The sequence below is a fragment of the Bartonella sp. AA89HNZF genome (genome assembly GCF_042196905.1).
GTDB lineage: Bacteria > Pseudomonadota > Alphaproteobacteria > Rhizobiales > Rhizobiaceae > Bartonella.
Genome location: NZ_JBHIRD010000004.1, coordinates 1 through 57,671, shown reverse-complemented (window position 1 = coordinate 57,671; position 57,671 = coordinate 1). Strand labels below are relative to the sequence as shown.

The 57,671-nt window shown below is 35.9% G+C and carries 49 protein-coding genes and 4 tRNA genes (1 of these 53 running past the window's edge); 28 read left to right on the top strand and 25 right to left on the bottom strand.

Annotation, left to right across the window (positions count from 1 at the left end):
• The 7 genes from topA to ACFIN0_RS03095 all read left to right on the top strand — a co-directional run.
• Window positions 1-1,439: the 3' portion of a type I DNA topoisomerase gene (topA, locus tag ACFIN0_RS03125; protein ID WP_375701903.1), read on the top strand. The gene continues 1,135 nt to the left of window position 1, outside the view; the window shows 1,439 of its 2,574 coding nt (coding positions 1,136-2,574); the start codon falls outside the window, past its left edge; it ends in the stop codon at window positions 1,437-1,439.
• Between the two features lie 3 nt (window positions 1,440-1,442).
• The gene (rnr, locus tag ACFIN0_RS03120; RefSeq protein WP_375701902.1) at window positions 1,443-3,719 is read left to right on the top strand and encodes a ribonuclease R; all 2,277 of its coding nucleotides are present in this window, start codon (window positions 1,443-1,445) and stop codon (window positions 3,717-3,719) included.
• A 358-nt stretch (window positions 3,720-4,077) separates the two neighbouring features.
• Complete coding sequence (locus ACFIN0_RS03115; protein ID WP_375606907.1) at window positions 4,078-5,250, top strand: MFS transporter; 1,173 nt, start codon at window positions 4,078-4,080, stop codon at window positions 5,248-5,250.
• A gap of 102 nt (window positions 5,251-5,352) precedes the next feature.
• Window positions 5,353-5,520: a 50S ribosomal protein L33 gene (gene rpmG / locus ACFIN0_RS03110; protein ID WP_004864083.1), complete on the top strand. Its 168-nt coding sequence runs from the start codon at window positions 5,353-5,355 to the stop codon at window positions 5,518-5,520.
• A 332-nt stretch (window positions 5,521-5,852) separates the two neighbouring features.
• Entirely contained in the window at window positions 5,853-6,416 is a 564-nt protein-coding gene (locus tag ACFIN0_RS03105) for a thermonuclease family protein (RefSeq protein WP_375701901.1), read from the top strand.
• 28 nt (window positions 6,417-6,444) lie between these two features.
• A complete protein-coding gene (locus tag ACFIN0_RS03100; protein WP_375610386.1) occupies window positions 6,445-7,074 on the top strand; it encodes a uracil-DNA glycosylase family protein in 630 nt (209 codons plus the stop codon).
• Between the two features lie 21 nt (window positions 7,075-7,095).
• A complete protein-coding gene (locus tag ACFIN0_RS03095) occupies window positions 7,096-7,587 on the top strand; it encodes an Lrp/AsnC family transcriptional regulator (protein WP_375606910.1) in 492 nt (163 codons plus the stop codon).
• Between the two features lie 28 nt (window positions 7,588-7,615).
• On the opposite strand, the gene cobT is transcribed toward ACFIN0_RS03095, so the two are convergent.
• The 3 genes from cobT to glpD all read right to left on the bottom strand — a co-directional run bounded on the left by cobT (window position 7,616) and on the right by glpD (window position 12,222).
• Window positions 7,616-8,623, bottom strand: a complete 1,008-nt coding sequence (gene cobT, locus ACFIN0_RS03090) for a nicotinate-nucleotide--dimethylbenzimidazole phosphoribosyltransferase (protein WP_375696874.1) — start codon at window positions 8,621-8,623, stop codon at window positions 7,616-7,618.
• A gap of 392 nt (window positions 8,624-9,015) precedes the next feature.
• On the bottom strand, window positions 9,016-9,996 hold the full coding sequence (dusA, locus tag ACFIN0_RS03085; protein ID WP_375701900.1) for a tRNA dihydrouridine(20/20a) synthase DusA: 981 nt from the start codon (window positions 9,994-9,996) through the stop codon (window positions 9,016-9,018).
• Between the two features lie 696 nt (window positions 9,997-10,692).
• Window positions 10,693-12,222 carry a glycerol-3-phosphate dehydrogenase gene (gene glpD, locus ACFIN0_RS03080; protein WP_375687157.1) on the bottom strand — a complete coding sequence of 510 codons (1,530 nt, stop codon included), beginning with the start codon at window positions 12,220-12,222 and terminating at the stop codon, window positions 10,693-10,695.
• Window positions 12,223-12,563: 341 nt separating this feature from the next.
• Here glpD and ACFIN0_RS03075 point away from each other — a divergent pair, with 341 nt between their 5' ends.
• The 4 genes from ACFIN0_RS03075 to ACFIN0_RS03060 all read left to right on the top strand — a co-directional run bounded on the left by ACFIN0_RS03075 (window position 12,564) and on the right by ACFIN0_RS03060 (window position 15,831).
• Window positions 12,564-13,430: a DsbA family protein gene (locus ACFIN0_RS03075; protein ID WP_375606914.1), complete on the top strand. Its 867-nt coding sequence runs from the start codon at window positions 12,564-12,566 to the stop codon at window positions 13,428-13,430.
• A 255-nt stretch (window positions 13,431-13,685) separates the two neighbouring features.
• Window positions 13,686-14,186: an acetyl-CoA carboxylase biotin carboxyl carrier protein gene (gene accB, locus ACFIN0_RS03070; RefSeq protein WP_375606915.1), complete on the top strand. Its 501-nt coding sequence runs from the start codon at window positions 13,686-13,688 to the stop codon at window positions 14,184-14,186.
• Between the two features lie 14 nt (window positions 14,187-14,200).
• Window positions 14,201-15,559, top strand: a complete 1,359-nt coding sequence (accC, locus tag ACFIN0_RS03065) for an acetyl-CoA carboxylase biotin carboxylase subunit (RefSeq protein ID WP_375606916.1) — start codon at window positions 14,201-14,203, stop codon at window positions 15,557-15,559.
• A gap of 196 nt (window positions 15,560-15,755) precedes the next feature.
• A tRNA-Thr gene (locus ACFIN0_RS03060) sits at window positions 15,756-15,831 on the top strand.
• A gap of 435 nt (window positions 15,832-16,266) precedes the next feature.
• Here ACFIN0_RS03060 and ACFIN0_RS03055 read toward each other — a convergent pair.
• From ACFIN0_RS03055 to folE, 4 genes are all read right to left on the bottom strand, one after another.
• Complete coding sequence (locus tag ACFIN0_RS03055; RefSeq protein ID WP_375607173.1) at window positions 16,267-16,773, bottom strand: hypothetical protein; 507 nt, start codon at window positions 16,771-16,773, stop codon at window positions 16,267-16,269.
• Window positions 16,774-16,912: 139 nt separating this feature from the next.
• Window positions 16,913-18,085, bottom strand: coding sequence for an alpha/beta hydrolase (locus tag ACFIN0_RS03050; RefSeq protein ID WP_375701899.1), 1,173 nt, complete (start codon window positions 18,083-18,085; stop codon window positions 16,913-16,915).
• Between the two features lie 193 nt (window positions 18,086-18,278).
• Window positions 18,279-18,363 (bottom strand) — tRNA-Leu (locus ACFIN0_RS03045).
• A 137-nt stretch (window positions 18,364-18,500) separates the two neighbouring features.
• Complete coding sequence (gene folE / locus ACFIN0_RS03040) at window positions 18,501-19,112, bottom strand: GTP cyclohydrolase I FolE (RefSeq protein WP_375607120.1); 612 nt, start codon at window positions 19,110-19,112, stop codon at window positions 18,501-18,503.
• 125 nt (window positions 19,113-19,237) lie between these two features.
• On the opposite strand from folE, the gene ACFIN0_RS03035 reads away from it, so the two are divergent.
• From ACFIN0_RS03035 to thrS, 3 genes are all read left to right on the top strand, one after another.
• Window positions 19,238-19,666, top strand: coding sequence for an iron-sulfur cluster assembly scaffold protein (locus ACFIN0_RS03035; protein ID WP_375607119.1), 429 nt, complete (start codon window positions 19,238-19,240; stop codon window positions 19,664-19,666).
• Window positions 19,667-20,017 (top strand): membrane protein insertion efficiency factor YidD, encoded by a 351-nt coding sequence (gene yidD / locus ACFIN0_RS03030; protein ID WP_375607118.1) that lies wholly within the window; start codon window positions 19,667-19,669, stop codon window positions 20,015-20,017.
• A gap of 109 nt (window positions 20,018-20,126) precedes the next feature.
• The gene (gene thrS, locus ACFIN0_RS03025) at window positions 20,127-22,103 is read left to right on the top strand and encodes a threonine--tRNA ligase (RefSeq protein ID WP_375615272.1); all 1,977 of its coding nucleotides are present in this window, start codon (window positions 20,127-20,129) and stop codon (window positions 22,101-22,103) included.
• A 1,044-nt stretch (window positions 22,104-23,147) separates the two neighbouring features.
• On the opposite strand, the gene ACFIN0_RS03020 is transcribed toward thrS, so the two are convergent.
• The 5 genes from ACFIN0_RS03020 to ACFIN0_RS03000 all read right to left on the bottom strand — a co-directional run bounded on the left by ACFIN0_RS03020 (window position 23,148) and on the right by ACFIN0_RS03000 (window position 27,041).
• Entirely contained in the window at window positions 23,148-23,651 is a 504-nt protein-coding gene (locus ACFIN0_RS03020; protein WP_375607116.1) for a MerR family transcriptional regulator, read from the bottom strand.
• Between the two features lie 196 nt (window positions 23,652-23,847).
• On the bottom strand, window positions 23,848-24,162 hold the full coding sequence (locus tag ACFIN0_RS03015) for an integration host factor subunit alpha (RefSeq protein WP_273791377.1): 315 nt from the start codon (window positions 24,160-24,162) through the stop codon (window positions 23,848-23,850).
• A 77-nt stretch (window positions 24,163-24,239) separates the two neighbouring features.
• On the bottom strand, window positions 24,240-25,214 hold the full coding sequence (locus tag ACFIN0_RS03010; protein ID WP_375701898.1) for a beta-ketoacyl-ACP synthase III: 975 nt from the start codon (window positions 25,212-25,214) through the stop codon (window positions 24,240-24,242).
• A gap of 49 nt (window positions 25,215-25,263) precedes the next feature.
• Window positions 25,264-26,334, bottom strand: coding sequence for a phosphate acyltransferase PlsX (gene plsX / locus ACFIN0_RS03005; protein ID WP_375701897.1), 1,071 nt, complete (start codon window positions 26,332-26,334; stop codon window positions 25,264-25,266).
• 149 nt (window positions 26,335-26,483) lie between these two features.
• Window positions 26,484-27,041: a DUF177 domain-containing protein gene (locus ACFIN0_RS03000; protein ID WP_375607113.1), complete on the bottom strand. Its 558-nt coding sequence runs from the start codon at window positions 27,039-27,041 to the stop codon at window positions 26,484-26,486.
• A gap of 221 nt (window positions 27,042-27,262) precedes the next feature.
• Between ACFIN0_RS03000 and ACFIN0_RS02995 the strand changes: the two genes are divergently transcribed.
• Window positions 27,263-27,742 carry an outer membrane protein assembly factor BamE gene (locus tag ACFIN0_RS02995; RefSeq protein WP_375607172.1) on the top strand — a complete coding sequence of 160 codons (480 nt, stop codon included), beginning with the start codon at window positions 27,263-27,265 and terminating at the stop codon, window positions 27,740-27,742.
• A gap of 76 nt (window positions 27,743-27,818) precedes the next feature.
• Here ACFIN0_RS02995 and nusB read toward each other — a convergent pair whose 3' ends face one another.
• From nusB to glyA, 6 genes are all read right to left on the bottom strand, one after another.
• Window positions 27,819-28,289, bottom strand: a complete 471-nt coding sequence (gene nusB, locus ACFIN0_RS02990; RefSeq protein ID WP_375610396.1) for a transcription antitermination factor NusB — start codon at window positions 28,287-28,289, stop codon at window positions 27,819-27,821.
• Between the two features lie 2 nt (window positions 28,290-28,291).
• Window positions 28,292-28,747, bottom strand: coding sequence for a 6,7-dimethyl-8-ribityllumazine synthase (locus tag ACFIN0_RS02985; RefSeq protein WP_375610397.1), 456 nt, complete (start codon window positions 28,745-28,747; stop codon window positions 28,292-28,294).
• A gap of 81 nt (window positions 28,748-28,828) precedes the next feature.
• Window positions 28,829-29,446, bottom strand: coding sequence for a riboflavin synthase (locus ACFIN0_RS02980; protein ID WP_375701896.1), 618 nt, complete (start codon window positions 29,444-29,446; stop codon window positions 28,829-28,831).
• Window positions 29,428-30,555, bottom strand: coding sequence for a bifunctional diaminohydroxyphosphoribosylaminopyrimidine deaminase/5-amino-6-(5-phosphoribosylamino)uracil reductase RibD (gene ribD / locus ACFIN0_RS02975; protein WP_375610399.1), 1,128 nt, complete (start codon window positions 30,553-30,555; stop codon window positions 29,428-29,430). Before ribD ends, ACFIN0_RS02980 begins: the two co-directional genes overlap by 19 nt.
• Window positions 30,548-31,030: a transcriptional regulator NrdR gene (gene nrdR / locus ACFIN0_RS02970; RefSeq protein ID WP_375701895.1), complete on the bottom strand. Its 483-nt coding sequence runs from the start codon at window positions 31,028-31,030 to the stop codon at window positions 30,548-30,550. Before nrdR ends, ribD begins: the two co-directional genes overlap by 8 nt.
• Window positions 31,031-31,043: 13 nt before the next feature.
• Entirely contained in the window at window positions 31,044-32,357 is a 1,314-nt protein-coding gene (glyA, locus tag ACFIN0_RS02965) for a serine hydroxymethyltransferase (RefSeq protein ID WP_375615268.1), read from the bottom strand.
• Between the two features lie 326 nt (window positions 32,358-32,683).
• Between glyA and argC the strand changes: the two genes are divergently transcribed.
• On the top strand, window positions 32,684-33,616 hold the full coding sequence (gene argC, locus ACFIN0_RS02960) for an N-acetyl-gamma-glutamyl-phosphate reductase (protein ID WP_375701894.1): 933 nt from the start codon (window positions 32,684-32,686) through the stop codon (window positions 33,614-33,616).
• 20 nt (window positions 33,617-33,636) lie between these two features.
• Here argC and ACFIN0_RS02955 read toward each other — a convergent pair whose 3' ends face one another.
• The 4 genes from ACFIN0_RS02955 to hfq all read right to left on the bottom strand — a co-directional run bounded on the left by ACFIN0_RS02955 (window position 33,637) and on the right by hfq (window position 38,465).
• The gene (locus tag ACFIN0_RS02955) at window positions 33,637-34,728 is read right to left on the bottom strand and encodes a COX15/CtaA family protein (protein ID WP_375701893.1); all 1,092 of its coding nucleotides are present in this window, start codon (window positions 34,726-34,728) and stop codon (window positions 33,637-33,639) included.
• A gap of 131 nt (window positions 34,729-34,859) precedes the next feature.
• Window positions 34,860-36,683 (bottom strand): hypothetical protein, encoded by a 1,824-nt coding sequence (locus ACFIN0_RS02950; RefSeq protein ID WP_375701892.1) that lies wholly within the window; start codon window positions 36,681-36,683, stop codon window positions 34,860-34,862.
• A gap of 144 nt (window positions 36,684-36,827) precedes the next feature.
• Window positions 36,828-38,171, bottom strand: a complete 1,344-nt coding sequence (gene hflX, locus ACFIN0_RS02945) for a GTPase HflX (RefSeq protein WP_375701891.1) — start codon at window positions 38,169-38,171, stop codon at window positions 36,828-36,830.
• A 54-nt stretch (window positions 38,172-38,225) separates the two neighbouring features.
• Window positions 38,226-38,465, bottom strand: coding sequence for an RNA chaperone Hfq (gene hfq / locus ACFIN0_RS02940; protein WP_005773461.1), 240 nt, complete (start codon window positions 38,463-38,465; stop codon window positions 38,226-38,228).
• Window positions 38,466-39,130: 665 nt separating this feature from the next.
• Between hfq and ACFIN0_RS02935 the strand changes: the two genes are divergently transcribed.
• The 8 genes from ACFIN0_RS02935 (at window position 39,131) to mazG (ending at window position 52,898) form a co-directional block, all read left to right on the top strand.
• Entirely contained in the window at window positions 39,131-43,690 is a 4,560-nt protein-coding gene (locus ACFIN0_RS02935; RefSeq protein WP_375607102.1) for a hypothetical protein, read from the top strand.
• A gap of 1,065 nt (window positions 43,691-44,755) precedes the next feature.
• Window positions 44,756-47,074 (top strand): NADP-dependent malic enzyme, encoded by a 2,319-nt coding sequence (locus tag ACFIN0_RS02930; RefSeq protein ID WP_375701890.1) that lies wholly within the window; start codon window positions 44,756-44,758, stop codon window positions 47,072-47,074.
• Between the two features lie 188 nt (window positions 47,075-47,262).
• Window positions 47,263-47,547: an acyl carrier protein gene (locus ACFIN0_RS02925; protein ID WP_005773457.1), complete on the top strand. Its 285-nt coding sequence runs from the start codon at window positions 47,263-47,265 to the stop codon at window positions 47,545-47,547.
• A 10-nt stretch (window positions 47,548-47,557) separates the two neighbouring features.
• On the top strand, window positions 47,558-48,733 hold the full coding sequence (locus ACFIN0_RS02920; RefSeq protein ID WP_375701889.1) for a beta-ketoacyl-ACP synthase: 1,176 nt from the start codon (window positions 47,558-47,560) through the stop codon (window positions 48,731-48,733).
• Window positions 48,734-48,748: 15 nt separating this feature from the next.
• Window positions 48,749-50,023 carry a beta-ketoacyl-ACP synthase gene (locus ACFIN0_RS02915; protein ID WP_375607099.1) on the top strand — a complete coding sequence of 425 codons (1,275 nt, stop codon included), beginning with the start codon at window positions 48,749-48,751 and terminating at the stop codon, window positions 50,021-50,023.
• A gap of 61 nt (window positions 50,024-50,084) precedes the next feature.
• Window positions 50,085-51,113: a zinc-binding dehydrogenase gene (locus ACFIN0_RS02910; protein ID WP_375701888.1), complete on the top strand. Its 1,029-nt coding sequence runs from the start codon at window positions 50,085-50,087 to the stop codon at window positions 51,111-51,113.
• Window positions 51,114-51,119: 6 nt separating this feature from the next.
• Complete coding sequence (locus ACFIN0_RS02905; protein ID WP_375607171.1) at window positions 51,120-52,049, top strand: lipid A biosynthesis lauroyl acyltransferase; 930 nt, start codon at window positions 51,120-51,122, stop codon at window positions 52,047-52,049.
• A 33-nt stretch (window positions 52,050-52,082) separates the two neighbouring features.
• Window positions 52,083-52,898, top strand: a complete 816-nt coding sequence (gene mazG, locus ACFIN0_RS02900) for a nucleoside triphosphate pyrophosphohydrolase (protein ID WP_375610408.1) — start codon at window positions 52,083-52,085, stop codon at window positions 52,896-52,898.
• A gap of 70 nt (window positions 52,899-52,968) precedes the next feature.
• Here mazG and ACFIN0_RS02895 read toward each other — a convergent pair whose 3' ends face one another.
• The gene (locus ACFIN0_RS02895) at window positions 52,969-53,334 is read right to left on the bottom strand and encodes an iron-sulfur cluster assembly accessory protein (protein ID WP_375607096.1); all 366 of its coding nucleotides are present in this window, start codon (window positions 53,332-53,334) and stop codon (window positions 52,969-52,971) included.
• A 605-nt stretch (window positions 53,335-53,939) separates the two neighbouring features.
• Here ACFIN0_RS02895 and ACFIN0_RS02890 point away from each other — a divergent pair.
• Window positions 53,940-54,016: transfer RNA gene (locus ACFIN0_RS02890), tRNA-Pro, on the top strand.
• A 252-nt stretch (window positions 54,017-54,268) separates the two neighbouring features.
• Here ACFIN0_RS02890 and ACFIN0_RS02885 read toward each other — a convergent pair.
• Entirely contained in the window at window positions 54,269-54,736 is a 468-nt protein-coding gene (locus ACFIN0_RS02885) for an Hsp20 family protein (protein ID WP_375607095.1), read from the bottom strand.
• Window positions 54,737-54,994: 258 nt separating this feature from the next.
• Between ACFIN0_RS02885 and ACFIN0_RS02880 the strand changes: the two genes are divergently transcribed.
• From ACFIN0_RS02880 to ACFIN0_RS02870, 3 genes are all read left to right on the top strand, one after another.
• Window positions 54,995-55,912 carry a serine aminopeptidase domain-containing protein gene (locus ACFIN0_RS02880; RefSeq protein WP_375701887.1) on the top strand — a complete coding sequence of 306 codons (918 nt, stop codon included), beginning with the start codon at window positions 54,995-54,997 and terminating at the stop codon, window positions 55,910-55,912.
• An 839-nt stretch (window positions 55,913-56,751) separates the two neighbouring features.
• Window positions 56,752-57,114 (top strand): cell cycle two-component system response regulator CpdR, encoded by a 363-nt coding sequence (gene cpdR, locus ACFIN0_RS02875; RefSeq protein ID WP_005773448.1) that lies wholly within the window; start codon window positions 56,752-56,754, stop codon window positions 57,112-57,114.
• Between the two features lie 97 nt (window positions 57,115-57,211).
• Window positions 57,212-57,286, top strand: a tRNA-Val gene (locus ACFIN0_RS02870).
• An 88-nt stretch (window positions 57,287-57,374) separates the two neighbouring features.
• On the opposite strand, the gene ACFIN0_RS02865 is transcribed toward ACFIN0_RS02870, so the two are convergent.
• The coding region (locus ACFIN0_RS02865; RefSeq protein WP_375629409.1) for an XRE family transcriptional regulator at window positions 57,375-57,671 on the bottom strand (297 nt) is incomplete at its 5' end.

Below are 57,671 nucleotides of genomic sequence, written 5' to 3'. Positions count from 1 at the left end.
TGATATGGAAGCGTGCCATTGCCAGCCAAATGCGCTCTGCTGAAATTGAACGTACAACTGTTGAAATTGAAGCACAACAAGGAGAAAACCATGCAAATCTACGAGCAACAGGATCTGTTATTCGCTTTGATGGCTTTATTTCCGTCTACACGGATCAACGAGACGAAGAAAATAATGAAGAAAATGAAACAACACGTTTACCACAAATAAACACTGGTGAAGCACTTACAAAAGAAAAAGTTGAATCTGTACAACATACCACAGAGCCCCCTTCTCGTTATTCTGAAGCTTCATTAATTAAAAAGCTTGAGGAGTTAGGAATTGGTCGTCCTTCAACTTATGCATCCACATTAGCGACATTGTGTGACCGTGGATATATTGTCATTGATAAACGAAAGCTTATTCCCGATGCCAAGGGACGTATTGTTACGGCCTTTCTTGAAAATTTCTTTAATCGCTATGTAGAATATGGTTTCACAGCAGATCTTGAAGAAAAGCTGGATCTTATCTCTGACGGCAAACTTTCTTGGAAAGACGTATTGCGAGATTTTTGGGATGGATTTAATGCATCTATTAGCAATATCCAAGAACTCCGTATAACCAATGTCCTTGATGTTTTAAATGTAACATTAGCACCTCTCGCCTTTCCTGAACGCGAAGATGGAAGTGATGTTCGTTCCTGTCCTCTTTGTAAAAATGGTCAATTATCATTAAAACTTGGTCGTTATGGTGCTTTTGTTGGCTGTTCTAATTATCCCGAATGTAAATACACACACCAACTTGGTACAGATACTGGAAAAGAGAATGAAGCTATACGCAATGATGAACCTGTTATACTTGGTATTGACCCTGTAACAGGAAAAGACATCTCTCTTCGCAATGGCCGGTTTGGTCCCTATATTCAACTTGGTGAAAGCAAAGAAGTTAAGCGTGCAGGACTACCAAAAGAATGGCAGGCAGAAAATGTAACCCTTGATAAAGCCTTGGCTTTACTATCTCTTCCCCGTGAAATTGGCATTCATCCTGAAACTGGAAAAACAATCACGGCTACGATTGGACGATATGGTCCCTATCTTAGCCATAACGGAAAATCTGCGCGCCTTCTTCATGCAGATGAAGTTTTTGATATTGGTATCAATCGCGCTGTTACAGTATTAGCAGAACAACAAGAAAACAAAACCAGGCAAAGCAGAACAACACCTGAAGCATTGGCAACATTAGGAGAGCATCCCGAAGGAGGAACCATTACCGTGCGCAACGGGCGTTATGGTCCTTATGTCAATTGGGGTAAAATTAATGCAACATTGCCAAAAGATAAAGATCCCATTAGTGTAACACTTCCAGAGGCACTAGAACTTATATCGGCTAAAGCATCGAGTAAAAAAACAACTTCAAAAAGAGCTTCTTCTAAAACAAAAGCAAAAATAAAAGAGATATAAATTTTGGCTAAAGGTGAAAAAAACATAAAATATCTCTCTTCATTCAAGGGGAAAACTTTTCCCAATAAGGAAGCAATCCTTTCCTTTATAATTAAGAATCCTAACCACTCAAGTAAACGAGAAATCGCCAAAGCTTTTAACTTAAAAGGTGATTCTCGTATTTTGCTTAGAGATATGTTACGTGAGTTGAAGGATCAAAATCTTATATCTAAACACCGCAAAAGAGCAATAAACAAAGGAAAATTACCTCCTGTTACTTTAGTAAAAATTAGCGGACGTGATAAAGATGGAAGTTTTATTGCACAACCTCTTGAATGGGAAGATTCTCCAAAGCCCAATATTGAAATACACTCTTTTCATCACATAAAAGGAAGTAATATTGGTGTTGGAGATCATATTCTTGTAAAAGTTTTTCGAAATAAAAATTCTGAAAGCTCAAGCCATCCTTATACGGGACGAATTATTCGTAAAATTGATGTATCTCCCAAAAGCGCATTTGCTATTGTACGAAAATTGGAAAATAATCAATGGCGCCTTGATCCTATAGACCGCAAAACCAATGAACTTATTGTTGAAATGTCTCCAGAAATGAAGATTGAAACGGGTGATCTCGTTGAAGTCGAAATAAAAAAAAATACTGGTTACGGATTAAAGAGCGCAAAAATAAAGAATGTTTTAGGGCACATTAAGAGTGAGAAAACACTCTCAATGATAGCGCTTCTTTCGAAAGGAATTCCTTATATTTTTCCTGAAAGTGTTCTTGAGCAAGCCAAACATATCAAAGCTGCCAATATGGATAATCGTGAAGATTGGCGACAATTACCCTTTATTACAATTGATCCACCAGATGCAAAAGACCATGATGATGCAGTTTATGCAACCAAGGATAAGGATCCAGCAAACAATGATGGTTGGATTATTATTGTAGCCATCGCAGATGTTTCTTACTATATCAAAACAGGAAGTGCTTTAGATAAAGAAGCATTGAAACGCGGAAATTCTGTTTATTTTCCCGATACTGTTGTGCCAATGCTGCCTGAACGCCTTTCTCATGATTTATGTTCTCTACGTGAAGGAAAAGAACGGCCAGCTTTAGCAGTTCGTATGATTTTTGATGCAAACGGTAATAAACGAAAACATAGTTTTCATCGTATTATGATGCGGGTAAGAGCCAAACTTTCTTATCAAGAAGTACAATTGGCAATTGAAGGTAATATAAATGAAAAAATAGCCCCTCTTTTTGAGAGCATTTTGCACCCCTTATGGGAAGCCTATGCATGCCTTAAAGCTGCGCGAAATCTTCGACAACCACTAGAATTAGAAATTGCAGAAAAAAAGATTATTCTTGATCAAAATGGATGCATAAAAGATGTTGTGAGTGAAACACAATTAGAAGCACATCGTTTGATTGAAGAGTTTATGATACAAGCAAATATTGCAGCTTCTGAAACCTTAAAAGAACATCATCAGCCCCTCATCTACCGTATTCATGAGAAACCCTCTCTTGCCAAGCAAGAAATACTTCGGAGCTTTCTTCAAAGTTTGGGGATACCACTTTCCCGCGGAAGCGAACTTACCTCAGCGCGCCTTAATAGAATTTTAGAAAAGGTCGCTCATACTCAACAACAAGAACTAGTCAATCAAGTTATTTTGCGTTCACAATCACAAGCAGAGTACAACCCTAAAAATAGTGGCCATTTTGGTTTGAACTTGCAGAACTATACACATTTTACATCACCAATCCGTCGTTATGCTGATCTCATTATTCATCGAGCACTCATTAAAGCTCTCAAATTAGGAAATGATCAATTAACAGAGACACAAGAACAAAATCTTGCAGAAATTGCTACGCAAATTTCTTTATATGAGCGCCGTGCGATGGTAGCTGAAAGAGAAACGATTGATCGGCTTGTTGCTCACTATTTAACGAATAAAATCGGTCGTATTTTTACAGGTCGCATTTCCGGAGTTACAAAAGCAGGTCTTTTTATCTCACTTGATAAACTCAATACAGATGGTTTTGTCCATATTTCTACACTTAAAAATGATTATTATCATTTTGATGAAGCACAACATGTTCTTGTAGGACAGCGTAGCCATAAAGGCTATCAACTCAGTGATGTTGTAGAAGTAAAACTTATAACGGTACAACCTTTTGCTGGCGCTTTATGCTTTGAACTCTTAACAAAACCTCGTCCAATAAAATTTTCACCAACATCCTACCATAAAAACAAATTAAAAAAACAAAAATATACTTTTTATGGGAAAAGAAAAAATTAATTAAAAATAAAAAGTAAAAAACATTTTTATAATTTTCGTTGTATTATTTTTTATTTTAAAGTCTAAAAATCTTTATTAAAAATAATTAAACCTCTTGTTTCTCTCTTTAAAAGCATATAAATAATAATGACTTAAAGCTAAGAAAAGACCTATAATATGTAGTATTTATATTATTTTTATGTTTTATTTAGTATATAAAGGTATGTGATTTATTTTATAAATATAGTAATTTTATAAAAATCTTGCAGGTTTTTTATACTTAATAGGTGAGAAAATCTGCAAAAGGGAGCTTGAGCTTTTTTCATTTCAGCACACCTTTTTATTATTCGAATAAACAAAAGTATCTTAAGTCATTCTCATGAAAAAAAAAGCTTTTGACTCTCAAAATAATTCTTTGCGTGCCATTATTGCAGCTATTGCAACCATTGGTACCGTTGGAACAGCATTGGGAATGGGAACACAACTTGTCTCTTTTCTTATGGCAGAAAAAGGACTTTCCAACAGTACAATCGGCTATAGTGGAACTGTTGGTGGAATCGCCACAATTATTGCAGCTATTTTTACGTCTCGAATCGCCTTATGCTTAGGAATTTCTCAAACAATATTGCTTATGATGGCTATAGGATCTTTAAGTTTTTTAGGATTCTATTTTTTCGACCCCTTATGGGTTTGGTTCATTTTAAGGTTTATATTACATTTCACTATGACAGTTATGTTTATCCTGTCAGAGTTTTGGATCAACAGTTGTGCTCCCCCTAAAAAACGTAGCTTGGTTCTTTCCATTTATGCTATTGTTTTAGGATTAGGGTTTGCAGTAGGTCCAACGTTGCTAGCAAAAGTGGGAACACAAGGCTTTATTCCTTTTGCTGTTGGCTATAGCCTTATTATACTTGCTGTTATCCCAATTCTTGCAGCTTGGAAATTAAGTCCAGAATTTCAAAAAAGCCAATATACGCCATTTTTTCGTTATCTTTTTTATGTTCCAAGTGCCATGATGGCAGTGTTTGTTTACGGTGCTATTCAAATGGGCGCATTAACTCTTATAACACCCTTTACTTTATCCATTGGCTATAATGAGCATGAAGCAGCACACTTTATGGCAACGCTTGCACTTGGGAATGTTTTGCTCTTAATTCCTATCAGCATTATAAGCGACTATGCCAAAGATCGACGTTATCCACTAATAAGTTGTGCTATCCTAGGTCTTGTGGGAACTTTTATGGTACCATGGATCACTCAATATCCATGGGTTCTAATGCTTGATCTGTTCCTTCTTGGTGGTGTATCAGCTAGCCTTTATACAATTGCTCTGGCACATCTAGGAGCACGTCTTAAGGGCCAAGAACTTGCTGCTGCTAATTCTGCCTTTATTTTTTGCTATGGAATTGGTATGCTCATCGGGCCAACCTTTATTGGAAAATCCATGGATATTTTTAATCCTTTTGGTTTTTCAATAGCTATGGCTGTTTTTTTCGGTTTATATGTCATTTTGGTATTTATCCAACTGATGAGAAAATTAATCAGCTCTTGACTTTTTTGAGAACATCCGTACTGTTGCCGGAAAATCTGATGATGTCGGAAATAAGTTTTGAAAGCAATAATATTTTTTCAGTATAAATAGGGTATTTACATTATGGCTAAAGCAGCAACCATTAAGATCAAGCTTTTATCAACTGCAGATACTGGTTTTTTCTATGTAACAAAGAAAAACAGCCGCACAATGACAGATAAAATGAGCAAGCGTAAATATGATCCAGTTGTAAAAAAGCACGTTGAATTTAAAGAAACAAAAATTAAATAAATAAAATTATTATTGAATTGATAGATTTTATACTCCAAAAGAAATGTGGGAGTATTGCTCTTCAAAGTTATTTTTTGAGGGGTGTTTTTTTATTTCCTTAAGTTTAAAAAGTTTACTTTAAACTTTGTACGTTTTGTACGGATTTGGATTAAGTTGATTTATTATTTAAGTTGCTTACATATATTCTGCATGAGTATTTGATTATTGTGATATCTAACGAAAATTTTGTCATTAAAACGAGACATTGTTTCGTCATATGAATAAAGCTTCTCGGATGAATTATAAACAATACTAAAATAGAGTTATAGTAATGTTAGCAGTTTCTTTATTTCATGAAAAAATCTTTTTCTCATTTTAATCTAAGAATCTTTAATCTAAAAGTTATCCGTTTCAGTATTTTTATCGCTGCCAGCATTCTTATCATTATGTCAACTTACTTTAAGAAAACTCAGCAGTTGCCTCAAAAAGAAAAATTTTCTTCTCAAAACTCTGTTAAAGGAAATGCTTTAATCATTGATGGCGATACCATTATGATTTCTTCAATTAAGATTCGACTAGCTGGAATTGATGCTCCTGAACTCCACCAATTTTGTGGAAAAAAGGAAGCACGCTACCCTTGTGGGCTTGAGGCAAAGAAATATTTAGAACAATTATTAAAAAATCAAACTGTTATATGTCACTGGCAAAAAACAGATAAATATCGCCGTATTCTTGCAACATGTAAAACAAAACAAGTTAGCAATATCAACGCAACACTTGTACATAATGGTTGGGCTGTAAATTATTATGAATACCCCAAAGAAGAGCAAGAAGCGAGAAGGAAAAAGAAAGGAATATGGGCATCAAGTTTTCAACGACCAAAAGAATGGCGCAAAGCAAATCCTCGCACAGAATAAGAAAAATATTTTTTAATTTTATTTACTAATGAAACAATGTAGCCCAATTATCAAACTTGAAAAAGAGATCTATTCCTGTCGTGTTTGCGTCCAACAACCCCATTATTTTCCTCCTCTTCCTCATGAACCAAACCCTGTCGTTTATTTATCCGATACTGCTTCGATTGCAATTGCAGGCCAAGCACCAGGATTGCGTGTTCATGAAACTTCTATCCCTTTTAATGATCGTTCGGGCGAAAGATTGCGTAATTGGCTGGGTGTTACAAAAGAAGAATTTTATAATAAATCTCTCTTTGCTATTGTTCCTATGGGATTTTGTTTTCCAGGTTATGACAAAAATAAAGCTGATTTACCACCAAGATGTGAATGTCGAGAAATATGGCATGAAAAGATATTTCAGGCAATGCCTCAAATAAAGCTTGTTCTTGCCATTGGTCGTTATGCGCAAAAGTGGCACATTACAGAATTAAAACATAAAACCGTTTCTGCAACTGTTGGTGATTGGAGAAATATTCTTTCCATTCCTCAACCTCGAGGCTATAATGTTATGCCTTTGCCTCATCCGTCATGGCGAAATACTTCTTGGTTACAGAAAAATCCATGGTTTAACGATGAGCTTATTGTATATCTGCGTCGTTTAGTGCGTAAATTTTTATAAATTAAGATATTGAGAAGAAATATGGATCGTCTTGACCGAAAAATTTTACATCTTTTGCAAGAAAATGCGACACTTTCTGTTGCTGATATTGCTAAAAAAGTGGGACTTTCGACCACTCCTTGCTGGCGTAGGATTCAAAAACTTGAAGAAGATGGCGTCATTCAACGTCGTGTTGCTGTTCTTTCTCCAGAAAAAGTAAACGCACACGTCACTGTTTTTGTGTCTATTCGCACAAATACACATAGTCATGAATGGTTTAAGCGTTTTTCACAAATTGTGCAGGAGTTCCGTGAAGTTATTGAATTTTACCGAATGAGTGGAGATATTGACTATTTATTGCGTGTTGTTGTTCCCAATATTGAAGCTTATGATCTTTTTTATAAAAAATTAATTTCTAAAATTGATATCCGTGATGTCTCATCTTCTTTCGCAATGGAACAGATTAAATATACAACGGAGCTTCCGCTGAATTATATTAAATTACATGAAAAGGTAAATGAACATAACTCTTAAGCGTTTTTTATATCCGTCTCATCATCTCTTAAGTGTTCAAACTTTCTTGTTCCAAAACCGCCATTTGTGCATGAGTTAAAACAGCAGCTTTGACAATTCCAGCTGCTATAGCTGCTCCTGTTCCTTCACCAAGACGCATTCCAAAATCTAGAAGTGGTTCTTTGCCAATTTTTTGTAAAAGTTTACGATGGACTTTTTCAGAAGAAACATGTCCAACGAGAGTATGATCAAGAGCTTTTGGATGCATTTTATAAAGGACCGCTGCCGCTGCTGTTGCCACAAAACCATCTAAAATAACGGGTATCTTTTCCATTCTTGCCGCCAAAATAGCACCAACCATAGCAGCAATTTCACGTCCTCCTAAGCGACGCATTATCTCAAAAGGATCATTTAAATGCTCCTTATGCAAGGAAACTGCTGCCTTAACCGCTGCTATTTTACGCTGATAAAAATCACCCTCCGATTCCATATCATGTCCTGTCCACTCTTCAACGTCTCCACCAAACAATGCTAAACATAAAGCTGAAGCTATTGTTGTGTTTCCAATTCCCATTTCACCAATACATAAAAGATCTGTTCCACCAGCAATGGATTCCATTCCAAATGCCATTGTAGCAGCTGCACTTCTCTCGTCCATTGCAGCATCCTTGGTAATATTCATTGTTGGATATTCCAATGCTAAATCAAAAATTTTTAATCCCAGATCATAAGCGATACAAATTTGGTTGATAGCAGCACCGCCAGATGCAAAATTTTGTACCATTTTTTGTGTCATAGATTGTGGAAATGGTGTAATATTCTCCTCTACAATACCATGGTTTCCAGAAAAAATAGCAACCAAAGGTCGCGTTACTATAGGTTTTTCTGTACCTCTCCACCCCGCATACCAAACAGCAATATCTCCTAGTTTTCCCAATGTTCCTTGCTCTTTTGTTAAGTTTTTTTGCCGTTTTTTTGCCAAAATTATAGAAAACTCATCAGCAACAGGTAAATTTGTAAGCAAAGCACGAAAATCATCAAATGGACTAGCGATCATAAGGATACCTTTTAAAATCTACAATGTTTATGAAAATCACGTCATATATACAGGATATGAATAATTTATTGTTTTTTTAACAGTACTTTAAAAATGTTAAATACTATGAAAGCAATAATTTCTACATTCTATTTTTTACCCCAATAACAAACGTGCAAGATTCAAAATGTTATTAATATCTTATGACTACCTTTACAGTGATACCCTTAAACTATTTTTTATTTAATAGGCATAATCAGCATGCCGTTTAATATATAAATTCTAACATTCTTATTCATAATAAAAGTTATAAACTTTCAAAAACTTATAAAATTAAAGGGATCAAAATTATCGCAAAGAAATCAAAACGCAAAGGATCTCAACTTCAATATATGTTAATTGTCTGACTGTTATTAAATGAGAGCATAAAAAGCTTCTTTTAAAGTACATATATCTGCGTTTGGTTTTGTCGCATCATTTGATAGTATTTGCCGCCATCGACGTGCCCCACCCCGCCCATGAAATAAACCAATCATGTGACGCGTCACATGAGAAAGCCGTCCCCCCGATGCAATATGTCGAGCTGCATAATCACACATAACCTCAATAAGATCACTCTCACTTAGACTATTCTGCGACTCACCATAGAGTTCAAAATCAATATGTTTTAACAAAGTTGGATCATGATAAACTTGGCGACCAACCATGACAGCATCACAGAAAGTTAAGTGTTCTTTGATCTCATCAATCGATTTAATTCCACCATTTATCCCAATGAATTTATGAGGATATTGACGTTTTAATTTGTAAACCCTTTCATAATTAAGGGGCGGAATATTGCGATTTTCTTTCGGACTCAATCCTTGTAGCCATGCCTTGCGTGCATGTATCCAGAGCGCATCACATCCAGCATTCCAAACTTGATTAGCCAAAAGATCTAATGCTAATTCTTCATCTTGTTCGTCCACTCCAATCCGACATTTGACAGTTACAGGTATAGTAACCTCTTGTTTCATTGCTTCTACGGCATTTGCCACAATGTCTGGATGTAGCATCAAACAAGCTCCAAAGACACCTGCTTGAACACGATTTGATGGACAACCAACATTGAGATTTATTTCGTTATAGCCAAAATCCTCAGCAATTCGTGCAGCTTCTGCTAACTTTTTCGGATCTGCCCCCCCTAATTGTAATGCAACTGGACGTTCTTTGTCGCTAAAAGCCAACAATTGTTCACGAACACCATGAATGACAGCATCTGCTACCATCATTTCCGTATAAAGGAGAGCTTTTTTCGTTAAAAGACGATAAAAAAACCTGCAATGTCGGTCTGTCCAGTCCAACATTGGTGCTACTGCAAATTTTATAGGCGATGGAAGGTTGTAAAATATCATGAGGGTATTACTCTCATGTCCCTATAGCTCTCTCTTTATACATAGAAAAATACTTACTTTTAGTTTACGGAAAATTTTATTCTCTTATACTATCATGAGTATAATAACAGCTCATTATTTTCAATTGATATCAAGGTTTACTACAATCAATCATGCCAAAACACAATATCGCATTTCTCATAGATTAGTGTTCAGGTATATAAACATGAAAAAAGAAGATTTTTACTATAATATAAAAAACTCATTTATAAGTTCTTCTTACGCTCTTCAAGTCTCTCCCCTTACATGATTTAGTACAGCGTTTAAGATAATAAATGCTAAACTAACACATTATACAATTTTTCATGATCGATTTAATTTTCTTTAGATTTTTTAACTCATTGTGCAAATAAACGCTAAAAAAGTAGCTTTATCTTCTCCTAAAGAAGAAAAAAACCTTATTTCATACGAATCTAATTATAAATCATTTTTTATCAATGAGTTATTTTTGGTAATATTCTTAGATTTCACTTTATAAAATAGACAAATTTCATCTTAAATATTCTATCTAATTTTGCTATTTTGTGATTCTTGCAAAAAAAAAACTAAAATCAGGGTATAGACAGCCATTGCCTTTTTAATATCTATAACTGATATCAGTATCTCTTGAAGGAAAATATTTACAATATTGCAGATAAAATCTGTAAAATGAAATGATCATAAACGTTGTTCAATCTCTTGTTGGCTTTGCATATAGGAAGAAAGAGTATCAACCTCTTGTTCATTAAATAGGAGCCCCAGTTTTGAACGACGCCATAACACATCTTCACATACTTTAGCCCATTCTTTTTCCATCAACCATTTTACTTCTACTTCATAAAGCCCATGTCCAAAATTTTTTCCTTTATTTGCCTTACCATGTGCAAAGATCAGCAATGCTTCTGTACCGTAGGAGCGTGCAAGCCTGCGATGTGTAAAAACATCTAAATCTGGCATTAAAAGAGCAATCCTATTTTCGATTGTATCTAATTTGTTATAGGGGAAATCTCCCCCTGGAAGTACTGCCTTAGCCGTCCATGATGCTCCCTTTTTACCAAGTGCTTTTTCAACAAATTTCATCGCATCTTCAGCTAACTTACGATAAGTTGTAATCTTTCCACCATAAAGATTAAGTATCTTTGGTGTCGTTCCTGTTCCCATTTCTTTTAAAACATAATCGCGCGTAATTTCTTGTGCTTTTGAAGCTCCATCATCATAGAGTGGACGAACTCCAGAGTAAGACCAGACAATCGTTTCAGGTAATACTGGTTGTATGAAATATTCACTGGCTGCTGCACAAATATAATCAATTTCTTTATCAGTAATATGAACGTCAGCCGGATCTCCTTGATAATTACAATCTGTTGTTCCAAGCAAGGTAAACTCTTCTTGATATGGAATAGCAAATATAATACGCCCATCACCATTTTGAAAAATATAAGCACGATCATGAGTATAAAGTTTGGGAACCAAAATATGAGAACCTCTAACAAGCCGTATTGGCGTATGTTCTTTACAGTCTAATACGCTTGCCAAAACATGATCAATCCAAGGTCCTGTCATATTCGCAACATAAGAAGCAGTGACATTATATTCTTTACCGCTTAACTTGTCTTGAAGAAAGATACGCCATTTTTTGTCTTCTCTTTTTAAAGATAGAACTTTTGTGCGTACTTTTATATCAGCTCCCCACTTTTCTGCATCACGAGCATTGGCAATGACTAAACGCGCATCATCTACTCTTGCATCAGAATATTCAAAACCTCTCTGATATTCTTTTTTCAGTGTAGAGCAAAACTTTTTTGAAAAATTAATCGTTTTACTGCGCCACAATTTCTGATTCCAGTTCCCTAAATAATCATAAATAAAAAGTCCAAAACGCAATATCCAAGCAGGACGCAATTCTTTATGATAAGGAAGAAGAAAACGTAAAGGACGTACAATATGTGGAGCTATGCGTAAAATGATCTCGCGTTCTTTGAGTGCTTCACGAACAAGTTTGAACTCATAATGTTCAAGATAACGAAGACCACCGTGAATAAGTTTTGTTGATGCACTTGAAGTCCCTGATGCAAGATCTTTCATTTCAGCTAATCCTACTTTAAAACCGCGTCCAGCTGCATCTCTTGCCAATCCACACCCGTTTATCCCTCCCCCAATGATAAACAGCTCATAATGTGTTGTGGTTTTCATAATTTCACTTTTCATTATTTAATTTTGTTTCTCAGTCCTCAATAAAGCAACAGGAAAAAATAATACAAGTGTTCTTCATTGTATTATCAACGTACTTTTTCCTAAAATAAACACGCACAAAAAGCTTTTGATACCCTTATACATCAAAACAACATTTGACAAATTAAAGAGAGGATTTTTTATCCTGTAGGCAATATAATCTTTGCAAATGTACATCATATGAAAGCTTTTTAGAGAAAAATTAATGTTTTTTATTATTTGAGAATACATACTATAGCTAAATGCTTTATTGCACATAGAGAACGCTTTTCATATAGTTTACTCAATGACACAATAGAAAATGTAAAGGTATACAGATGACTCATCAACCTGAAAACTCGAAAATAACACTTGTTTCAAAAATTTTAGTCCCAGTTATGTTGAGTATTTTAACCTTTTTACCTTCTTTATCAAACGCAACATCACAGCAGACAGTAACCAATCATTTAAGCTTAGAAAAACTTAAAGCACAACTTTTAGAAGATTCTAGCTTTTTATCTAAGCTTAAAGAAAAAATGACACCGCATACTGATTCTCAGCATATTCAACAAATTGTTAGAGAGTATCTTCTTACTCATCCAGAAGTTTTGATTGAAATGCAGCTTATCCTTCAAGATAAGCTGGAAAAACAAAATGAAGACGAAAGTCAAAGCTCAATTATTCATTTATTAGAAAAGGAAATTTTTCACTCTCCTCATGACGCTGTTTTGGGGAATCCAAATGGTAAAAAAGTACTTGTTGATTTTTTTGATTACAATTGCAGATTTTGTAAAAGTGCCTATTCAGATATAGAAGACTTGATAAAAGAATATCCAGATCTACGGGTTATTATCAAGGATTTACCGATTTTGGGATCTGATTCTATGGCGGCTCATACCGTTGCTTACGCATTTCGAAAACAATTTCCAGAAAAATATCCTCAGTTTCATAAAAAGCTTTTAATGCATCAAGGGCGCGCAAATGAAGCTAAAGCTATAAAAATAGCTGTTTCATTAGGAGCAGATGAAAAAAAACTCCGTAATGCAATAAAAGACCCTAATCTGCAAAAAGCTTTTAAAGAAAATATTCACATTGCCTCTACACTTCATATTACGGGAACACCTTCTTATATCATTGGTAATAAAATATTCATCGGCGCAGCCAGACAAGATATTCTAAAACAAGCGATAGATAATACACAGTAAATACCCTATTCTATACCTGATTAGTTTTAGGAAGAATACTGTAAATGAGGTAATTTTATGCTTTCTCTTTTTTGACAACAGGCTTATAAATGCAATTTTGCGTAAAGCAGATACGAGTTTAAAATTGCAAAATATAATGAATTTAAAGGAAATAAATATCTTTAAAGCTTCAAAAGATATCATCCCTAATCTAGAGATATTCTGTCATAAAACGAAATAATGACGATCTTCATTGATCAAGGAGTTAGAAATAAAATGGCAACAAAAAAAATGGATTTGGCAAAATATACCGCAATTGATACGAACATTATTCGTGATCTTGCTGAAATTTTGAATGATACAAATTTAACGAACATTGAAGTTGAACAAGGGGAGCTTCGTATTTGTGTCTCACGCCAAAATACCTCAACTTCTTCCGAGCAAGCGATCTATGCTCCTGTTTCTACTCCTACTTTTTCTGTAACATCTTCTCCAGTTCCAACAGCTGAATCTCCTATACACTCTATCCAAGAAGATAAATCAAAAAACACAATAACCTCTCCAATGGTTGGAACAGCCTATCTTGCACCTTCACCAGGCGCACAACCTTTTGTAGAAGTAGGACAAAATGTTTCTGAAGGGGAGACATTACTTATTATTGAAGCCATGAAAACAATGAATCAAATTTCATCACCGCGCTCCGGTACGGTAACCACTGTTCTTGTCAAAGATGGTCAACCTGTTGAATTTGGTGAACCACTTATTATTGTTGAATAAAGCGAGGGGCAACCATGATTCGAAAAATCCTCATTGCTAATCGAGGAGAAATTGCTCTTCGCGTTTTACGTGCATGTAAAGAACTTGGCATAAAAACCGTTGCTGTTCATTCTACAGCTGATGCAGATGCAATGCATGTTCGTCTTGCTGACGAAAGTGTTTGTATTGGCCCTCCTCCTGCTCGTGATTCTTATTTGAGTATTCAGCAAATTATTGCTGCTTGTGAAATTACAGGAGCGGATGCTGTTCATCCAGGTTATGGCTTTCTTTCTGAAAATGCAAAATTTGCAGATGTTCTAGAAGCCCATGATATTACATTCATCGGTCCAACAGCTACTCATATCCGAATCATGGGCGATAAAATCGAAGCAAAGAAAACCGCCAAAAAACTTGGTATTCCTGTAGTTCCAGGTTCAGATGGAGCAGTCACTGAAGAATCAGATGCTTTACGCACTGCTCGTGAAATTGGTTATCCGGTTATTATAAAAGCTTCTGCTGGTGGTGGCGGACGTGGTATGAAAGTCGTTCATTCTGAACAAGAATTTTCTATAGCTCTCAAGACAACGCGTTCAGAAGCGAAAGCTGCTTTTGGTGATGACGCTGTTTACATAGAAAAATATTTAGAAAAACCCCGTCATATTGAAATTCAAGTCATAGGTGATGGTGCGGGAAATGCTATTCATTTAGGAGAACGCGATTGTTCACTTCAACGACGACATCAAAAAGTATGGGAAGAAGCTACGTCACCTGCACTTAATGAAACTGAACGGAAAAAAATTGGAAGTATTGTTGCAAATGCTTGTGCCCAACTTGGATATCGTGGAGCTGGTACTATTGAATTTCTTTATGAAAATGGCGAATTTTATTTTATTGAAATGAATACACGTTTACAAGTCGAGCATCCTGTAACTGAAGCAATTACAGGTATAGATTTAGTCCACGAACAAATCCATATTGCATCAGGCTGTAAACTTTCAGTGACACAAGATGAAGTCTGTTTTTCTGGTCATGCCATTGAATGCCGTATTAATGCAGAAGATCCCATTAACTTTACGCCATCACCTGGAACCATTACACATTTTCATACACCTGGAGGTTTAGGGATTCGTGTTGATTCAGGCGCTTATTCAGGTTATCGTATTCCTCCTTACTATGATAGCATGATTGGAAAGCTGATTGTTCATGGACGTACCCGTTTAGAATGTATGATGCGTTTACGGCGTGCTTTAGATGAATTTGTCGTCGATGGGATAAAAACTACACTACCTCTTTTTCGCGATCTTATTAATAATCAAGATGTTGCTGATGGTAATTATAATATTCACTGGCTAGAAAATTACCTTGCTCATCAATCAAAGTCTTCAGATTCGTAATTCGATAGCAAAACGGTGCATTCTTATAAAAGATTCTATAAGATATCAACATAAGGATAGTTCCAACCTTGCTGTAAAAAGTGGAAAAAAGGAAATAAATTGGTTATTTTTTATATAGTTTTCTTTTAATATGCATAAAATTTAATAATTTTCTGTTTTCCTTTTTGTTAGTTTGTGCTAACTCCTACATGGTTACGCCCTTATAGCTCAGTTGGTAGAGCACCTGATTTGTAATCAGGGGGTCGGGAGTTCGAGTCTCTCTGGGGGCACCATATGTTCTTTTAATTACGTGTAGCTTTTCATTTTCCGAGTGTTTTTAAATTCAAGAGAAGGTAGAGGTGAGCGTGAATTTACAAAATATGTTATTTTTATCAAACTTCTTTTTAATGCTTTGAATTCAGCTAATTTCTACCAAGGAAAATATTAAAGTTTAAGTTTCTAATGAATATACTAACAACTTCATAACATTGGTAAAATTATCCGGCGGGCTATTATTAAAAGAATCAGAAAGTTTTTTGTAAAATTCTTTCCACAAACATTTTTTTCAATAAAGCCACCTAATTCATCAGCCTTAACTTTAGCAAAGACATAAGGCATGTGTTTCATTTATTAAAGCAAATTCTTTTCTTTAAAAAGGTTGTAGCCTTCTATCTAACAGCGTTTTTGCTGTAAAATTCAAATTATCTATCTGCTCAACTAAAGAACTTTTATTGTTTAGCTTTTGTGCTTTTTTCAAAGAGATGTGGACTTTCAAGAATAAGCTTTTCTCGTGCTTTTTGTAACTGTTTAATGACTTCATCAATCTTTGACGGAGAACAAAAAGATTCTTGGCTATTCAACAAATGCAGCCTCTCCTTTCCCTCATATAAACATTGCATCTGAGATTGAAGTATTCTAACTTCTTGAAAAAAAAGACGTCCTGTTTCCTTAAAACCATTATTAAGTGCAAAAAGTTGATCAGAAATAGATAGCAGAATTTGTTTTAAAAAACGCTCATTTTCTTGGCGTTTACGATATTCTAAAATAAGAGCATGGCTTATTTCATCTAACTGTTTTTTTGTAGAATCAATTTGACGCAATAAATTTGGTTTTTCCCCCATATCACCTTTTCTCACCTTCACAAGCATAGCATGAATGTCTAATAACTTAATTGCGGAATGAGATAAATAATCAACAACTGTAGGCGTATTAACATAGCGTTCCCGTGCAATCATCACAAAAACTCACCTAATGACTGTTTTTTACATTCATCCCGCTATTTATTTTTCATTTTACAAGACCATTCTAAAGAAAGTGCTAAAAAATATTACCTCCAATACATTATTCGATGGAGCCCTTTCTCTCTTTTCACGATCAACGTGGAATCCGTGGAGAGAGAAAACGTACAGGTGTATAAAGGATAAGATGTGTTGTTTTTTCCAATACACTACTACCATCAGCAAGAAGGGCTTGACTAGGTGACAATTCTGTACCTTGCATAATTGTGGAAGCCAAAGAACCTTCTCGAGAAAGAGCCATCAACGTTGGCGAAGATGCAAAGACATTGTGTGCTCCCCCATCCACATGAGAAAAATCAAGAACAGCTATTCCATTTTTACGCAACATTTCGATATCTGAGCCATCGCCCACACGATGATGTCCACCCGTAAGACGTCCTGAAACGGCAAGAGCTTTATCCGCTCTGGATACTAAAATAGCGGTTGGCTGCGGGAGTTTTTTTATATCATTAAGTTGGCGCTCAAATACATCAACATCAATATCTGGTGCAGCCATTAATAAACTTGTAATACGACGAATAGGCCTATATTTTCCCTGTAACGCTAACGTTCTAAATGCTTCCATTATAACAAAATTGCCCATAGAATGTGCAATAACCGAAATTTGATCAGCATTGGTTTCACTAATAAGTGTTAAAAGCTCTATCAATCCGTCACGGGCAAAATTAGCACTGTCACGATCATAAATATAAAGAGGAACTGATCCGGCCGAAGGCCAAGAATAATGCACAGCGACAACATTTAAAGAATAATCGTGTGTAAACTGTGCTGTACGAAATGTACCATCTGCAAAATTATTATTATACCCATGGATAAAAAGAAAAATTTCTCTTTTTCCTTTTGGCTTTTTTGCTAAAGCAGCATTTAATTGCTGTTTAAACTGTTCTTTATTATCGTATTTTTGCAATGCTACTGCTGCAAAATACTTATCATTCGTAGGTTTATAGGCATTTATTTCAACAACTCCCTTTACATGTTGCTGAGGAATTCCTACGTCAACGCGATTATAATGAACTTTATTTGATCGCTCTGCACCATAAGGTTGAGCGTAATTATTTTGCATCATACGACTTGTTGCAACATATACTGGAACGATGGCTTTTGGAGAAACTGGTTTCCCTTCAACTTCCCTTTCTACGGCAGTCATAGAAGGTGTTGCATGTACCCCATGCCAAAGTACAGCACGTGAATCACTACACGCTGATAATAAAGAAATACAAATAAGAAGTGTTAAATATCTCAGAATCATTATACTTCTCACTGCAACTTAACCCCACCTTATAAAAATATAACATTTCAAATGCATAGATAAAGTAATAAAAAACGAAACATTATTGGCAACACACCAACAAATAACATACAAAAAAGATTTTTCTATAATGCCTATAAATCCCCTCTCTCTAACATAACTTCATCTCATTATGGAGAAACTCACTGCTAACTGGTGCGGTCGAGAAGACTCGAACTTCCACGGGTTGCCCCACAGCGACCTCAACGCTGCGCGTCTACCAATTCCGCCACGACCGCACGTGGAAAGAAAAAACCTTGGTTTTTAGCCTTTAACAAATCATAAAGAAAGGTACAAGCCAATTTTCTTTTTCTCATAATTTATTTTATCCGGATGTTTTATAACTTAATAGAGATTACGAGAAATATAGGCTTTACTATGACCTTTGAACCATCATCATAAAATGTTCTTGTGCCGCTTGATCTTTTTCATAATAACCATGAAAGTTTTTTGTAATTGTTGTAGAGCCCTGTTTTTGGATTCCTCTCATAGCCATACACATGTGCTCAGCCTCAATCAATACTGCTATACCATGAGGCTTCAGATACGTTTTTAACGCGTGAGCCACTTGCGCTGTCATAGCTTCTTGAGTTTGTAAACGACGAGAAAAAATATCTACAACACGTACAATTTTTGAAAGACCAACAATTTTTGTATTAGGAAGATATGCTATATGTGCTTTCCCAATAATTGGGATCATGTGATGCTCACAGTGTGAATAAAAAGATATATTCTTTACGATTACGGCTTCATTGTATCCTGAAACCTCTTCAAAAACTGTACCTAAGGTTTCTTTAACCGATTGACTATAACCATTAAAAAGCTCGCGATATGCCTTGGCTATACGTTTTGGAGTATCTAAAAGCCCTTCTCTATTTGGATTTTCCCCTATCCATAAGAGTAATGTACGAATCGCCTCTTCCACCTCTTCAATACTCGGACGCTTTTCTTCAGATAAATTTGTGTCCTCTTTAACAACATTACGCATTCAAAAACTCCAAGCTTATTCTATACAAAGCATTTGCTCCATACCTATCTCATTTTGTATAATCTCTATATAAGCGAATTAAAAGTTTAAACAATCACGACTCTCAAAATTTCAGGCAATAGCGCATGATTGATACTATCTATAATGATAAAATACTTAAATATGCTGCACATATAGGCAAAATTGGGCGTCTTAATAATCCTGATGCAACATCAAGAAAACATGCACACCTTTGTGGTTCGACAATCACTGTAGATTTAAAAGTGGAAAATGGTATTATTACCGATTTTGCTCACGAAATACATGCATGTGTGCTAGGGCAAGCTTCAGCTTCACTTTTAGCATCTCATATCATCGGACAAACAACTCAAGATCTTAAAATATTGCGTGAAGTTATCTACCAAATGCTAACGCAAAATGGTCCTTCTCCTCAAGCTCCATTTGAGGATTTTTCTTGCTTACAGCCCATTAAAGACTATAAAGTGCGCCATGCAGCAACACTACTACCCTTTGATGCAACGATAGACTGCATTCAAAAAATTGAAGAAAAATAAATGTTCAAATCACAATCTAGACAAAAAAAGTTGACTCGGAATTACACAGGCACTTGGCAAAAGACACCCGGACGATTATTGGGTATTTTCTTAATACGTTTCTATCAAATAACACTTTCGAGTCTTATAGGCAATCAATGTCGCCATGCCCCGACTTGTTCAGAATATACATATGAAGCGATTGCACGCCATGGGCTTTGGGCTGGTGCATGGATGGGACTCTTTCGTATCATGCGTTGTGGGCCCTTTGGAACAGATGGCTTTGATCCAGTCCCTCCATCACTTGGAAATTCTTGCTGTTTTTATAAACCTTGGCGTTACTGGAAAATTTCTGACAAACACAATAAATAATCCTTTTCTTTTTTTATATGTACTGATAGAAAGATTAGTCTATAAGTTTTTTACTTAGTCACGAAACCATCCGCAATCGTTGGCGGAATTGGACTTAAAGGGTGTTTTTATGTCTTGCTCTATTTCTCTTTCTTTTCCTGACGGCTCAAAACATAATTACCCCCCCGAAATGACAGGCTTGGAATTAGCAGAATCTATTTCTAAATCACTTGCAAAAAAAGCAGTCGCCTATAGTCTTGATGGCATCACGCGAGACTTATCGGATCCATTGGGACAATCTGGTCAAGTAGAGATTATTACCCGAGAAGACTCACGCGCTCTTGAGCTCATAAGGCATGATTGCGCCCATGTCCTTGCTGAAGCAGTGCAAGAGCTCTTTCCTGAAACGCAAGTAACAATAGGTCCTGTCATTGAAAATGGATTCTATTATGATTTTGCACGCCAACAACCTTTCACATTAGATGATCTCACTGTCATTGAAAAGAAAATGCGTGAAATTATCCAACGCAATAAACCTTTTAGAAAAGAAATTTGGTCTCGTGAAAAAGCGAGAAGAGTTTTTTCTGAGAAAAAGGAATTTTATAAAGTTGAACTTATTGATAGCATTCCTGAAAATCAAGATTTAAAAGTTTATTATCAAGGAGAGTGGTTTGATCTTTGTCGCGGACCGCACATGCAATCTACAGGGCAAATTGGGAATGCTTTCAAATTAATGAAAGTTGCAGGCGCTTATTGGCGTGGCGATGCCAATAATCCAATGCTCACGAGAATTTATGGAACAGCATTTGCAAATGAAAATGACTTAAAAGCCTACCTCCATATGCTAGAAGAAGCTGAAAAACGTGATCATCGCCGTTTGGGACGTGAAATGGACTTATTTCACTTTCAAGAAGAAGGGCCAGGAATGATTTTTTGGCACAAAAAAGGCTGGAAAATGTTCCAAAATTTAATCAACTATATGCGTAGACGCCTTGATGATCATCAATATGCTGAAGTTAATGCGCCACAAGTTCTCGATAGGTCACTTTGGGAAATATCTGGCCATTGGGGCTGGTATAAGGAGAACATGTTCAAAGCAATTCCAGCAGTAGAAAATTCAGATCATAGGAATGTTTATGCTCTTAAACCAATGAATTGCCCTGGTCATGTGCAAATTTTTAAACATGGTTTAAAATCTTATCGTGATTTGCCTATTAGACTTGCTGAATTTGGACTTGTTCATCGTTATGAGCCTTCAGGCTCTTTACATGGTCTTATGCGTGTGCGTGGTTTTACACAAGATGATGCGCATATTTTTTGTACTGATGAACAATTAGCCGATGAATGTCTCAGTATTAATGATCTTATTTTATCAACTTATGCTGATTTTGGTTTTAAAGAAATCAGTCTTAAGCTTTCAACACGTCCAGAAAAACGAGTTGGATCTGATGCATTATGGGATCACGCAGAAAGTATCATGGAATCTGTCCTTAAAACGATTGAAACAAAATTTGCAGGACAAATCAAAACAAGCATCCTTCCAGGTGAAGGAGCATTTTATGGTCCAAAATTTGAATATACATTAAAGGATGCTATCGGTCGTGAATGGCAATGTGGAACAACACAAATAGACTTTAATCTCCCTGAACGTTTTGGTGCATTCTATATTGATAAAGATTCAGAAAAACGTCAACCTGTTATGATCCACCGTGCTATTTTTGGATCAATGGAGCGTTTCCTTGGTATATTAATCGAAAACTTTGCTGGACATATGCCACTTTGGCTTGCTCCTGAACAAATTGTTGTTGCAACAATTACATCCGAAGCAAATGAATATGCCCAAAAAATAACAGCAAAACTTAAAGCTACTGGGCTTTCCGCAACAATAGATCTCCGCAATGAAAAAATTAACTATAAAATACGAGAACATTCTTTACAAAAAGTCCCCGTAATTTTGGTATGTGGCAAACGTGAAGCTGAAACAAATAGCGTAAATATGCGCCGCTTAGGAAGTACAAATCAAACCCTTTTATCTGTAGAAGATGTAATTAAACAACTCTCAAATGAGGCAACACCTCCAGATTTGCAACGCGTAATAAATGCGTAATATCACAGAAAATTGTAATACGTTAATTTTTTACTATAAATCTTCAGTTTTTGTACAAAATGAAATAATTTGATATTGTAGTGCGTTTTTGTTTCATGCACAATGACCTATCATCAGAAAGAATAACGTGCTCTTTCTCTACAAGGTAGATTGGTGAAAAAATTGAATGTAAGCTATGAGCTTGTTTAAATGAAAAAATCATAGCCAATTGAATATTAATAATAACATTAATCTTTTACCTTTATAATGAAAAGATTCTGCTATTATCATGGATAGATCATTACAATAATGATAGTAATATCAAGCAAGAAAACTGGAAACAAGATTATATTTATTAATAAAAAATATGTAAAATTACCTGAACAATGATATGTCTTATTCATAAGATAAGCCCTTATAAAAAAGACAAGATATTGATTTATAATCATAATATATTGTTATTCATATTAAATAAGGCTTTGAATATCATAGGATTCTCTTATTTTAAATATGTTTATGTTGAATCTATCAAAATCATTTGCTTGCACCAAACAAGCGGAATAAATGTGTGGATAAAAATTATTGAGAAAGGACTTTTAAAATGCCTACAATGAACCGCCTAAAGTGCTAAGGATCGTTGCAATTATTGAGGACAGACTATAACTATAATGATGACGCCGACTTGCTCCTTCATAAATGTAAAAATAGCGACATTCAGCAGAGTTTACCATTATATCATTCACGAGGAATCATGACAAAATAAACTTAAGAAACATCTCTTTAAAACAAGCACATGAATCGGTAAGCCAACGGCATTCTACATCCCGCAATCTACACTGATGAGATATTGCCTTAATTTTTATAAAGCTAAATCAAAGAAAAATGGCAAAACTCAGCGTTTATTCTTTTTCCTCTTCATATTTTACCAAATTAAAAACTCTTATAAAAAACTCGTTAAATATACGCATACGATACATGACCTCTCGTTAAACGTATTAAATTCTGAGCACATCCATAAAACGTCTAAATATCTACGAAACACATATAAAATAAAAAATATTATTATTATCGCGCTCTATCAAGAACACGCTTACATTCAATGAGTTCAAACAAAATTTCTTGTAACAATGCTTTATCAGTTTTGTCTTTGTAAAGATTCACAGAACCGACAGATGTTTCTCCCTCATTCCTCATGAAGCTCAAAAGCCCAAAAGAAGATTTTTTAGGCTTATTGCTTGCATTTTCAGAAGTTTGTCCTGCATGTTTCTTCTCTATGACCACATTCATAGCATCAAGATCACCATTACCCAATGCAGTCACAAAAGCAACACCATTTTCTTTCAAAAGGCGTTGCACACCTTTTATCGTATAACCCTGATCATATAGTAACTGCTTAATACCATTGAGCAAATCAACATCGACCGGACGATAATAGCGCCTTCCTCCCCCACGTTTCATTGGTTTAATCTGCCTAAAACGTGTTTCCCAAAATCTTAAGACATGCTGCGGAAGCTCCAATAACTCCGCTACTTCGCTAATTGTGCGAAAAGCATCAGAGCTTTTATCCATTTTGTAACACCTTATTTAAAACAAAATAAATTACTTTACAATGACTCATTCTGTTTCAATTTCTCAACAAAATTAGTCAAAAACAAGACCATCATTGACACCTTACTCACCAGTCTTTTTCTAAAAAACAAAGACTTTTATTTTATACATTTCTTTAACAAATACCAAACATACCATGGCATTTATTTATGAGATATCATTTTTTCTGTTTTGCACGATGCGAATCTAAAATTCTCTGTTTAAGAACATTGGCAGCCTTAAACGTCACAACACGTCGCGGCGGAATAGGTGCTTCAACACCTGTTTTTGGATTGCGTCCAACACGTTCATTTTTACTGCGAACCTGAAAAGTTGCAAAAGAAGATAATTTAACCGCTTCACCTCTTACAAGTGAGTTGCAAATCTCATCCAAAACCAATTCGACTAAAGCTGCTGATTCAGTATGTGACAAGCCCACTCTTTTACAAACTACGCTCGCTAAATCTGCACGCGTTACTGTCTTACTTGTCATTATAACCACCTATTAAAATATTAAAAATTACAAAATGACTTATACGTTTTCTTAAAATATGGTCAAGTAGCCATAATTTACCAACGAATAAGAATTGCTCCCCATGTAAATCCACCTCCCATGGCTTCTAACATGATAAGATCTCCTTCTTTTATTTTTCCATCGCAAATAGCTGTTGTTAAAGCCAACGGAACTGATGCAGCAGACGTATTACCATGTTGATCAACGGTAATCACAACTTTATCTAGTGAAATTCCCAGCTTTTTAGCAGATGCTTCAATAATGCGCTTATTAGCCTGATGAGGTACAAACCAATCTAGTTGTGAAGAATCCATACCTGCAGCTGCAAAACAATCATCAACCACATCCGTTATCATACCAACAGCATATTTAAAGACTTCTCGTCCTTCCATACGCAAATAGCCTGTCGTTTGTGTTGTTGAAGGTCCACCATCAACATATAGCTTATCTATATAAGCACCATTAGAGCGCAATTTCGCAGACAATATACCACGCTCAAAAGCAATATCCCCCTCAGTTTCTTGTGCTTCCAAAATAACAGCACCAGCACCATCACCAAACAAAACACATGTCGTACGATCTTCCCAATCTAAAATTCGAGAAAATGTATCGGATCCAATAACTAAAATTCTTTTAGCTCCCCCACACCGTAAATAAGAATCTCCTGTTGTTAAAGCAAAAATAAAACCAGAGCAAACAGCTTGAATATCAAAAGCAAATCCATGACTCATTCCCAAAGCATGCTGAATTTCAACAGCAGAAGCAGGAAAAGTACGATTCGGGGTGGACGTTGCTAAAATAATACAATCGATGTCTTTTATTGTTAAACCAGCATTTGTAAGTGCTGCTTGCGCAGCCTCAACTCCTAAAGAAACAGTTGTTTCATTTTCACTGGCAATATAACGTTGGCGTATTCCTGTACGCTGAACAATCCATGAATCTGACGTTTCAACAAACTTTGCAATCTCATCATTTGATAAACTTCTTTTCGGCAAAGCACTTCCTACACCCCGTATAATTGACCGAATCATTCAGCTCTTACCTTTTCTTCAAATTTTTTATTTCTATTATAAGAGCTTATCATAAGGACTCTCCATTCATCACTGCTTCATCTTCTTGGTCAAAAAGTGTTTCTTTATTTTCATGAAATCGCCGTAAATCAGCCGTTATTTTTTTTAAAAGTCCGTTATTAACCATCTCATAACCAACGCGGATAGCAGAAGCAAAGCCATTAGCATTAGCACTGCCATGACTTTTTATAACAACACCATTCAAACCTAAAAGCACTCCTCCATTCACCCTATCAGGATCCATTTTATGTTTCAGTATACGAAAAGCACCCCGCGATAAAAAATAACCAAGAGATGTTAAAAAAGAACTGCGCATTGCAGAGTTTAAAATCTCTCCTATCTGTCGCGCGGTTCCTTCTGCGGTTTTTAAAGCAATATTACCAGAAAACCCCTCTGTTACAACAACATCGACTGTTCCTTTTCCAATGTCATTGCCCTCAACAAATCCTTTATATTCCAATCCTTCTAATTGCACTTCACGCAATATCATTCCTGCTTTTTTTATTTCATAAAGTCCTTTAACCTCTTCCACCCCCACATTTAAAAGCCCAACACTTGGTCTTTCAGTGTGATATAAAGCGCGAAACATACCTGCTCCCATAACCGCCAAATCAACCAACTGACTAGCAGAGGCACCAATTGTTGCTCCAATATCTAAAACAATACTCTCACTGCGCAGTGTTGGCCAGATACCCGCAATACCAGGACGTTCAGCCTCTGCAAGCATTTTCAAACAAAAATAAGACATGGCCATGAGTGCACCCGTATTACCAGCAGAAATGCAAGCATCAGCTTCACCATTTTTTACCGCTTCAATGGCGTACCACATTGATGATTTACCACGTCCGTTACGAAGTGCTTGGCTTGGCTTTTCATCCATGCGTGTATAACTTTCTGTCGGGCAAAAGCGCGATACAGAATCCAAACAGGGATATTTTTTTAAAACCGGACGAACAGTCTCCTCTACCCCATAAAATAGAAAATAAATATTTGATAAATATTTTTGTACAATTGCTGCTCCTGCAATAGCTGCTTCTGGACCGTAATCACCGCCCATGACATCCACAGAAATTCTAATCACGCTTGCATATCCCACATCTTTTCATTTACATCTTTAAATACATATTATGATTTTTGGCTCCTGAATACTCACACAGAATATCTTGCGAAAATCGCTCCGCAGAAAATACCGTTTAGCATACAATAGATATTTTTTATATTTTTTTACAATCACTTCCAATTTTTCAAAACAGAAAATGGAGAGAATTTTCGCTCTGCTTCTTCTAAATTTTCAACCATATTCATCTTTATCCCTTCTTTACGTGGATAATGATTAATAGACAACTCAAAAAACTCTTCCATGATTGCGCCAATATCAATTTTATCATCATAAAACACTTCAGGAGTATCAAGCCCCTCTACATCTAAAAACAATTCCCCTGTATCCTCTGATATTTTGGGCTTCATCAAATTTGAATCTTCAGGAACAAAAACAACCTCAATATTTTCACAAAGGATATTTTCTAATGGTTCTAATGTAACAACACATAACTGTAGTATACGCGCTTGCAACAGACCTTTTATACGCACTCCGCGTTTTTTCCACGGGAAAATATGAAATTTTCCCTCACAAGATTTTACTTCAATTAAATCATGGTTCTGGGCTAAATGTGTACATTCTTTTTTGTTTGCACAAAAATGAACCCTTATACCTTTAGCAGGGAGAGAACGTACAGATATTGGATAAGCCAAAGCAAATGTCATTTGAGGAACATTTTGAACATTCATAGACAACTCCCAAACATAAAAACGCGTAAAGCACCATGTTTTTATTTATCTCAAGTATTTATGCATTTTTTTCTTTTCTAAAGAAATTCTATATGGCATAATTTGCTTTATAACAGGGAAACTCAGTGTAAGCTACGGTAGATTAAGTTAAAATTAGAAAAAACTTGAGGTTGCCTTCTTGTCCTACATCTCAGTATAAAAAGGAGATATCATTGTTTCAAATGCCTCACATAATAGCCTTAATCAAACGTAAATTATTGATTGGTCTATCAATAGCAAGCATAGGAATGCTTGCTGGGTGTAGTCTTCTTGATTCTTCAGGTTCAAGCCAAATTTATAGAGAAGGCTATGTTCTTGATAAAAATGCTCTAAGTTCTATCTCTATTGGCTCAAGTCAAGAGCAAGTTCTTTTAACTTTAGGGACCCCTTCATTAAAAACAAAATATGATAATGAAGTTTTTTATTACATCTCACAGACACGTTATCGTGGGATGCAGTTTATGAAAACAAAGATTATTGATCGCAAAGTTTTAGCTATTTACTTCAATAAAAATAATCAGGTTGCAAAAGTTGCAAATTACGGGTTACAAGACGGTCAAGTGTTTGACTTTATTACACAAACAACGCCAACTGTAACGAAAGAACATCCTTTCTTAATTCAAATTATAAAAGGCCCTGCGAATTTGCCACCCCATAACTAAATCATATAGTCTGCGTACCGTTTCAATATTATAGGTCTGATAATATCAGATCTATAATGGAGGGGATTTGTAACTCTTAGAGTCGGACTTTTTTTGCCATACTGTCGAGAACTGCATTAACAAGTTTTGGCTCTTCACCTTCAAAAAACGCCTTTGCTATATCAACATATTCATTCATAACAACTGCAATAGGGACATCTTTACGGTTGATCAACTCCCATAAACCTGCTCGTAAAATTGCGCGTAAGATAGAATCAAGACGTGAAAGAGACCACTCTGCAGAAAGCTGTTGATGAAGCAGCGGATCAAGCTTCTTTTGATCTTTTACAACACCCGTTATAATAGCCAAAAACCATTGAAAATCAGCTTCAAGATATTGGTCTCCATCAATATCTTTTCCCAAACGATAAGCCTCATACTCAGCTGCAGTTTCCATCACCCCCGAACCCACGATATCCATTTGATAGAGTGCTTGAACTGCAGCAAGTCTTGCTGCTCCACGTTTATTGGCTGAACGCGGAAAATGTCTGCTTTTTATATCAGCCATATTTAACGATTATCTCCAAATCTCTTTTTTAGAGCGATCATACATAAAGCAGCTTCAGCCGCAAAACCACCTTTATTTTTGTCATCTAGTTTTGCACGCACCCATGCTTGTTCTTCGTTTTCAACAGTCAAAATACCATTTCCAATAGCCAAGTGTTGATGAACAGTTAAATCCATCAATGCACGACAAGAACCATTAGCAACAATTTCAAAGTGATATGTTTCACCCCGAATAACACAACCAAGAGCAACATAACCATCATACGATATCTTGTTTTGTTTAGAAAAAGCTATTGCACTTGGTATTTCTAATGCTCCAGGAACCGTTACAACATCATAACTTGCTTCAGCTTTTTGCAAAGTATTCACTGCACCTCTCAAAAGCGCATCAGAAATCCCCTCATAAAAACGTGCCTCAACAATCAATACGTGAGGCTTTTTACCTATCTCTTTCATCATAATGAAATTCCACAAAAAACGAATCAAAAAAATCAAAGTTATAAAGCATAAAATTCTGAAAACGATCAATAGAGTGTTGGCTTATTCATCTTCTCTTTTTAAAGTAAAAAGTTTTGCAGCATAACGAGCAAGTTGATCAATTTCCAAATTTACCCGATCTCCAATTTTAGCTTGTCCCCACGTTGTCATTTCGAGTGTATGGCGAATAATAAGAACATCAAAAACACAATCCTCAACACCATTAACAGTCAAAGATGTCCCATTAAGTGCAATAGATCCCTTATTAACAATAAAAGGCATAAATTGTCTTGAAACTTTTAAATAAAAGCGAATTGCATCCCCTTCCTTTTTTTGATCAATGATTTCAGCCAAACCATCAATATGACCAGAAACCAAATGTCCCCCCATTTCATCACCCAATCGAAGCGAACGTTCCAAATTAACAAAAGTTCCTTTTATCCATTGTGCAAGATTCGTTAAACGTAATGTTTCTTCCCACGCTTCAACAACAAACCAATTGGAATCTTCTTGCTTTAATCCTCGCTCTACAATTGTCAGACAAATTCCCGAACAAGCAATTGATGCGCCAATTGCTAAACTTTTTATAGCATAGCGTGTGGAAATCTTTAAACGCATCCCCTGCTTTAAAGGTTGAACATCTTCAACACAACCAATATCCGTTATAATTCCTGTGAACATAATGTCTTACGTCTCCACTTATAAAAACGGTCATTTCCAAACATTCTTGTCTCAATCTCATGAAACTGCGAAAGATAATTTCCAAAATGAGGGGCTTCAATACGATTTTTGCCTAAAACAATGGGGGTATGAAAACATATCAAATAATCAACACAACCAGCATTCAAAAATTTTTCCCCCGTCTTGACGCCCCCTTCCAATAAAACACTATTAATCCCATGTTTATAAAGCATCTGTAAAAGAGCAAAGGGTTCTACACAACCATTGTTCATCTCGACCGAATAAACAGACACACCATATTGCTCCAATGCATTTTTTTTGCTTTTCTTTGAAAGATCTACATCACAAATAACCCATGTAGGGATTTTTATTGCTGTTTGGACAACTTTTGCATCAAGGGGGATAGATAAATCTGCATCCAAAATAATACGAATTGGTGAGCGCATTTCCATCCCTGGCAAGCGGCAATTGAGTTGTGGATCATCTGCGAGTATAGTTCCAATACCAACGAGGATAGCATTATTTTGAGCACGTAAAATATGCGTATGGGCATGAGAAAGTGTTCCACTAATTTTTACGCTGCCCTTCTCTTTTTTTCCAACACCATTATCTGCAGAAATTGCCATTTTAAAAGTGACCGCACAGCGTTGTATTTTTCTTATGCACCAATGCATCCATAAGGATTCAAAAGCCTCTTCAGCTAAAATGCCCTCAACCACTTCAATACCCGCCGCTCGCAAAAGAGCAATACCATGACCATCAACACGCTTGTCACAATCAGTCAGCGCAACAACAACTCGAGAAACACCTGAATCAATAAGTGCATTCACACACGGCGAAGTTTTTCCATAATGCGCACAAGGTTCTAATGTAACATAAGCAGTAGCTCCTTGAGCCAAAGAACCTGCCATATGTAAAGCTTGCACTTCCGCATGAGGACTCCCATGAATAGCTGTTACGCCATAGCCAACAATAAAAGCCCCTCCACCATTATCGTTTCGCACAATTAATGTACCAACCGAAGGATTCTCACCTGTAAGACCGACATGACGTTCTGCTAAACGAATAGCTGCAGCCATAAACCGTTCATCTTGCACTTTTTTATTCATCAGAACGAGATTCTGTATCCGCGATACCCTTTGACAATTCATCTATAACATCGTGAAAATCGCTTGCATTACGGAAATCTCGATACACAGAAGCAAAACGAATATAAGCAATATCATCAATTCTTTTCAATGCTTCCATCACAAGATGCCCAATTTTTTCTGAAGAAATCTCTGGTTCTCCCAAACTTTCAAGCTGGCGTACAATGCCAGAAATTGCTCGTTCAATATGATCAGGATCAATATTGCGCTTACGTACAGCCACATCAACTGATCGCATTAACTTATCACGATCGAAAGGTTCACATCGTCCACTTTTTTTAGCGACTAAAAGCTCACGCAACTGAACACGTTCAAAAGTTGTAAAGCGACCAGCACAAACAGAACAAACACGGCGGCGTCGAATCACTGCCCCCTCTTCTGCAGGACGCGAGTCTCTAACCTGTGTATCCTCATATTGACAATAAGGACAGCGCATCTCTTTTATATCCTTAACAAGCGCTGAGATAAGAGTAAAGAGGAAATTGATTCGTTATATCTTCCACCTTTTTCTTAACAGCCATTTCAACAGCATGATTATCTTCATCACTTTTTGCGTTCCGAAGACCATCAAGAACTTCTGAAATCAAATGACCAACTTGAATAAATTCTTTTTCTAAAAAACCACGTGTTGTAGCAGCAGGTGAGCCCAAACGAATTCCCGATGTTATAGATGGCGTTTCAGGGTCAAAAGGAATACCATTTTTATTGCAGGTAATATGAGCGCGTCCTAAAGCCAATTCAGCACGTTTACCTGTTAGATTTTTGGAACGTAAATCAACCAACAATAAATGATTATCTGTACCGCCAGAAACAATATTAAAACCATTATTCTGTAATGTTTTTGCTAAAGTTTTCGCATGTGTGACCACCTTGGCACTATAATTCTTGAAAGAAGGATGCAAAGCCTCCCCAAATGCAACAGCCTTTGCCGCAATCACATGCATTAAAGGCCCCCCTTGAAGACCAGGAAAAATAGCAGAATTAATTTTTTTGGATAAAGCCTCATCATTTGTCAATATCAAACCACCTCGGGGACCTCGAAGCGATTTATGTGTTGTTGTCGTTACAATATGCGCATGTGGAACAGGTGAAGGATGTACGCCACCAGCAACAAGACCAGCAATATGAGACATATCAACGAGTAAATGAGCACCGATTTCATCTGCAATTTCACGGAATCTTTCCCAATTCCAGAATCGAGAATAAGATGAGCCCCCTGCTATAATAAGTTTTGGCTTATGTTCTTTTGCAAGTCGCTCAACCTCATCCATATCAATAATCTGATCTTCTTGACGTACACCATAGGAAACAACATTAAACCATTTTCCTGACATATTAACAGGTGAACCATGCGTAAGGTGACCACCAGCATTTAAATCCAACCCCATAAATGTGTCACCAGGCTGAAGTAAAGCTAAAAAGACAGCTTGATTCATTTGGCTACCAGAATTAGGCTGTACATTTGCAAACGCAGCACCAAAAAGCTGTTTTGCCCTTTCAATGGCTAAATCTTCAACGACATCAACAAATTGACATCCGCCATAGTAGCGCTTTCTTGGATAACCTTCTGCATATTTATTGGTTAAAACAGACCCCTGTGCTTCAAGAACCGCTCTTGAAACAATATTCTCAGAAGCAATCAACTCAATTTCATGTTGTTGACGCTCAAATTCTTCCATAATTGCATCAAAGATTGCATCATCAACAGTTTGTAAATTATCATTAAAAAAGCGCTCTTGTGCGTCATTTTTTTGCTGAGTCATAAAATACGTTCCTAACATTAAAAAATAAAGTCATTAAACGATAACACAGCAAACCATGCAAACCAAACATTTTAAACTACTTACACTCAAAAATAATGATACAAATAATTATCCTGTTCCTTGTCATAGAGACAGCAAAAAACGTCTCTCATAAAAATGGTGAAAAATGAGGTTAAATTTCTTCTTTTACGCTCTTATTTGTTTACACCTTTTACAAAAAAATATTTATAATCTAAATAAATTCAATAATTTAATAATTATTATTTAAGTTGGTAATGATTTAAAATAATTTATAATATGAAAAGCTGAATATAGTAGAGAAAAGAATGGCAACCAAAGTTTTTATTGATGGTGAACATGGCACAACCGGACTACAAATACAAAAACGCTTAGAAAGGCGTACAGATTTAAAACTACTCTCTCTTTCTCATAAAGATCGCCATGATGTTCATCTACGACAAGACTATCTTAATCAAGCTGATATTGCTATTTTGTGTCTTCCAGATGATGCTGCACGCGAAACCGTTCATTGGCTTAAAAAAAATAAAAACATTAGGATTATTGATAGCTCGACAGCACACCGTGTTACACCAGACTGGGTTTACGGTTTTCCTGAAATGACAGCAGGACAAAGAAAGCGCATTCAAGCAGCACATTATGTAACCAATCCCGGATGCTATCCTACTGGTGCCATTAGTTTGATTCGCCCACTCCGTGAAGCAGGACTGCTAGACGCCGATTATCCCATCTCGATTAATGCAATCTCCGGCTATACCGGTGGTGGAAAACAGTTGATTTTACAAATGGAAAATCAATCTCAACAGAATATTAAGGAAAATTATTTTATTTATGGTCTTAATCTTGCACACAAACATGTGCCAGAAATTAAAATCTATGGACAAATCAATCAAACCCCAGTTTTTATACCAAGTGTTGGTCGTTTCCCCCAAGGAATGATTGTGAATCTTCCTCTGCATCGCCATTTATTCACAAAATCAGCAAACTGTTCTGATTTGCGCGAAATTCTCGCAAACCATTACGATGGACAAAATACCATTTTAGTTGCATCACAAGAAGAAACTGTTTCACTTGAAAGACTTAATCCAGAGTGTTTAGCCAATAAAGATGGTATGAAACTGTTCGTATTTGGCAATGATCGCGAAGGCATTTTTAATCTCAGCGCCATATTCGATAATTTAGGAAAAGGCGCATCAGCTGCAGCTATCCAGAACCTCGATTTAATGCTTTCAAGCGACTAAACCTCCCTACCCACAAACTTTTATTCAACAACGCGATATGCCCCTTTCGTTGCTCGCCAGTGCGCAACCGCAAAACATAACACGGCTAGTGCCATACTTTGATGAATGAGCCCTAAACTTATCGGAACCTCATGTAACAGTGTTAAGATACCCAAGACTGCTTGGATAATAATCATAACACAGATAAGAAATGCACGACGAGAATGGGTTGAATGTGGAGCATTTTTTTGTACATAGAAAGCATGAACAACTGAGACAATAAATAAAAAATAAGCAAAAAACCGATGAATAAATTGAACCATTAAGGAATTTTCGAATAAATTGAGCCAAACAGGACGATGCTGCAACAATCCATCAGGAATAATCTGCCCATCCATAAGCGGCCATGTATTATAGACTTTTCCTGCATGAAGCCCTGCAACCAAAGCTCCGAAATAAATCTCTATCAAAACGAGAATAACAAGCCAAGACGCAAAATATTGCACCTTTTTATTTGCTGGTTTTTCTGAGTATTCTGCAAGTCCTCGAGATAAATAAGTAACAAAAACAATAACAAAACATGCTGTTATAAGATGAAATGCCAAACGATATTGGCTCACACTTGTTAAATTACTCTGCCCAATCCCTGAAGCGACCATCCACCAACCAATAAAACCCTGAAAGGCAATAAGGACTGGTACAATGATAAGCTGGAGTAAAATATTTTTTTCAATACGTTTAGTTGCCCAAAACCAAATGAGCCCTAATAAAGCAACAAGACCAACAAGACGCCCAAGAACACGATGCGCCCATTCCCACCAAAAAATGACCTTAAAAGCACTTAAGGTCATATCACGATTAAGAAGCTTATACTGTGCTATTTGTTGATATTTTAAAAATTCCTCTTGCCATTGATCAACCCCTATCGGTGGAATAACACCGTGTATTGGCTTCCATTCCGTTATAGATAATCCTGATCCCGTCAAACGAGTAGCGCCACCCACTAAGACAATTGCCAAACAAAGCAGTAAAATAGAGTAAAGCCACACCTGTATATGTTTTCTATTTTCCTTTTGCACAGGTGTTAAAAAGTTATCGTTTAATCTCTTTACTGCCATCTCTGATTGCCCCACGCTTCTCTCCAACTAAAATGCATTTTAAAATTAACATTAAATCTTTAATTTTAGTATGTACTATAACTTCAGCAAAAAACAAGCGTACCACTATAGCATATGATACATATTTCTTTTCTCTTTTGCGAAGTTTATGATGCAACAACACGATAAACAGTCTTTGGAAAGCTGCTTACCATCCACATCATCCAATCTTGTTCATTAAGAACAGTATTACAAATATAATAGTCTGTTAGCTCTGCAAATTGTTCAAAACCATATTTTGGTTTGCTTGCCATCTCTAAAATGATAAAATCATATTCTTTTTTAAATTCTTGTAATATATGAGAAATATTATTTGAAAAATCTTGTGCAGAAACAGCACTTGTTAATCCCTGAGGAAGAATATCAACGCCCGTATCGTAATCGCGGTAAATAACATCATGCATCTGAGCATGGCCGGTTAAAACATCACTCAGTCCGCGATGTGGGCCAATGACTTTCTCTATTTGTTGACCAGAGATATCGACCAATAAAATTGTTTTGTTCTCTTTTGTGAGATGAAGTGAAAGCTTTGCCGCTGTCCGTGCAGCCTCTGGTCCAATAATTGAAATAACTGTTGAAGCATGCCATTTCAAAACATCAGATAATCCCTCTATCGTAATAAAAGCTTCAAGATTTTTTATTTCTTGAGAGACTAAAAGACTCTCATTCTTCTTGAGAGCATTTTCTTTTAATCTCACATCCTCTTCTGAAAGTTGGTCTTTTTTGCTTTTAAAGAACGGATAAAATAACATTATTCCTAGCAAAAGAGTAAGGAAGCTGGCCAATGCACCCACAAAAACATTTTTTCCATAAAGAGCCATAAAAGAAATGTGGGCTAATGTTGTTGGCATTACCACATTGATCTTTGTATTTTGTAAGAGAAGAGGGTTATCACTCAATCCCCAATATGAACCAATAACTTTTTCTCTTTGAGCAGATTTGCTCATCACTTTATTTTGTGCATCGACCGCTGCTTTTATTTTATTTTCAAACTCGTTAAATATTTCATTCAAAGATTGGGATTGATCTTTTACAAAAAAACTCACCCTTTTTTGGAGCTGTTTTTCCAACTCCGTTGCAATAATTATATCTGAATGAACTTGATAAACGATCTGTAAAATTTTATTGTTTAATTGATGAGAAACCGCTTCTAACTCCGCAGTCATTGCCTTAATTTGAGGATGTGTCCACCCCAATTGCGCCGCCATATGTGCTCTTTGCGTTTCCAAGAGATCACGTTTAGATTCCAGAGAAACAATTGCTGAATTATCTGCAATAAACGATAAAGACAGTAAAGACTGTCCATTTTCACGTATCATGTTAATCGTTGAATTCAAACTTGTTAAATGAATACGCTTTAAAGTTGCTTGCATTAATTGCATCGAAAGATCATGAAGCTCTGTTTGTTTGACACTATGCTGAATAAAAGAATCAACAGAGGACCGAAATTCCTGCACGATATTAATAATCGCAGTGTTATCATATTGTTTGTCTTCAGATTTATCATTTAACAAGAATTGTTTTTGTTTTATGATTGCTTGTGAAAATACGGAAAACCAAGTTTCCAACCCACGTTGTGCTGCTTCCTGTGTCTCAGCTTCAAAAGTAAGGTTGATAAGTTCACCATGACGCGATAAACGGATATTTTCCTGATTTTTTTTCTTATAAGAAACCCTTAAAGAAAAAGGAGAATCATTTGAAATTATAGGCTGTGAAAACAAAAAGGCGATAACATTGTCTTGCTTTTTAATTGGTAATGGCTTTCCAACAGAATCAGATAATGAAAATATTAAAGTTGCTTGGTAACCACGGGGCTGGACAAAATAATACAACCAAATCAAAGATACACATAGCATTTGTAATAGCAAAACAATCAAAATGCTTCGCCATACGGTACGTACGAATAGTCTTTTATTACATGTAAGACTCATCTTTATTTTAACCAGCAAAATACTTCTTCATATTGTTTTATTAAGAGAAAGTAGTAACTATCCTCTTAACTTGCTGTCATATTATTTTGAGATAATAAAAATATAAAATTTAAGCAAAAATGTTCAACAATAGCTTTAAAGAACTTAATTCATATTTTTTTTGAGGCTCTCTAGTTGTTTTTTTGCTTCAGAAGTAACAACAGCTCTAATGGTAATAGACCCATCATCATGCCCTTCTTGCACTATTTCCGCAGAGTTTTCATAAAACCAATCAATAAGCGACATTTCATGAGGTTGTAAAAGATATTCAATGCTTTGCACGTCTCCAAAAATTCGCTTTTCAATGGCTCTTAATAATTGATCGAGTCCATTCCCCTTAAGTGCTGATACCATGAGAGCAGGATTTAATTGCGTCTTTGCGCTTGTTTGTAAAACATTCAATGCTTGCTCATCTAACATATCAATCTTATTCCAAACTTCTATGACGTGCTCCATATCATCAATATCGATATCAAGACTTGAAAGCACTTCTAAAACATCTTGGGCATGTGCTCGATGATCAAGATCTGACATATCTCTTACATGAAGAATGAGATCTGCTTCAACCACTTCTTCAAGGGTTGCTCTAAAAGCTGCAATCAAATTCGTTGGCAAGTTAGAAATAAACCCTACAGTATCAGACAAAAGAACAGTTTTTCCATGGGGAAGAACAACTTTGCGCAAAGTCGGATCAAGCGTTGCAAATAACATATTCTTTGCTAAAACATCTGCACCGCTTAAACGGTTAAAGAGAGTTGACTTTCCTGTATTCGTATATCCTACCATTGCTACAACAGGATAAGATGTTTTTTTCCTTTTTGCTCTATGAAGTGCACGTGTTTTAATAACCGTTTGCAATTCGCGCCGAATACGAATAATTTTTTCTTGTAAAAGACGCCTATCTGCTTCAATTTGCGTCTCACCAGGTCCCCCTAGGAAGCCACGCCCCCCCCGTTGCCTTTCCAAGTGCGTCCAACTCCGCACAAGCCTCCCTTTTTGATAGGACAAACGCGCTAACTCTACTTGCAAAACTCCTTCTTTTGTTCGTGCACGATCCCCAAAAATTTCAAGAATCAAAGCTGTTCTATCGATAACTTTGCAATTCCATAATTTTTCTAAATTACGCTGCTGTACTGGCGTTAAAAAGTGATCTACAATCGCAAGCTCAATAGAATATTCATCTATATAACAGGTTAACGCATCTACTTTACCTTTTCCAAAGAGTGTCGCAGAGCGAGGCGTTGCAATATTAATCGTTTCATAATTAACAACTTCTAACCTTATAGCACGCGCTAACCCCAATGATTCTTTAACACGAGAAGATATAGAACACTCTCTCAAAGAGCTTTCACTTCTATTTTCTTGAAAAATCGGTATCAAAACAAGTGCACGCACCTGTTCTGTATTCTGCGAAAACACCCCTCCTAATCTCTCATTTTCATTTATCATAGCAATCTAAGTACTTTTAAAATGGGATAAGAGGTCTATCTTAAAATGACGTGCTTACTCAGGACTTTCACCCTCAAACATCTGTACAGGCTGTCCAGGCATAATCGTAGAAATAGCATGCTTATAAACCAATTGCGCGTGTCCATCTCGGCGCAAAAGAACACAAAAATTATCAAATGAAGTTACAATACCCGTGAGTTTAACGCCATTGACAAGAAAAATTGTAAGGGAAATTTTTTGCTTACGCACCGTATTTAAAAACACATCTTGCAGGTGTTGTGATCGCTCTGCCATTATTCTTACACCTTTATCTAGATTGCATAAAATATTCGTGCATGCATATCGACTGAAAAATATCCAATTGTCAACGTAGAAGCTTCAAAATTCAGAAACAAACAACTGAAATCAGAGAAAAAACAGCTCTTTAAGGCAATAATAAAGTACAACTTACGAAAATCTATATTAAATTAAAAATTTTTCCACGTTTACTTTTTTATGAGCTTACAATTCAAAGGCATACTTTATACATCCTAATATACATCCTAAGCTATTACAGACTATATGTGATGATGAATCTGCTTCGTTTAGAATCAATAAAAGTAAGCGGACAACAACATTTATTAACGATTATCGATATTAAAGAGAGGCATTCGCACCTTAATGTATATATAACCGCTATTAAATTGTCCTTATTTCAAAGATTGCCGGCTTATAAAGCTTTTTATAAACACAAGTTGTAAACAGTATTTTTGTTTTAGTTAGATTTAAATAATAAATTGTTTTTACTATATTTTATAATATTTTAAAACAGGATACAAGAAACTGCGTTAACTTTATCTTGATAAGTTTTTAAAATTTTTCCCTAAGCATATTCCTTTCTAAATAATTAACAGCTAGTATATAGAAATTATGTGGAAGAGGACGTATCCCTTTTCCGGCTGTAAGAGTACGAGGCGAGTATGGCACGCAGAACAAAATTGCAAACATTTGAAGTTGAAGTTGAAGAAGCCCTCACAAAAGCTATGAACTTTGATTTCGATAACACAGGATTTGAAACGATATCATCCAATAATTCTGAAAATGTTGTTAATGTCGATGATCTGATTCAAAAAATTGCAATGGCAGAAGAAGAATTTTTTGCTGAAAACGGTACATCAACTTTTGTTTCTAATATTCATGATGAAGCTGTTATTGATAAATCCGTTGTTGAACAGCTTTTTGCTCCAAAACCTTCACCTGATATTTCAGGTGGAACTGTTCATAATACATTGTTGTCTACAAAACTTCTTCCTGCAAATGATGATATAACAACCCCTGTAAATTTTGGACCATTAAAGCAGCGTTCTTCCTCTCGAGTCTACTGGTATACAACAGCGCTTAGTGCTTTATGGGCAACGGGAGGAGCTTTTATTGCGCATAAACTCGCACCTACCGGACTCAGCTCCTTATCCAATATCAGCACTTTTGTTACATCCCCAACAGGCCTCGCTGTAGCAGCCGGAACAGCAATTCCTATCCTTATATCTTGGGGCGTTGCTCAATTAACAAAACGCTCAAACGACTTGCATAATATTGCTCTTCTTATGACCAATGCTGCACAGCGCCTTAGTGAACCACAACATCTATCCGAAAAACAAGCTATTGCTATAGGGCAAACCATTCGTGAAGAAGTAGCGGCAATGAACGAAGGTATTGAGCGTACCCTCGGACGTGCTGTTGAACTTGAAGCAATCATACAAGGTGAAGTTCACAATCTAGAACAAGCCTATGCTGAGAATGAATCACGCATTCACACATTAATCAAAGAATTGAGTAATGAACGCATAGCCATTTTGAATCATGCAGATCGCGTACAATCAACAATTAAAGGAACCCAAGAACAACTGAGTGATGAATTTGGGTTGGTTACCTCTAACATTGTCACCAATGTTGAAAAGCTTGCACAAACCCTTTCTCAAACTTTACAAAAACAAGGTGAAGACCTTGTTGAAAAACTTTCCTGTGCCGGTGATGGCGTAACAAATCAACTTGTTGAAAAATTTAACAAAACAACAACACAAATTCAGCAAAAAAACACGGAATTTTTTCATGAATTAGGAAAAAACTTTGATGGCTTTGCAAAACAATTTGATCATAATGAAAAACAAATAGAAAAAACTTTTAATGAAACAGCTGAAAAAGCGGAAGCGCATGTTGCTAAAATTGCAACACATATACAAACAGTAACAGATCAAACTTTGCACGCTGTCGATGAAAAGTTTAAAGCCTTAGATAAAGCTCTTATTGATCGTAATAATCAATCTATACAGAATTTTGATGAGAAGATCTTAAAGCTCGACGACCAAGCACATAAACTCTCTTCTAAATTTGATAACGTAACCTCGCAAGCGATTGGAGCCTTTGAACAACGTTTAGCAACTGTTGATCATTCTCTTAAAAAACATAGTGATTCCATTATTGATTCCTTTATAGAACAAAGTCAGGCTTTAGAGGATAATGCTGAAAAACTTGGTAACTTCTTGGAAGCTCATGTCTTGAAAATAAATGAGAACCTCCAAGAAAAAACAGCAGACATTACCCATGTATTTACAAATGGACGTGAAGCTATTCTTTCTGCAATTGATAAAAGTAAAGAAAGTCTGAGAGAAGAAATTCAATATGTCGACAATGCCATTGTTGATATCATACAAGAACGTTCACAAGATTTTAAAGTACAACTTTCTGATCAACGAGCTCTTATGGCAGATATGCTCGATAACGAGAAGAATAAAATTGCGGATACATTAAGAAATCAAATTGATGTTTTATCCCAAAATACTTCTCATATTGAAAAAGTTTTGGCTGATAATGTTCAAGTCGTTGATAAACAAGCTGAAAATCATATTACGAACATCATTCAATGCACTGAAAAGTTACAAGATGTCATTGTACAAAGTTGTAATACAACCCAAGATGCTTTAGAAGCACAAGCGAGAAATATTGATATCCGTGCTGATGCTCTACGTGACTCTTTAGCGATTAATAGTTTTTCTCTCAATGAAGTTCTTGCCGATCAAGCACGCACACTCGAGCAACGCATGGAAACAATCCATAATCTCATTGCAAAAAGTGATATACGTGTTGATGTTGCATTGAAACAACAGATAGATTTAGTTGAGAGCGCAATTGTTGCCAACAATAAAAATATTACTGAAACGGTTCAAGATCATATCAAAAATCTTGAAAGTCAGGCCGAAACTTTAAAGAATACTCTCTCTCAATCGAGTGGTGTTTTCTTTGAAACTCTTGAGACGCGTATGGAATCATTTGATACAAATCTAGAAGTTCGTGCACACAAAATTTTTGAACGTACAACAACGCTAGAAGAAACATTATCTGAAAAAATTAGCCAAGTATGTGAAGCTATTGATGCACAAACATCTGTTATTGAGGAGCGTTCTGACACTTTAAAAACATCTCTCATGCTTAATAATGAACAAAGTCAGATAATTCAACAAGCGCTGGAAAGCAGTGTTGACAATATGCGTGTCACCTTAGAAGATTCTGTTAATACAGTGACAGATAACCTGCACAATCAGATTATAAAGGCCTCTGACATTCTTTCTTCTACAAGTGAACAAATTCTTTCTTCTGTTACAAATGTTACTGCACAAGCAGAAAATATTCTTTCAGAATCAGGAAATCGCATTGTATCAAACGTTAAAAAAACAGTTTATGATACCAGTGAAAAAGTTCTGTCCGTTTTGTCTGAACAAACAGCACATACTGTCGAAGCTTTCACAACAGCCAGTCATAATGCACAAGCATTATTGAATGAAACTATTCACACATCAACAACAGCAATAGAACAAGTTCTTAATGAACGCTGTGATGTTCTTCATCACTCTATGCAAAATCTTAAAAATAATTTAGGACATCAGCTCTCTGATGTAACGAGCCGTCTGGAAGATGCAAGAAATCAAACAGCCACACAAATTTCAGAACATGTTGGAAAAATAACAGAGCTAACAAATCACTTAAATCAAGCAGCGCAAAGTACGACAGAATCAATTGATTCTTTAACACAGCATATCGGTGAACAACTCTCTCTCTCCACACAAGATGCTGAACAAAGAATTTATGCACATAATGAATCTCTAGTGAATAGCTTAACCAAAGCTAACTCTGAAACACTTCAAACAATAACGATTATGAAGGAAGAGCTTGTTAATAATGTCTCATCCATCTTAACACAGTTGAATCAATCAATTTACAATTTTCACGAAAATAGTAATGTTTTATTATCGGCTGTTCAAAATATTGATGGGCAGTTTAATGAGAGTACGAATAATTTTTTCCGCAACACGGACCAAGTAGCAGAGCGTTTGTCAGCCTCAAATCAAGCGCTCAATACTAATGTTGAAATTCTGCAAGGACTTTCAAAGAATACCTTTGAACAAATTAATCATATAACGAGCAGTTTTGGTGAACATGCAAAGACACTTTCCCAAACTATTCATGTTCTTGAACAGTCTGAAAATTCACTTAGTGCAACACTTGAAGAAAAACATAATACGCTTTCTGTATTAAGCGATGCTCTTGTTTCAAAGTCTCATGAAATTAATCAAATGATTGGGCATTATGAAAAAATCTTCAACTTAGCACTTGAACGCTCTGATAAGAATGCGCGTAACTCCACAAATTCATTCCAACAATCACTTAATAAGCTTGTTAGTGAAGCATCAACGCGTTTTTCAGAAGCAGCAGAAGATATACGTCGCTCCGCTGATGAAGTTCGTTTAGAGCTTTCAAAGATTAATAATGATATCAATGAAAATGTAAAAAAACTTCCAGAAAAAACAAAAGAAACAACGCAAACAATTCGCACAGCTTTGAATGAACAGATTACAGCGTTACAAGATTTAGTCAGTGTTATACAAAATGATCAAAAGAGCGCACAAAAACAGCTAATATCAGCATTTCCTACATCATCAATGTTTAATCAAAAAAGTGACAGTTCCACTGAGTCTGTTAAAAAGATTGTGCCACCTAAGCCTATTTTGCAACAAGATCAAAGCAAAAAAAGACCAAATAAATGGGTATCAAATCTCTTAGAAAGAGCTTCACGTGAAGAAACATTTTATGATGCTCCCCCTAGTGAGGCTGTTTTAACATCAGTGCAAACAAAACCATCTCCTGCAAACTGCTCTCTTAATTCATTAGCTGCTGGTATAGTGCAAGCGATTAATCACAATGCCATTGTTGAGCTATGGGATCATTATCAACGTGGACAAAAAAACATCGTAACAGAACGCCTTTATACCTTAAGTGGACAAAAAATATTTGAAATGATTAAGAAAAAATATATGAGCGATTTTGGGTTTAAACGTTCAGTGAATCAATATGTTACAGATTTCGAAAAGCTCTTACGTGATATATCGCGCAGTTCTGGCTCTTCCAACTCAGTTCGCAAGTACTTGATATCAGATACCGGAAAAGTTTATACTATGCTTGCTCATGCAAGTGGTCGAATCCAATAAAAAATAAGAAAGTGGAAAAAGATATTTTTTCCACTTTCTCTCTCTAGTCGTTTTAATGGCTCATCATAGAATGCTTTTCTTTCAACTGTAGCTTTGTACTTCAAAGGTTGGGATAATTGGCATGCGGTTTTCTTTGATATCCTAAGCAATAATCCTAAAGAAGCGTAATGGCTTATCAAACAACATATCATTCTAAGAATGATAAAGCATGTTTTCTATTTCCTTATCTTTTTCTTAACTCCTTTATTTTTCATATTTTCATAAAAACACAAAGATTTAATAAAATTATTTTATTTGCTAGCCTTTAATATTTTTTCATGCGTTATTATTAAAATGGCTCATAAGAGAGATTTCTATTCCTTTCTTACATGTTTTTATCCACATATTAAGCGCACTTGAAATATCTAAGTAAATATTTTTATTACATTAGGTGAATTTGAAATGAATGTATCTTATTGTACTCAACTTTCCCATTCAATATACGAGATGATTCATTATAAATTATAAAGCAAAGCGTTAATGGAATGGACTTTATGTATAGAGTGCGCAATTACAGCTGTTTTAGTGACATATTCATTGCTTAAAACAACATATTTGTCATTCTCAATGTTCCAAACTCCTTTAAAATAGCTGAATAAACAATTTATAACTGTCAAATTGTTGTTTAATTTTTTTCTACCTCCGTATAAAACTTTAAATAAAATATATATTTTATAAAAAACGAATGAAATGAATAAGAAAATTTCTTCTGTTCTTTCCTTATTTTCTAAGCATTGCAAAAAAAATAATGACTTGGTAATATAGTCGTTAGAAAATATTTTATTCTTTTGTAAACTAATCAATTTCTATGCATTTTATTAAGGAAAGAAAAACAAACGTGCGACTAACCATGAAATTATTCATGCGCACAAACCAAAAGAATTACCAAATTGGTTTTATGATCCAGAAGAATTTGCTCATGCTCACGCATTTTGATATTCAGAGAAATGAGGATCTATTAGTGGACAAAACCTTATCGTAGATAGAACACTCATATAAATACACACTAACTTGGATATCATAAAAATGTCTAGAGAACGAAATAGTGATTTAAGGTCACCAAAAGCTGAACTTGACAGTGCCGCGCTTTTTTATCACCAATACCCTAAACCTGGAAAATTGGAAATACAAGCAACAAAACCTCTTGATAATCAACGTGATTTAGCTCTTGCTTATTCTCCAGGTGTTGCAGCACCATGTCTTGCAATTCATGAAGATCCTAATCTTGCTGCTCTATATACCTCCCGTTCTAATTTAGTTGCCGTTATATCAAATGGAACTGCTGTTCTTGGTTTAGGAAATATTGGCCCACTTGCTTCAAAACCAGTTATGGAAGGCAAAGCTGTTTTATTCAAAAAATTTGCGAATATTGATGTTTTTGATATTGAAATTGATGCATCCAATGTAGAACAAATGGTACAAACGGTATCGACCTTAGAACCTACATTTGGTGGTATTAACCTTGAAGATATTAAGGCTCCTGAATGTTTTGAAATCGAAGAAAAGCTGCGTTCTAAGATGAATATTCCAGTTTTTCATGATGACCAACATGGAACTGCCATTATTGTTTCTGCTGCTGTATTAAATGCTTTAAATCTTTCAGGAAAAAAAATTGAAAATGCAAAAATAGTTACCTCAGGTGCAGGTGCTGCTGCCCTCGCTTGTCTTAATCTTTTGGTTCGTCTTGGGGCAAAAGTTGAAAATATTTGGCTTAGTGACTTGGAAGGCGTTGTTTATGAAGGTCGCAAGACCCTTATGGATCGTTGGAAAGTTAATTACGCACAAAAAACTGACGCACGAACTCTATCTGATATTATTGATAATGCAGATATTTTTCTAGGTTTATCTGCGGGTGGTGTTTTAAAGCCTGAACATCTTAAAAGAATGGCTCCAAACCCATTAATTTTAGCGCTGGCTAATCCAGTACCAGAAATTATGCCTGAAGAAGCACAGTCTATACGACCAGATGCAATGATCTGCACAGGACGCTCTGATTATCCCAATCAAGTTAATAATGTACTTTGTTTTCCCTATATCTTCCGTGGTGCATTAGACGTAGGTGCTACGGCAATTAATGAAGAAATGAAAATGGCCGCTGTTCATGCGATTGCTGCTCTTGCACGTGAAGAAACTTCAGATGTTGTAGCACGTGCATACTCAAAAGAACCTCCCAGTTTTGGTCCAGACTATTTGATTCCCTCTCCTTTTGATCCACGTTTAATACTGCGTATTGCTCCCGCTGTTGCTAAAGCAGCAATGGCAACAGGTGTCGCTATTCGTCCCATTGAAGATATGGAAGCCTACTATGATATCCTCAATCGATTTGTCTTTCTTTCTGGTTTAACGATGAAACCTGTTTTTGCAGCAGCAAAAACAGCAAAACGTAAACGCGTCATTTATGCGAATGGTGAAGATGAACGCGTCCTTCGAGCAGCACAAGTTGTCATTGAAGAACAAACAGCAACACCGCTCCTTATCGGCCGTCCACATGTCGTAGAAGCTAGATTAAAACGCTTTGGTTTAAGAATTCGTCCTGGTATAGATTTTGAATTAACAAACCCTGAAGATGACCCACGTTTTCGTGATTATGTTAATTTATTTTTTCATTATACAGGAAGACGTGGCGTTACGCCTGAAATGGCAAAAACAATAGTAAGAACATCAACAACGGCTATTGCTGCCCTCGCCGTTATGCGAGAAGAAGCAGATGCAATGATTTGTGGCTTGGAGGGACGTTTTGAACGTCAACTTGAATTGATTGAACAAATTATCGGACTTGATCCTAATGTTCACCGTTTTTCTGCTATGAGTTTACTTATCTCTCAACAGCGTACTCTTTTTCTCACAGATACTTACGTCAATGAAAATCCTTCTGCAGAAGAAATCGCTGAAATGACTGTATTGGCCGCTAAAGAAGTTGAAGCATTTGGAATAACACCAAAAGCAGCCTTATTATCACACTCAAACTTTGGTTCTAAAAACACAGAAAGTGCGCGTAAAATGCGACGTGCAACAGAAATTCTTGCCCAATTACACCCTGATTTAGAAGCAGATGGTGAAATGCACGGTGATGCTGCCCTTTCTAAAGTTTTTCGTGATCGTGTTTTTCCTGATTCTCGTCTTAAAAGTGAAGCCAATCTGCTTATTTTTCCAACACTTGATTCAGCCAATATCACGCTCAACACTGTTAGAAGCCTTACAAATGCACTTCATGTTGGTCCTATCTTGATCGGGGCAGCACGTCCCGCGCATATCTTAACACCTTCGGTAACTTCACGGGGAGTTGTTAATATAACAGCCCTTGCCGTCCTTGCGGCAAATAGAAAAAATAGTCTCGTAAAATAAATGTGCAATAAAATTTCAAAGTTTTTTAAATATTGAGGTATAGTACTTCATATACTGTAAACCTCTTTTCTCTATAGAAAAGACAGCTATATTCTGGATTAATTCTTTTTTTTAAAGAGAAAAAAGGCTAGAAGAATAGTATTAAATATATTTTGAATTTACTAACTCTATAATAAGGAATCCGTACATTGCCTTCCACGTTTGATAAAGTTGCTGATATTATTGCAGAAATCAGTGAAATTGATCGCAATACAATTACGCCTGAAAGTCATACAATTGACGATTTGGGAATCGATAGTCTTGATTTTCTTGATATTGTTTTCGCTATTGATAAAGCTTTCGGAATAAAGGTTCCACTAGAACAATGGACGCAAGAAGTCAATGAAGGCACAGTTGCAACGGAAGAGTACTTTGTTCTTAAAAATCTTTGTGCAAAAATTGATGATCTCGTTGCCTTAAAACAGGCGGAGTAATTTTTTCACCATGCATGATCAATCTGTATTCATCACTGGTATCGGCCTCATAAGCTCTCTGGGAGAAGGAACTGATCAACATTGGAATCTCTTAAATGCTCAAGCCCGTACACCAAATCTAGATTGTACAACTTTTTCGCCCTACACGGTTCATAAAGCGCCCGAAATTGATTGGGGTTCACAGATTCCTAAAAAAAGCGATCAACGACAAATGGGAACATGGCAGCGTCTTGGTACCTATGCGGCTGGTCTTGCTCTTGATGATGCCGGCATGAAAAATAATAAACAACTCACTTCAACAATGGATATGATCGTAGCGGCAAGTGGAGGAGAGCGTGATATTACTGTTGATACACAAATTCTTTCTAAAGCGCGCGCAATCGCCGATCATGCTTCTATGTTAAATGTTGCTCTTTCAACCGAACTTCGTCCAACATTATTTTTGGCACAACTTTCAAACCTTCTGGCAGGAAACATTTCAATCGTTCATAAAGTCACTGGATCTTCTCGTACATTTATGGGAGAAGAAGGCAGTGGACTTTCTGCACTTCAAATTGCTGTAGCCCGTATTAAATCAGGACAAAGCACCCATGCTCTTGTAGGAAGTTCTTATAATGCACAAAGTTATGATATGTTGTTGGCGCATGAGCTTGGTGGTCTTTTAACCCATAATGGATGGAGCCCAGTGTGGAATCGTGAAATTCACCCCGGCGGCGGTATTATAACCGGTTCTGGTGGTATCTTTCTAGTTCTTGAAAGTGGAGAGCATGCGAAAAAACGTAACGCGCGTGCTTATGCTGAAATTAGTCAAATTGTTACAGACCAAACAGATAGAACCAAAACTTCACTGAGAGAGTCAATTGCAACAATGTTGAAAACTGTGGGCGCTAAATCTGCCTTAGTCATTTCAGCAGCCTCAGGTGCTCACGAAGCAACAAAAGCAGAACAATATGCTCTTGACGATGCTGATCTATCTTATCGCGGTATTACAACATTATTTGGTTATATGCGGGAAGCACAATTTCCTCTAGCGCTTGCTCTGGCAGCACTTGCAATTGAAAAAAAACACTGTTTTCCAGCATTAAGTCCTCATGAAAAACCTTTTCCTAAAGAAGTGCGTGAAATATTTATTACAACTATTGGTATAAAAAGAGCTGAAGGTATCGTGCGTCTTACAGCTGTTTGAAGGGGAATTTCTATCGTGAAATATCATGATCATTTTGGACGTCCACTTGTAGCAATAACTGGTGTAGGCGTTGTCACATCACTAGGACGAGGAAAACATGAAAATTGGCAAAAATTAACAAGTGGTGTAAGCGGAATCCACAAAATAACACGTTTCCCCATTGAGGGATTAAACACATATATTGCTGGAACGATTGATTTCCTCAAAGAAAGTACGTTTGGTGCTTCAGCTCTTTCTGAAAAGCTTGCACATCTTGCTGCTGAAGAAGCGTTAGAACAAGCAGCTGTTGATAAAACAAATTTTAATGGACCACTTTTTCTAGCTGCTCCTCCTGTTGAACTTGAATGGAAAGCACGTTTTAGTCTTGATCAAGAGGAAAAATTCAATAATGAGCCTTCTTATGCAGATCTTCTTAAAGTCTGTAAGCATAAACTCCATGAGGCACTTTTTGAAACCACACAATTTGGTGCAATTGCAGAAAAACTTCAAAAAACATTTGGCACAAAAGGACTTCCTGTTACACTTTCCACTGCCTGTGCATCTGGTGCAACAGCAATTCAATTAGGTGTTGAGTCTATTAGACGGAGAGAGACAAATAGAGCGCTCATAATTGCGACAGATGGATCAGTTTCAGCAGAATCTCTTATTCGTTTTTCGTTACTATCTGCTCTTTCAACTCAAAATGAGCCTCCAGAAAAAGCAGCAAAACCCTTTAGCCGTGATAGAGATGGTTTTGTTATGGCAGAAGGATCAGGCGCTCTTGTTCTTGAATCTCTTCAAAGCGCATTAAACCGTAATGCTACAGTTTTAGGAATTTTAGCTGGCTGTGGAGAAACCGCCGATGACTTTCACCGTACACGTTCAAAACCCGATGCATCACCAGCAATTGAATCCGTTCGTAAAGCCTTAGACGATGCACAAATAACCATCAATGAAATTGACTATATTAATGCCCACGGAACTTCAACACCTGAAAATGAAAAAATGGAATATCTTGCATTATCAACTGTCTTTAGTGATCTGTTAGAGCATATTCCAGTCTCTTCTAATAAATCAATGATTGGGCATACATTAACTGCTGCTGGTGCAATAGAAGCCGTTTTTTCTCTTTTAACCATTCAATCAGGGGTACTTCCACCGACAATAAATTACGATAATCCTGACCCTTCCATCCCTTTAGATGTTGTTCCTCATCATAGCCGTAAAGCCTGTGTTAATGCGGTTTTGTCAAACTCTTTTGGATTTGGTGGTCAAAATATGAGTCTTGTTATCACAGCCTATAAAGGATAATCCTTTATATAATAAAAATTTTGTAACGCTAACCTAATAACGTCTTTTAAGGGGGCTGATAATGCGTGCACTGCAACTCTTTAATGAACGTCGACTTGAAATCACCAATATTCCCTCGCCATCTTCACCTAGTCTAGGTGAAGTAACTGTGCGGATAAAAGCTGTTGCCCTTAATCATATTGATGTATGGGGATGGCGTGGCATGGCCTTTGCGAAAAGAAAAATGCCCCTCATCATTGGTGCAGAAGCCTCTGGTGAGGTTGTACAAGTAGGAGATGGCGTTGAACATCTCCAACTTGGACAGATTGTCTCAATTTATGGTGCACAAACCTGCGGAGTATGCAAAGCTTGTCATGAAGGAAGAGATAATCTTTGCAGTAATGTAAAAGGAGTCTACGGTTTTCATCTTGATGGATTTGCGTGTGAGTTTGTTAATCTGCCAGCACGTTTATTGGTTCCAGCACCACCCCAATGTAATGAATTGCAAGCAGCCGTTGCTCCAATTACTTTTGGTACTGTAGAACATATGCTTTTCGATAACGCAAAACTACAAGAAGGAGAAACAATCCTGATACAAGCAGGTGGTTCCGGTATTGGCTCTGCAGCTATTCAACTTGCAAAACATAGGGGATGTACAGTTATCACCACTGTAGGTTCAGATGAAAAAATTGCAAAAGCACAAGCTCTTGGAGCAGATCATGTGATTAATTATCGTAAAGATCGTTTTGAAGGTGTGGTACGTAAATTAACTCAAAAAAAAGGTGTTGACGTTGTTTTTGAGCATGTTGGTGTCGATACATGGAATGGTTCTCTGTTGTGTATGAAAAAAGGAGCACGTTTAGTGACTTGCGGTTCTACCTCTGGTGTTTCAGCACCAATAAATCTCATGCAATTATTCCAGCAACAGCTTAAGATATTCGGTTCATTTGGCTGCCGTATGGAAAATATGAAAAATGCCATGCAAAAAATGGCACAAAAAGCCGTACATCCTGTCATTGATACAATTGTTGGACTGGATGAAATTGATACAGCTTTAAAACGAATGGAAAGTCGTGATGTTTTTGGTAAAATTATCCTTAAAATCGATTAAATCATGATGAAGCTTTCTCTTAAAAATCTCATATATCGTATTAAAATTATAGCTAAAAAAATATCCTATTTGTTATGGGCATATCTACTCTTTGGTTCTTTATTTATTCTAAAGTGTTTTCCAGCCAAAATGGGAATTTCTTTTTTTGCTTGGTTAGCAAAAAAAATTGGTCCCCTTATCCATCGTCATCAAATCACACTTGCAAACCTTAGGAGTGCATATCCAGAAAAAACAGAGCAAGAACTCCGTGCGATTGCAATAGAAATGTGGGAAAATATAGGACGTTTCCTCGCTGAATATATTTTTCTTGATAAAATTTTTGATTTTGATCCTCATGCAGACAAGCCAGGTTTCATTGAGGTTAAAGGCATTGAAATATTTGAGCGATTAAAAAATGAAAAAAAACCACATATTTTTTTCACCGCACATACTGGCAATTTTGAACTTCTGCCTATTTGTGCACAAAGTTTTGATCTTAATGTTACGGTATTATTTAGACCACCCAATAATCCCTATGTTGCCAAACGAATCCTTAAAGCACGACAAACTTCTATGGGACATCTTGTTCCCTCCAAGGCCGGTGCCGCATGGGCATTAGCAGCCAAATTAGAAGAAGGTGAAAATGTTGGTATGCTCGTTGATCAAAAATTTCGCCGCGGTATCATGGGAACATTTTTTAACAGACCTCTTAAAACAAACCCCTTAATTATAAAACTTGCTCGACAATATGACTGTGATATTTATCCAGCACGTTGTATTCGTCTACCTGGAGGACGTCATCGTTTAGAATTATATGAACATGTAGAACTTCCACGTGATGAAAAAAATGATATCGATATAGCGGCTTCTACGCAAAAATTAAATGATATTGTTGAAACTTGGGTCCGTGAATATCCTGGACAATGGATGTGGTTACATAGACGTTGGGACATCTAACATAAGCTCTATTGCTTACAAAGGAAGTGCAAAATGTTAGCCTCAAAAGATATCAAAGATCTCACCGCAATTATCACTGCATTACGCAATCCTGATAGTGGTTGTATCTGGCATAAAAAACAAACTTATGAATCTCTCATACCCTATATGCTTGAAGAAGTTTACGAAGTCATCAATGCCATTGAACAAAAAAACCGAAGGAATCTCTGTGAAGAACTTGGTGATCTTCTTTTACAAGTTGTCTATCATGCTACTATTGCACAGGAAGAAGGCAGTTTTACTTTTGAAGATGTTGTTTATGCAATTACGGAAAAAATGATTCGGCGCCATCCTCATGTTTTTGGAAATGCCGAGCAAAAAAAACGGGGGATTATAAAAGAGGAGTGGGAATATATAAAAAAAAGAGAACAGGTTGAACAAAAAAGAATGTGCGAAGAAAAAAACAACAATTCCTCCACAAGCATACTCGCAACAGTAAAACAAATCCAGCCAGCAAACCAAGAGGCACTTGCTTTACAAGAAGCAGCAGCTAAAGTAGGTTTTGATTGGCAAAAAAGTGATAAAGTTTTTGAAAAAATAGAAGAAGAACTGGAAGAGCTCAAAGAAGCCATCAAAAGTAAACAAAACTCAGAAATAGAAGCAGAGTTTGGAGATCTCTACTTTATACTCCTTAATCTCGCGCGCCACTTAGCGATTGATTCACAAAAAGCATTAAAAAAAACGAATATAAAATTTCGAAATCGTTTCGCCTATATTGAAGAAAAGCTATCCACTCAATCTAAAACACTTACTGACGCATCCTTGAATGAAATGGAAGCACTTTGGAAGCAAGCTAAAAATGAACGATAAAAAATAGTAGATTTCTTCTACCTAAAAGAACAAGCGCCTCTAAAATTACTAAATTATAATTTAGCTTAGTTCAATTTGTTTTATATTGATCCTGCGTAGCAGGACGAAGTTCCACCGATTCTCCACACCCGCATGCTGAAACTTGATTAGGATTTTTAAAGACAAAACCAGACCGCAGCGTTGTCACTTCATAATCCATCTGCGTCCCTAATAAAAATAATACCGCATCATGTGCTACAAAAACACGGGCACCATTCACTTCAACAACATCCGCATCTATCCCCTTTTCTTTGACAAGAGTAATTGTATACTCCATCCCTGCACAACCACCTTTTTTGATACCAACAAGAATACCCTGTGCATCTTTTTCATCCATAATCGCTTTAACACGATCCACTGCTGCTTGCGTCAAATTTATTACCGAAAAACGGCTCATCCTTTACTCTTTTCTTAGTCCAATAGACACTTTGAAAGTTTTTCCTCTATAATATTTTATCTGATATTTTAGAAAAAAAACGAAACATAAATTAAAGCATTCTGATCTTGTTTATTTGGATAAAAATACATACCCGTAAAATGAGATTTGTGATTATACAATCCAGAACTTACAATTTTTTATCCACATAAAATGAAAATACCTCGTCTATAAAACTCTAAAAAAACGAAAACTTTTCAAAACCATACATTCACTCCTCTTCTTTTGAAAATCTTTATCTTTTTAGAAAAGTAACGATTAGGTAAGAAAAAATATACCTTCCGCACTCATTTGCTCCAATTCATACCCCTAAAGTCACCAATCTTACCCCCTCCTCACAATCTCAAAAGTAATTAAATGCATACATCTATTAACTATAGAGCTAAAAATTTAATGATCACAAAGAATTTTACAAATTCGTTATTTATCTTGAATTAACAACAAAATATTGATGTCCAAAATTTTTACTTTCAAAAGCTCTAAGTGCAAGAGCATTTTAGATTTTATTCTGTTTATTTTTTCTCTTGCCTTTAAAGAAACAGTCATTTAATCGTTTTACACGAACTCGGAGCGTAGCGCAGCTTGGTAGCGCACTTGACTGGGGGTCAAGGGGTCGTGGGTTCAAATCCCGCCGCTCCGACCATTTTTAAAATGCTATAAAATAAGCTTACTTAAAAAGTGGATTATTACGCATTTTAATTGCACACACATGAACTTTTTCTTCAACGTAAAATAATGTGCAGTGATATTTTATCATAAATTTGAGATAAGCTGTTTTATTAAAATGCGCTTCGTTCTTAGGAAAACACATACGAAACGCGAGACCTTTTGCCTCGCGTTTTTTATTCTTCAGAAAAATTTATAATTATCCGATCTCATATTTTCTAAATTTTCTTTACACAATAACGTCGCTGTTATCATTTTTTGTAATGGATGGTGACATCTGTACGGTTATCTTTTTTGGTTTTAATTCAGCTGGCATTTCCCTTTTAAGCTGAATATGAAGAAGCCCATCTCCAAGTTCTGCCCCAATAACCTTAACATGATCAGCCAAATGAAAACGCCGTTCAAAAGCACGCGAAGCAATACCTCGATAAAGAAACTCTCGTTCTTCAGCATCATTTTCAGGCTTTCTGTCTCCTTTAACGATCAGCTGGTTACAATGTGTTTCAATATCAATTTCATCTTGAGAAAAACCAGCAACAGCCATAGAAATTCTATAAGAATCTTCAGTTAAACGTTCAATATTATAAGGGGGATAAGAAGAAACTTCATCTGGTTGGGTTCTAGAATCAAACCAATTAAAAAGATGATCAAAACCTACTGTGGAACGATAAAATGGTGAAAAGTCTACTTGACGCATAATATTGCCCTCCTCTAGAGCGACTATAATTTATAACTGATTCACAAAGTTCCCAAATGGCAAACTTGCTTGTGAACCTGCGGCCCCATCATGGCAACCACACTATATTATCTAGTAATCGTTTTTCTTTATTTCAACTCTTTGGGACCTAAATTGATAAAAACTATCTAAAAAGCAATATACCCCTTTTTAAATCCTCTTTCTTCATTACATAAATGTCAAAGCACTAAGCGACAAATACACTGTAAAGGATTTCAATTGGAAACACCTCTTTATCCCATAGACTGGGGTTCCACTTCTCTTAATATCCATCATGATATTCTTAAAATAGCAATAGATCATGAAATTCGTTTTGCTATAACATATCCTGAGGTGGAAAAATCTAAGGGAACAATTGTTATTCTCAAAAGCTACGCAAATACTTTAGAAAAATATTTTTTATTAATAAATGAAATTTCTAAACGCGGTTTTCATACAGCAATATTTGACTGCTTTGATCAAGAAAAAACATCCTTCAAGATAAGAAAACAAAGCCGACATCATTGTTTTGATATAAATAATGATATTAATGATTTATATAAATTTCTTAAAAATATTGTTTATCCTAATTGTCCGCCGCCTTACTCTATGCTCACCTATGGCATAGGTGGATTGATAGCACTTAGCGGATTAGATCTCATTAATCATCAGTTTAATAGATTGCTCTGTGTTTCTCCCCTTTTTGCTCCATTCGGCAATAAAACGAATAGTTTTCAACATAAATTAACACAATTTCTTTCTGATATAGGTCTTGGCTTTATACCAGTGAAAAATAGGAAAAAATTAAACAAGACAAAACAAAAAAATATACAATTGGGACACATACATAAAGTGCCGCTCCCTTCCATTAAGCCCCCAACATCCCAATGGATGGCTTCAGTATTTAATGCGATTGATTCTATGAAGAGAAATGTACTTCATGGAAATTTACGAATCCCAACACTCTTTATTCTTGCCAATCAAAACAATATTGCAAACAACATTGAAGTGCGGCAATTATGCCAACACACACGTCTAACAGAAAGTATTACTATTACAGGCGCTGAACTGGATACAATTATGGTTAACGAAGATTATAAAAAACAATTTTTGGCTGCATTTGATGCCTTTATTCCCGATAATGTATCTGTAAAATAACTAAACCTTAATTTCCACTCCGCCCCATCAAAAAAGAAAATTTCTACGAGCATTGGATCTACAAACACTTTTAAATATAATAGATTTTTCTTTCCAACCACTCATATGATTTGTTTTCTAGCCTTTACAGGCAAACCATGACCTAAATATTCACCACGCATTCTAATAAAAAACTAATATACAAAGTATATCATTACATTAAAAAATATTATTTTACATCATAAAAAATAACTTAATAAAAAAACTATTTATATAAATAAAAATAATAAATCTATCTTAATATAACATGATACATATTTACAAATAAAGCATCAAAATACTATTTTTTATTTGTTATAAAATACTCATTTAATATTATATCTAGAAAATAATACTTTTCATCCATTTAAGGAAAAAACTGGAAATAAAGCGCATTTATAATATTTATTACAAATCTCTATAAAAACAAATAAATATAAAATTTCTATTTCTTAGGAGAAATTTTTAAAAACAATAAATTAACATAATATTCTTTTAATTTCTCGATATAGGAAGTCCCTACAATAATGGTTTTCATAATTTTTTTAATGGAATTCTGATAATAATCAGCAAATTTAAAAGAAAAGATAGAAATGAATCATCCTAGAAGTTTTAGAGCCCCCCTTCTTTTTTCAAAATCACATATATTTCGAATTTAACCAACTCACAACGAATATGCTGTATTGTAAATCAGAATGTAAGAATTAACCATTTTGCCATTCATTTCAATTATGAGCATTTTACCATCTTTTTTCTAAATACTCTATATTGTATAATTGATGCGGCAAAACTCTGACAAATGGAGCCATTGGAACATAATCATGAAACGAATCCTGCTCGCAGAAGATGATAACGATATGCGTCGCTTTCTCGTAAAAGCCTTAGAACGTGCAGGCTACGAAGTCGCCGATTTCGATAATGGTATTAGCGCATATGAACGTTTACAAGAAGAGCCATTTTCCCTTCTCCTGACTGATATTGTGATGCCAGAGATGGACGGAATCGAACTTGCACGACGTGCTACTGAAATTGACCCTGATTTACGAGTAATGTTCATTACAGGTTTTGCAGCGGTAGCACTCAATTCAAATAGTGATGCCCCTCCTGATGCAAAGGTTCTCTCTAAGCCATTTCACTTACGTGAACTCGTCAATGAAGTTGAAAAGATTCTTATCGCTGCTTAAAAAGTATTTTTTAAAGTTATTTGCATCTGTTGAAAGAGAAAATAAAATTAGGCATTGACGTTTGGCATTCTATATGGTGTATGCAACATCAATGAATGGGCGTGTAGCTCAGCGGGAGAGCACTACGTTGACATCGTAGGGGTCACAGGTTCAATCCCTGTCACGCCCACCATTGCATTTTATATCAACAATAATTTATTGATTTTCCATATATTTTTTACAGTGAGGGACGCGTAAATAAAAGTTAGGGAATAGGATTTTTAACATTTCTCTATAAAGCACGCTTCGCACAATGTTTCTAATGTTTCTTTGAAGTCTGCTAACGCTTCTTGATGTAAGCCATCTAAAAGTCTCATAAACGCAACAACAGTTTCACGTTGCAACGGAGTAGAAGGCTTTATGATGATGCTTTTTCGACAAGAATAGGCTTCTTTTTTTAAGAGAGAAGCCTTCTCTTTATCTAAACCATAAAGCTCTATGATCTTTTCCTCCAGTCCTACAGGAACAGATTTTTTGCCAATCTCGACAGAAGATAAAAATGCTACAGATATGTCTAA

Coding starts and splice junctions, on each gene's coding strand:
- ACFIN0_RS03100 (WP_375610386.1), top strand. CDS start 6,445: ATGAAACAATGTAGCCCAATTATCAAACTTGAAAAAGAGATCTATTCC.
- ACFIN0_RS02935 (WP_375607102.1), top strand. CDS start 39,131: ATGGCACGCAGAACAAAATTGCAAACATTTGAAGTTGAAGTTGAAGAA.
- cpdR (WP_005773448.1), top strand. CDS start 56,752: ATGAAACGAATCCTGCTCGCAGAAGATGATAACGATATGCGTCGCTTT.
- ACFIN0_RS03075 (WP_375606914.1), top strand. CDS start 12,564: ATGACTCATCAACCTGAAAACTCGAAAATAACACTTGTTTCAAAAATT.
- ACFIN0_RS02985 (WP_375610397.1), bottom strand. CDS start 28,747: ATGATGAAAGAGATAGGTAAAAAGCCTCACGTATTGATTGTTGAGGCA.
- accB (WP_375606915.1), top strand. CDS start 13,686: ATGGCAACAAAAAAAATGGATTTGGCAAAATATACCGCAATTGATACG.
- ACFIN0_RS03010 (WP_375701898.1), bottom strand. CDS start 25,214: ATGATTCGGTCAATTATACGGGGTGTAGGAAGTGCTTTGCCGAAAAGA.
- ACFIN0_RS02910 (WP_375701888.1), top strand. CDS start 50,085: ATGCGTGCACTGCAACTCTTTAATGAACGTCGACTTGAAATCACCAAT.
- thrS (WP_375615272.1), top strand. CDS start 20,127: ATGTCTTGCTCTATTTCTCTTTCTTTTCCTGACGGCTCAAAACATAAT.
- ACFIN0_RS03050 (WP_375701899.1), bottom strand. CDS start 18,085: ATGATTCTGAGATATTTAACACTTCTTATTTGTATTTCTTTATTATCA.
- mazG (WP_375610408.1), top strand. CDS start 52,083: ATGTTAGCCTCAAAAGATATCAAAGATCTCACCGCAATTATCACTGCA.
- ACFIN0_RS03105 (WP_375701901.1), top strand. CDS start 5,853: ATGAAAAAATCTTTTTCTCATTTTAATCTAAGAATCTTTAATCTAAAA.
- ACFIN0_RS03000 (WP_375607113.1), bottom strand. CDS start 27,041: ATGAATGTTCAAAATGTTCCTCAAATGACATTTGCTTTGGCTTATCCA.
- glyA (WP_375615268.1), bottom strand. CDS start 32,357: ATGACTCAGCAAAAAAATGACGCACAAGAGCGCTTTTTTAATGATAAT.
- ACFIN0_RS02995 (WP_375607172.1), top strand. CDS start 27,263: ATGCCTCACATAATAGCCTTAATCAAACGTAAATTATTGATTGGTCTA.
- hfq (WP_005773461.1), bottom strand. CDS start 38,465: ATGGCAGAGCGATCACAACACCTGCAAGATGTGTTTTTAAATACGGTG.
- rpmG (WP_004864083.1), top strand. CDS start 5,353: ATGGCTAAAGCAGCAACCATTAAGATCAAGCTTTTATCAACTGCAGAT.
- ACFIN0_RS02980 (WP_375701896.1), bottom strand. CDS start 29,446: ATGTTCACAGGAATTATAACGGATATTGGTTGTGTTGAAGATGTTCAA.
- ACFIN0_RS02950 (WP_375701892.1), bottom strand. CDS start 36,683: ATGAGTCTTACATGTAATAAAAGACTATTCGTACGTACCGTATGGCGA.
- ACFIN0_RS03035 (WP_375607119.1), top strand. CDS start 19,238: ATGATTGATACTATCTATAATGATAAAATACTTAAATATGCTGCACAT.
- cobT (WP_375696874.1), bottom strand. CDS start 8,623: ATGATCGCTAGTCCATTTGATGATTTTCGTGCTTTGCTTACAAATTTA.
- ACFIN0_RS02930 (WP_375701890.1), top strand. CDS start 44,756: ATGTCTAGAGAACGAAATAGTGATTTAAGGTCACCAAAAGCTGAACTT.
- argC (WP_375701894.1), top strand. CDS start 32,684: ATGGCAACCAAAGTTTTTATTGATGGTGAACATGGCACAACCGGACTA.
- yidD (WP_375607118.1), top strand. CDS start 19,667: ATGTTCAAATCACAATCTAGACAAAAAAAGTTGACTCGGAATTACACA.
- accC (WP_375606916.1), top strand. CDS start 14,201: ATGATTCGAAAAATCCTCATTGCTAATCGAGGAGAAATTGCTCTTCGC.
- ACFIN0_RS02920 (WP_375701889.1), top strand. CDS start 47,558: ATGCATGATCAATCTGTATTCATCACTGGTATCGGCCTCATAAGCTCT.
- ACFIN0_RS03055 (WP_375607173.1), bottom strand. CDS start 16,773: ATGATTGCACGGGAACGCTATGTTAATACGCCTACAGTTGTTGATTAT.
- ACFIN0_RS03095 (WP_375606910.1), top strand. CDS start 7,096: ATGGATCGTCTTGACCGAAAAATTTTACATCTTTTGCAAGAAAATGCG.
- ACFIN0_RS03015 (WP_273791377.1), bottom strand. CDS start 24,162: ATGACAAGTAAGACAGTAACGCGTGCAGATTTAGCGAGCGTAGTTTGT.
- ACFIN0_RS03115 (WP_375606907.1), top strand. CDS start 4,078: ATGAAAAAAAAAGCTTTTGACTCTCAAAATAATTCTTTGCGTGCCATT.
- folE (WP_375607120.1), bottom strand. CDS start 19,112: ATGCGTAATGTTGTTAAAGAGGACACAAATTTATCTGAAGAAAAGCGT.
- glpD (WP_375687157.1), bottom strand. CDS start 12,222: ATGAAAAGTGAAATTATGAAAACCACAACACATTATGAGCTGTTTATC.
- ACFIN0_RS03020 (WP_375607116.1), bottom strand. CDS start 23,651: ATGGATAAAAGCTCTGATGCTTTTCGCACAATTAGCGAAGTAGCGGAG.
- nrdR (WP_375701895.1), bottom strand. CDS start 31,030: ATGCGCTGTCCTTATTGTCAATATGAGGATACACAGGTTAGAGACTCG.
- ACFIN0_RS02905 (WP_375607171.1), top strand. CDS start 51,120: ATGAAGCTTTCTCTTAAAAATCTCATATATCGTATTAAAATTATAGCT.
- ACFIN0_RS02895 (WP_375607096.1), bottom strand. CDS start 53,334: ATGAGCCGTTTTTCGGTAATAAATTTGACGCAAGCAGCAGTGGATCGT.
- dusA (WP_375701900.1), bottom strand. CDS start 9,996: ATGATATTTTACAACCTTCCATCGCCTATAAAATTTGCAGTAGCACCA.
- ribD (WP_375610399.1), bottom strand. CDS start 30,555: ATGAATAAAAAAGTGCAAGATGAACGGTTTATGGCTGCAGCTATTCGT.
- hflX (WP_375701891.1), bottom strand. CDS start 38,171: ATGATAAATGAAAATGAGAGATTAGGAGGGGTGTTTTCGCAGAATACA.
- ACFIN0_RS02885 (WP_375607095.1), bottom strand. CDS start 54,736: ATGCGTCAAGTAGACTTTTCACCATTTTATCGTTCCACAGTAGGTTTT.
- nusB (WP_375610396.1), bottom strand. CDS start 28,289: ATGGCTGATATAAAAAGCAGACATTTTCCGCGTTCAGCCAATAAACGT.